Genomic DNA, 57,671 nt, shown 5'->3' on the forward strand with positions numbered 1-57,671 from the left:
GGCGATTCTCGGCTGTATGATTGCCCAAAATCTAACCGGTTCAATCTTCACAACCCTTGCGGCCCACTGGCCGATGGTGATTGTTATCCTGCTGGCGACCCTTATCAGCAGTGCGGTAATCGGCTGGCTGCTGGTGCGCTACAGTAATCTACCGGGGAACACCGGCGCGTGGGGTTCTTCACCTGGCGGCGCGGCGGCGATGGTCGCGATGGCCCAGGAATTTGGCGCCGACATCCGGCTGGTGGCGTTTATGCAGTATCTGCGCGTGCTATTGGTGGTCGGGGCAGCAGCGCTGGTCACCCGATTGATGATGGGCGATCAGGCGCAGGCGGTCAGTGAACAAATCGTCTGGTTTCCGCCACTGAGCGGTAATCTGTTCAGTACCCTGGCACTGGCCGCCGTTGCCGGTATAGCCGGGCGCTTACTGCGCATCCCCTCAGGCGCGATGTTGCTGCCTATGCTGGCAGGCGCACTGCTGAATGCCAGTGGCGTAATAGTGATTGAACTGCCGGAATGGCTGCTGGCAATAGCTTATATGGCCATCGGCTGGCAAATCGGCCTTGGCTTTGACAAGCAGATTTTCTTAACGGCGTTGCGCCCCTTACCGCAGATCCTGTTGTCCATTTTTTCACTGATGGCGATCTGCGCCGCTATGGCCTGGGGGCTGGCGCATTACATGCAGATAGATTTTCTCACCGCCTATCTGGCGACTAGTCCCGGTGGGGTGGATTCTGTTGCGGTGATTGCCGCAGGGAGTCACGCCGATATGGCGTTGATCATGGCGATGCAAACCCTGCGGCTGTTCAGCATTTTATTAACCGGCCCGGCGGTGGCGCGGTTTATTTCAGTGCACGCGCCAAAGCAATTATCATCGTAAGCCGGAATTAGTTTAAGTTATATTTAAACCCTACCCTGATTTGATATTCATTTTTTGTATCATCACCATCTTTGTATTTATCAAGATAGCCTAATTCAAAAAATGGATAAAACCGCGGTGTGGCATGGAAATTAAATACAAAGTTATGCTGCAGAGTATGATTCTTGCCGTTAGCATACTCAAATTTATCGCCATGGGTTTTACTGTAATACGTTGGATTATATTGCACCCAGAAGTTTGGCGTAAAATACTTGGTTAAATAAATATCAACGCGGTGCTCTGAAGAGTCATCCCAGTCGCCTTGCAACGTTTCGCTGTCATGGTTTTGATGGTTATATCGGTAGCGTAGTACAGCCCCCAGCGTTGGGTCAAAATGATAGCCAATACCAATATAAGGGTCGACACGTGAACCTGCAGACTCCCAGTGAAACACCACGCCGGGCTCAAGCCAGAAGTCACTATCACCCAGAGCAAAAGGCTTGTTAAACTCGGCTTCCTGATAGCTGCTTTTCCACTGGTCCATATTTTTACCAAGATCGGCATCGGTTTCAAAACTCCAGTACATGCTTTTAAATATACTGTCTGAGTCCTGTACCACCCCGGTTAACATTAATCGCTGCAAAAAACCTTTGCTGGCCGTACGGTACTGCGTACGCGGTGCAAAATACACGGTAGTAAAGGGTGTCGATTTCGCCTGAGGGGCAGTAGTCGTATTATTTTCCGTGGCCATAGCGCCAGTTACAGGCATGACCAGTGCAGCCATTAATATGGCTGCATTAATATTATTGCTTTTCATTATATTTTCCTCGCCGTACAGAGATAAAATCCCCCCCTGCTAAATCAATAGCCTGAATATTTAACCGAGGGAGCGGAATATTACCAGTAACTTTTCCAGCAGGATATTGCACGGGTCATCGCTTCCATCAGGAAATAATCCCCCCACGCGCAGCACTCATCCACACCGACGTTACCTTTAAAATAATAAACAGAGTGTTTTAATAATCCTTCGCCTGCTTCATGCGCAGCATTTAGATAATCATCAAGCATTCGCGCAATCATCCTTAATGCCAACGCTTCATAACTTTCACGTTCCGGATGGGTTGCCGGTAGCTGTTTTACCAGCTCCAGCAGCGCGCAGGCGAGAATCGCGCTGGCAGAGCTATCCCTTTCACTGTTGGGATCGGTAAGCGCCAAATCCCAATAACAGATAAGATCTTCCGGCAAACGATTAATAAAGTAATTTGCCAGCGTCTGGCTCAGTTCCAGAAGCCGCTCATCTCCGGTATAGAGATAATTCAGCAGAAAGCCATAAACACCCCATGCCTGCCCGCGCGACCAGCAGGAATCATCGGAAAAACCCTGATGCGTATTGCCAAACCGCGGTTCCCCGGTGCGCACATCCATATAGTACGTATGAAACGTTGAGCCGTCCTCGCGCACAATATAACGTCGCGCCTGCTCTATATGATTTTTCGCCGCTTCAGCATAGCGTGGATCGCCGGTGCTGGCGCTTGCCTGATACAGCAAGGGCAGATTCATATTGCAGTCTATAATCATCCTGCCCTGCTGCTCCGGATTATCCAGTTCGCCCCACGCCTGAATAATGCCGCATTTCTCGTGATAGCGTTCCATCAGCACTTCTGCCGCCTGCTGCGCGATATAAGTCGCCTCGCGATTGCCGGTTAGTTTATTGGCCGCTATACATGAAAGGCTGTACAGAAAACCCAGATCGTGGTGATTGGTATGATCCCTACTGGCAATACGTTCGCCAAAAGAACGGACATGTTGTTCGGCCAACGTACGATACGCATCATTACGCGTCCATTCCCACGCCAGCCACAGCTGGCCAGTCCAGAAACTGGTGGTCCATTCCTGATTATCGATAATTGGGTAGCGACCATTTTCACATGCCGCATCCGGAAAACGCGTGCCAAAATAATCGCTGTTACGATCGATAGCAGATAAAATGACCGGTAAAGCGCGGCGAATCTTCTGCGCAATAGCAGCGCGCTCGCCGCTTCGCAGGACAACAGGAACGATCGGTTCTTTACGGATAGTCACAGACATAATTCTCTCGTTTTCTTCACTTTAATGGGTGGCTTCTTGCCCATGGACAGGGGCTGCAGTGTTTTTTTTGTGCTGATAGCAAGTAGAAAGCGTGATGGCGGAGATTCCGGTAAATACCAGAGCAACCACGCCCATAATCAGATAGGTATGCTCAAAACCAATTTTTTGGTAGGCATAGCCGGCGGGCGGTGCCACGACAATAGAACCGACGTAAATCATGGCCTGATAGCCCAACAGGTACATCGTGGCGTTAACGCGTTTGTCGAAATGTTCGGCAATGTATTTGAAGACCGACACCAGAATCAGGGCGATTTCAATCCCATACAAAGGCTTCACCAGGCAGATGATCAGCGGATCGTTAGTTACTCCGGAAATAATCAAACGCAGACTGATCACAAGACCGGTCAGGATCATCCCCTGCTTAGCGCCTATGCGGTTAATAATGGCAGGCACCAGCATCATGCCGAAAAACTCTGCGGCTGACTGCGCGGTACTCATGTAGCCAAACATGGCGTTGCCTTCTTCTTTAGTGCTAAAGAAGGTGACGAAATAGCGAGAGAACTGCTGTTCGGCAATAAACATCATCCATGCCACTCCCGCGATATACAGCGCAAAGGTCCAGAATTTCTTATTGCGCAGCAACTCGAACACATCGCCAATGACAATCTTCTCTTTCGACAGGACGTCATTCTCTTCCTGGCCAAAGTGATCAACTTTCAGCGTCAGCAGAACCGCAAACATGCACAGCGCGGAAACGCTACTGATTACAAAGTTGATTTTGGGCGAAATATTGTAGAGATACCCAGAGAATGAAGACGCCGTTGCCCATCCCAGCGCGGCCCACATGCGGATCCGGCCAAACTCCATCGCGTACAAACGGCTGAAGCGGTCAACATAGGACTCTTCCGCCGCCACCCCCGCATACCAGCCGAGGCTGAAAAAAAGCGCACCGACGATCATCCCGCTGATAAAATGCGTTTGTAATAGCGGCAGGTAACACCAGATGAAAAATGGCGCCATCAGGGCCGAAACGAGGCAGACAAAATAGAGCAGATGTTTTTTCATGCCCATTTTGTCCATGATGTAACCGTAAACAGGTTTGATAACTACCGCAAAAACGCCGTTCACGGCAAATACCGTGCCGATCTCCACACCATCCAACCCGGCTTTATCTCCCAGCCAGATAGCGTACAGGCCAAAGCTGGCCGCCCAGGTAAAGGTAAACAGAAATACAAACAGACTCAGTTTGATGTAAGCCGAGCGCGTCGACTGAACAGGGTTAGTCATTATTTTTCTCCGCACATGCGTCAGTTATATGATTTCCAGCGTTTTCACACCCAGCGTTAGCACCTGATTCTCACGGTCGAACGCCATTGCTGCCGCAGGTGACAGCGAGGAAAACGATGTGGCGTTGACGGCGCAGGCCAGCCAGTGCGTGCCCGGCGTAAGCGTGCTACGAAGACAGGGGATCTCCCCCGGTGATGCATACAGAATGTTGCTGTTGGGTGGCGTTGTGACGACCTCCGGTTGACGCTCTGCCAACAGATCGGTTATCTGGCATACGCCGGAGCTGGCACGAAGCGTGACCCCGTGCGGTGCAGTTTTGGTATCGATGAGTTGATGCCGGTTAAGCGCGAATCCCCCCTCGACACAGTCAAGCTGGCGCGCAGTTTCAACGCGATGAATGCGAATATGTCCTTGCTGAAACGGGATTAGCCAGGTCGTGACGATGACGTTTGACCACGGGTGCCAACGGCTTCGGATTAACGCATCCGTCATTTCAACAGCGTCGCACTCACGACGTCCACGCCAGTAGTTATCCTGTTCGCTGAACACCAGCATCGAATCACAGGCAGCATGGTTCAGACCATAATGACCGCGCTCCAGGGTAAAACCGAAGTGGCTGGAGTAAGCAAATTTGCCGTATTTGGCATCGAAATTGACAAAGTTATTGCGGTCGTACTGCCCGGACATCAGCATCCAGGCGTGTCGGTTTGCATCATCATGAACGATAAATTGTCCGGCTTCCTTTATCGGATGAATCGGCTCAGGTTCAGGCAACGGGGCTGACTCGGCTTGCCAGAATGCGCTCTGTTCCGGCAGCGCCAGAATCAGCAACGCCTTACATGCCCACCAGGGTGAGCATGGGCTGTTGTAGTCTTCGGTCATCACCAGATTCGGGTAGGTATATCCCAGCGTGAATAAACCATCCGGGCCAATGAAAGGCTGCGCTAACCACCAGTCGAGGTGGCGTAAAATCACGCCTTTGACGACAGGGATCGTAAAGACATCCAACCCTGTCCAGACGACGGCGCTCCAGAACGCAACCTGAACAAAACGGTAAGTCAGGCTGCGGCCAAACGGAATTGCATCCCCGTCACAGGTAAAGTAATAGATGTAATCCCTGGCAAACTGACGCGCGCGCTGGCGATAGCGCAGGCAACGTTCAGGATCAGCGTCCTGCATAAGATGGCTGTACAGCAAACTGTAAAAATGAAACCCGCTGGAGATATAGTAATCGCGCGGTTTACCTGCACCGTCGGAATACCAGCCGTTACCAAGCCAGAATGGCTCAATCGCGTTCAGATGCTTATCAATGACCATCATGTCATAGTGGCGTCCGACACATTTAAGACCGACCTGCACCAATACCGGGAAGAAGTGCCAGTTATTATCCGGGATTTGGATATCAGCACTTTGTCGTAACCAGCGCTCCAGATTATCCTGCTCATCGGCGGTTAACGCATCCCATAATCCGGTATTCGGCAGCGCCAGCGCTACGCCAAAGGCAGCCATTTCCACGCAGCGCTGATCGTTATCGACCAGATTACCCCAATAGTTTGGATGTTCGGGGTCACAGCCATGGCGAATACCGCGAATAAAAGCCTCACGATACTCACCCGCGTCTCCTGCGCTTAACAGCGGTGAAAGGATCCATAACAGACGTGCAAACCCCTCCATACCGGCGATGTCCATTGGATATTGTGCGGACGTTTCGCCCACGTCCAAACGCGTGTTATCGCATGAGAGATGAGGAATGGCTGATGCCAACCATTGCCGCGCCTTTTCTGCATACTCTTGCCTTGCTCGCATAATGAAACCTCGTTTCATTTGATGAAGTATTGGGCGCATAATAAGGATTTGAGCTGACATACAAATGTGATAATCGTCGTATTTCCACACAACGCTGGTGATGAAGTACAACATTCATCTGCATTTTGCGGAGAAAATTCGATTACAGTGATAAAAACTTAAGTATGTTCACATGAACAGGCGAGACATAAATGCAGCGGACGGAAGACAGTAGTTATCTTGAGCATATAAACCTCAACGACAAGTCGATTTACTTTAATCGTATGAAGGATATGCCAGCCAACTACTATCACTGGCACCAGTGTGTGGAGATATTGTCGGTTTCTCAGGGAGTAGGCATCGCGCTTATGGAGCACCAACAGTACACCGTCAAACCCGGGCGTATTTTTATTTTCCCGCCGGGAAAGTTGCATAAAGTGTTTGTCGAACAGGATGCACGTAATATTTATCACCGCACAACGCTGCACTTTAATGCTCCACAAATTGAGCAGTACCTGCGGGATTTTCCTCGGCAGCAAATGCTACTGCGTCAGCTGTGCGCCAGGGGAGAGAAAGCACGGGTGTTTGACGTCGGTGACGTTCAACCGGTGATTGAAACGTTGCTGAGCCGTTTTGAAGAACAGCTCAAAAGTCAGACCTTCAGCATCAGCGACAGCGCATTTCTGGTGATGCAGCTCATTAGCCTGCTGCCACATCAGGCGCAGGCCACGGGACAAAATACATTTTCGGTCAGCATTATCCGCTGGATCGAAACACACTTTCACAAGCGCTGCTCGCTGGAAGATATCGCCAGCGAGATGGGGTGCTCGCGGGGCCATGCCTCCCGCCGTTTTCACGAAGAGACCGGCGGTACCATTCAGGAATACCTGATGATGCGCCGCATTCGTCAGGCCTGCGAACTGCTGTTACATACCAATAGCTCGGTACGCGATATTGCTGCTCAGGTTGGTTTCTCCGAATACGCCTGGTTTATTACCTGTTTTCGCAAAAACATGGGTAAAACCCCGCTGCAATATCGCAAAACGTATGCTTCGGTATAGATCTACTTCTGACATCCCGGACACCAGTAAAAAGGGCGCGAAGAGAGCGTCGTTTTTTCGATGATTCCACCACAGCGCTCGCAGGCTTCACCGTCCCGGTGAAAGACCTTAAAGCGAAACAACGCGCCGTGGTGTTTGTTCTCATCCACCAGCCCGCGGGTATTATAGGACAGACGAGGAATATCAAGCAGCGCACGCGCCAGCGTATCCAACTGTTCGTCACTAAGCTGAGACACTTTATGCTGCCCGGTCAACCCTACCTGCCAAAGGATCTCTACCCGCAGGTAGTTACCTAATCCCGCCAGAAACGCCTGGTCCAGTAGCAGGCCAGAAAACTGGCGATTACGAAAACGCGGAGATAACAGACGCGCTTTAACCTCATCGGGCGTTAAACGTAAATCCAGCACATCCGGCCCAACTCGTTGCAGGAACGGATGAGTGGTAAGCTGCTCTGGCGTCAGCATTTCGATATCAGACGCGCTATAGAGCAGGATGGTTTTATCGGCTGTTTGCAGCCTGACACGCAGAACCCGCGAAGTCTGCGGGATTTTGCCAGTATCCACGACTCGCCACACGCCGTAGAGCTGATTGTGACTGTACAGCGTCAGACCATTAGAAAAATGAGTCAGCAGTGCTTTCCCTCGCGTTTCAAGCTGAGTAACACTCTGCCCAATTAGTTGAGATTGATACGGTTTTAACTGCTCAAAGGCAAACCAGACATCCGTCAGGGGTTTGCCTTTGACTGCCGCCTCCAGGTTATCCGCCGCGCGGCGGATCTCCGGGCCTTCAGGCATAATACTGTCCTTTGTTAATGTGTTGCGCCGCCCGTCACTGTGATATCGCTTTCCACCTGCAAGGCGGTGGCAATGGCGACTTCCAGCGCCCGGCGAACGGTTTCAGCCGCCATACTTGGCGCTCCGGGATGCTGTGCAGCTTGTTGCGGCAGATAAGGGATATGAATAAAACCGCCCTTCACCGCCGGCACGTCGCGTAATTTATGCAGCAGACCATACATTACGTGGTTACACACAAAGGTACCTGCGGTCTGGGAAACCGAGGCCGGAATTCCCGCGTTGCGCATAGCCACAACCATCGCTTTGATCGGCAACGTACTAAACCATGCCGCAGGACCATCGACGACAATCGGCACATCTACCGGCTGTTGTCCCTGGTTATCCGCAATACGTGCATCATCAACGTTGATCGCCACGCGCTCCACGGTGATATCCGAGCGCCCGCCCGCCTGCCCCACAGCCAGCACCAACGATGGCGACAGCGCATCAATCGCGCCATTGAGTACGGCAAGAGATTCGCCAAAGACGCACGGCAGCTGGCGGGCAACGACGCGGCATCCACCGATAATAGCATTGTCGAGTCCCGAGACCACTTCCCAGGAAGGGTTAACTGACTCGCCGCCAAAGGGTTCAAATCCCGTGATGAGTACTGTTTTCATCCTGTCACCTTACAAGAACATCAGGAAATACATCAGGAACACGTTGACCAACAGCAGCAGTATGCCGGTTGGCACCTGCGCTTTAATCACCGCGTTTTTATCCGGCAGCTCCAGCAGCGCAGCAGGGACAATGTTAAAGTTCGCCGCCATCGGCGTCATCAGTGTCCCGCAATAGCCGGAGAACATACCAATCGCCGCCATTACCGCTGGATTGCCGCCGTGTTGCAGTACGAGGATCGGAATACCAATCCCAGCGGTCACGATCGGGAAAGCAGCAAATGCATTGCCCATCACCATGGTCAGCAATGCCATGCCGATGGTGTACACCGCCACCGCGATAAAGCGACTGTCTACCGCCAGATATTCCTGCGTCAGATATGAAATGCCGCTGCCTACGCCAGCCGCCGTAAACAACAGCCCGAGCGTGGCCAGGATTTGCGGCAGGATGAACGCCCAGCCGATGGAATCCAGCAGACGGCGCGCCTCCTGAATCGGCTGATGCACCCGCTCATGGGTCATTTTTATCGCCATCGCCAGACCAATCAACGAGCCCGCTGTCATGGAAAAAAGCGTCACCAGCGTGGCGTGATTACCCGGCCCAAACAGCGCATCCTGTAAGCCCGGAATATGGTTGAACATCAGCACGCCGATCACCGTTACTACCGGAATCGCCAGCGCCGGGAAAAACAGGCGGTTGCCCAGGCGACTGGCGCTTTCTTCTCGCTGTTGCGGCGTCCGTTGATGGTAGCTTCCCAGCTTCACGCCGCCAAAACCGGCGATCAGGGCCAGAACGACCACCGCAACACCAACGGCAATATGCACCGCGCGTTTGTCGCCAAACAGCGAGTATGTCCAGTCGCCAAGCAAAAACAATACACCGTATATGCCCCAAAACAGGCCTGTAGTGAAGCGGCGAGGGTTCGCCTTGTCCTGCCACGACATCAGCGCCACAATCAGTAATACCGCTCCCGCCAGCCAATAGAGATAGCTTTGTTGAAAATTCATTTCGCTTCTCCTTTCGCTGCGGCATTCGCTTTCGCCACCTCACGTTGCAAATAGCTATCCAGACGCCACAGACGCGTGCCGTGGATCAGAAAGGCACAAATTGCCGTTGGGATCCCCCACAAGGCGATATGCAACGGTTCGGTCTGGATCCCACCAGACTCCAGCATAAAGTTGTGCATGAATATGATGGCACCGAAGGCAACAAAGATATCTTCCCCGAAAAACAGCCCAACGTTATCGGTCGCAGCTGACATTGCGCGCAGGCGATAGCGTACCGCGCCCGGTATCTCACCATGATTTTTTTCAGCAGCCCCTTCCGCCATCGGCGCCAGCAGCGGACGCACCATCTGTGGATGCCCCCCCAAACTGGTCAGTCCTAACGCGGCGGTCGCTTCGCGTATGAACAGATAGACAATAAGCAGACGGCCACTGGTGGCGCTGCGGATTTTTGCAATCCACGCCTGAGCGCGCTCTTTGAGTCCGTGACGTTCCAGCAGGCCAATAACCGCCAGCGGGATCAGCAGGATAAACGGCAGGTTGCGGGTGTTAAGAAAACCTTCACCCAGTTTCTCAAGGATGGTGGCTACCGGCATATGCGCCGCCAGTCCCGTGACGATCCCGGCAATAATGACCACCAATACCGGGTTAAAACGTAAAAGAAATCCGACCACAATGACGGCGATACCCGTCAATGGCCAGAGAGAAATAGCCTCTCCCATAATTAAATCCCTTATGTTGTTGTGTAATATATTATTGTTTTATATAAAAATTTATGCGCTAATTTGAATATTGCATGCATTAAAGGCGCTACGCAAGCGACGGGCAAAAGCGAGTGCGTGCTCGCCATCCCCATGAATGCATACCGTCTGGGCCGTCACGCTCGCCCATGTTCCACTCTGGCTTTTTACTCTGCCGGATTGCACCATTTCTAACGTTTGCGCCAGCGCCTGCTCTTCATCCTCAATCAGTGCGCCCGGCTGGTTACGCGGCACCAGACTGCCATCGGCCTGATAACCCCGATCGGCAAAAACTTCCTGACGCGTTACCAGGCCATAGTGTTCTGCGGCACGAATCAGTTCGCTTCCTGCCAGTCCTACCAGAACCAGCGATGGATCGCAGGCATGAACCGCTTTCGCAATCGCATCAGCCAACTGAGGATCTTTCGCCGCCTGGTTATAAAGCATACCGTGCGGTTTGACATGACGCATTACGCCGCCCTCCGCCTGCGTGATGGCAGCCAGCGCGCCAATTTGATACAGCGTCTGCGCATACACCGTTTGTGCGGGCAGGGTCATGGCGCTACGGCCAAAATTTTCCCGATCCGGAAAGCTCGGATGCGCGCCTATCGCCACGCCATTTTTTAGCGCCTCGCGCACGCTTAAGAGCATGGTTTGCGCATCTCCGGCGTGAAACCCACAGGCAATATTGGCTGAAGACACCAGTTGCAGCAGCGCCGCATCGTTAGCGCATCCCTCACCGAGGTCCGCGTTGAGATCAATTTTCATTGTTAAGTCGCCATGTTAATTGTTCCAGGTAACGCTGCCGTTCCTGTCGCGCCTTAAGCGCTTCCTCCAGCGAACACTGCACAAAATGAATCGGCTGGCCGAGCGGGATCTGCGCCAGATGATACATATCCGCCTCAATGATACAGGCGATGCGCGGATAGCCGCCCGTCGTCTGAGCATCATTCATCAGCACGATCGGCTGACCATTGTGCGGAACCTGTACCACGCCGGGGAGCAAACCATGTGACAGCAGTTCGCGATCGGTCATGCGCGTCAGCGGCTGCCCCTGCAGGCGGTACCCCATACGGTTACTTTGTGGGCTAAGCTGCCACGGCGAGCGCCAGAAAGAAGCCTGTGATACCTCGTCAAACTCCTGATATTCAGGTCCGGGAAGCGCACGAATATGGTTGCCCCACATGAGCTGTTTTACACCCTGCGGTCCGCTGAATTGCCGGGTAGATACGCCAATTGCCAGCCGATCGCCATCGCGCAGCAAACGCCCTTCCAGTCCGCCAATGCCAACTTTAAGATCGGTACTGCGCGAGCCCATGACTTCGGGGACATCAAAGCCGCCCGCAACCGCCAGGTAGCTGCGCATACCGTGATGCGGCCGTTTTAGCGTCAGGCGCTGGCCGGCTTTCATCGGTAGCCGCCATCCGCTCCACACGGGAGTATGATCCAGATGCGCTTCGCATCCCGCACCGGTCAGGGCAAACCAGCCATCGGTTTCAAATTCCACCACCAGTTGCCCCAGCGTAATTTCCAGCGCTGCAGCATTCGCATCATTACCCACCAGCAGGTTAGCGACGTTCAGCGCCGGTTTATCCAGTGCGCCACAGTGACTGATTCCGGATTGACGAAAACTATGGCGTCCCCCGTCCTGTACTGAGGTATACATGCCCGCACGAATAATGTTTAACATATCCCCTCCTTCTGCGGGACAAAACGCACGGTATCGCCAGCCCGTAACAGAATTGGTTCCTCTCGTTTTGGATCAAATAACGCAACGGGGGTACGACCAATCAGTTGCCATCCGCCTGGCGTGGAAAGCGGATAAACGCCCGTTTGGGATCCGCCAATACCCACTGAACCTGCCGGAACAATCAGGCGAGGTTCCGCACGCCTTGGGGTATGGAGTTGTTCAGGTAAGCTCCCAAGATAGGGAAATCCCGGCTGAAAGCCGATAAACCACACCACGTAATCAACCGATGCATGAAGTTCCACAACCTGCTTGTCGCTTAATCCGCTGTGCCGGGCGACCTCAGCCAGATCGGGGCCAAACTCACCGCCATAGGTCACGGGAATTTCTATAAAGCGCGAATCCGGTTCCAACGCCTCACTCTCTTCCCACCAGCGCTGCAGGCGTTCAATCGCATCCAGCGCCAGCGTTTGCGGGTCGCGCAAGGTCACCGTGATATTGTTCATGCCCGGAATAGCTTCAAGCACATTCGGGGCATCAACCAGACGCTGGGCCAGACGCCAGATGCGTTTCTGAGTCGCCAGCGTAATGGGCGGTTCCAGCTCAAGAACCACCGCCGTTTCACCTAACAGATAACAACGCGCTCGCTGCACTTTCGTCCCTCTTTATTAGGCTGGATTAGGAATATCGATAAATGTTACGTCCAGATCGGTGTTTTCATTCAGCCACTCGCTTAAAGCGCGAATGCCGCCGCGTTCGGTCGCATGGTGACCGGCAGCATAAAAATGCAGCCCCTGCTCGCGGGCTGAGTGAATGGTTTGCTCTGAGACTTCACCGGTGATAAAGGCATCGACGCCAAATCGGGCTGCGCTATCAATAAAACTTTGACCGCCGCCTGTACACCAGGCGACGCGCTGAACTTTCTCCGGCCCGGTATCACCACACCATAACGGTTTACGGCCTAAACGCGCTTCAATCCACGATGCCAGCTCCAGTCCCGGAACCGGCATGGAGAGTTCCCCCCATGGCACCAACGGCTCGATTTCACCCATTACGGTAATCCCTAACAGCGCGGCCAACTGCGCGTTATTCCCCAGTTCCGGGTGGGCATCCAGCGGCAGGTGCCAGCCATACAGGTTGATATCATTTTCCAACAGCGTTTTCAGACGATGCCGCTTCATGCCGCGAATTACCGGAGATTCGCCTTTCCAGAAATAACCGTGATGAACGATGACCGCATCCGCCTCAAGGCGCACTGCCTCGTCCAGCAACGCCTGACTTGCGGTCACGCCGGTCACGATTTTATGCACCGTCTCTTTGCCCTCAACCTGCAAACCATTCGGCGCGTAGTCGCTAATGGCGGCGCTGTTCAGTTTGTCGTTGATCAGTTGTTCCAGTTCGGTGTTTTTCATCATCGTCCTCGTAGTCATAAATTCTGCTTGCTCAATCAGCTACACAGCTTAGGTTAAAATAGCGTCCTCGCCTGCGTTCGTCGATAGCCATTTCACTGACACATCAAGAAACAATCACACCTGCTTTGAACGTGATTTGCTTACCACTACGCGATCTAATTCATGTATATTTATGCAATCAGACAGCATATTGCAAAAATAATCAGATCTGTATCAAAGTTACAACTTTAAGGAAACACACTCGCGCAGCACGTTAAGCCTGTCGTGAGGCATTTACTTCGAGAAAATAATGAATAAACAAGCATCTCAACCACGGGCGATTTATTACGTCGTCGCGCTACAAATTTGGGAATACTTCAGTTTTTACGGTATGCGTGCGCTACTGATCCTGTATCTCACTAACCAGCTTAAGTACGACGATAATCACGCATATGAACTGTTCAGCGCCTACTGCTCGCTGGTCTACGTCACGCCGATTCTTGGGGGATACCTGGCCGATAAAGTGCTCGGCAACCGGATGGCGGTAATGATAGGCGCATTTTTAATGGCGGTGGGGCATCTGGTATTGGGCGCCAGCGAAATGGCTCCAGCGTTCCTCTATTTGTCTCTGGCGATAATTGTCTGCGGCTATGGTCTGTTTAAATCCAACATCAGTTGCCTGTTGGGTGAGCTGTACCAGCCTGAAGATCCGCGTCGCGACGGTGGATTCTCTCTGCTCTACGCTGCCGGGAATATTGGTTCAATCATCGCGCCCATTGCCTGCGGCTACGTGCAGGAAGAGTACAGTTGGGCGATGGGTTTTGCGCTGGCCGCAATTGGTATGCTGGCGGGCCTGGTGATTTTCTTATGCGGTAATCGCCATTTCGCCCATACTACCGGTGTCAACAAGGCCGTCCTGTGTGCGAAAAAATATGTGCTGCCAAACTGGGCCTGGCTGTTAGTTCTGCTGGTTGCAGCACCGCTGCTGATTACTGTCCTGTTCTGGAAAGAGTGGTCCGTTTACGCCCTGATCGTTGCCACTGTTATTGGCCTCGCTGTTCTGGCAAAGATTTATCGCCAGGCGCAGACTCAGAAGCAGCGCAAAGAGCTGGGGCTTATCGTCACACTGACCTTCTTCAGCCTGTTGTTCTGGGCCTTTGCTCAACAGGGCGGAAGCTCGATCAGCCTGTATATCGACCGCTTCGTTAACCGCGATATTCTGGGGTATTCCGTCCCTACCGCGATGTTCCAGTCGGTTAACGCTTTTGCCGTGATGCTCTGCGGTATCGTGCTGGCCTGGGTGGTCAAAGAAAGCGTTGGCGGCAATCGTACCGTACGAATCTGGGGTAAATTTGCTCTCGGGCTCGGTTTAATGAGCGCAGGCTTCTGTATTCTGACCTTGAGCGCTCGCTGGTCCGCGGCTTACGGCCACTCTTCCATGCCGTTGATGGTACTGGGACTGGCGGTCATGGGCTTTGCCGAACTGTTTATTGACCCGGTGGCAATGTCGCAAATTACGCGTATCGAGATCCCTGGTGTAACCGGCGTGTTAACCGGCATTTATATGCTGCTTTCCGGCGCCATCGCCAACTACCTGGCAGGCGTTATCGCCGATCAGACCTCGCAAGGTTCGTTTGACGCTGCCGGAGCCATCAACTATTCCATCAATGCCTATATTGACGTCTTTAGCGAAATTACCTGGGGCGCACTGGCCTGCGTGGTGCTGGTGCTGCTGATTTGGCTGTACCAGTCGCTGAAATTCAGAAACCGTGCGTTAGCGGTAGAGTCCTGAGTTTACAGGCCCGATGATGTGATAAGATTCGGGCCTGTTTTTTCAGGTAATTATGCATGAATGGCTGCGAGTTCCTCTTCAGTAAGACCTGTAACCAGTAGCACCATTGTGCGATCTATACCTTGTTCCAGCATGGTTTGCGCTATACGTAATGCGGCTTCTTGTTTACCCTGCTGTAACCCTTCCTGTAATCCATCTAACCGTAACCGCTCTGCAATAGTCATCAGCCTCTCCTTATGTTGGGGGATCCGTTGCGCTATCTCTTGCATAAATTCATTAAAACGAGATTCGTCGCCAGATTGTAGGATGTAATTAAACATCGCCTGTAATTGCGTGTCATTAGCGCATCCAGTAAGGAGCAGCGTGGCCAGTTGCTCTACCAGCCCCAGCAAATTCCGCTGACGGATATGTTTTTGCATTAGTTCCAGCAGGGCCATTCGTCTGTGAGCCATGATCTCATCATCGGGTACCACCGTTATGTCTACCAACGGAAATGCGCTGGAATAAAGCTGTCTTGCCGCCACGGGGTCGGCAAAGGCATCCAGCCAGCACAATGAGTACGGATAGGGGCTTCGGCAGCCATGATAAAAGAGCATCGGTATCACTAGTGGCAGTTCCTTATGCCCTGCGTCCAGATGGCGCTGCATCGCCGCCATCGCATAACGCAACAGACGAAAAGCCATATGCGGCTCGGCTGAACTTTGATGCTCTATCACCACATAGACATAACCGTCGCCGTTGCGTGTGTGCAAAGACCAGAGCACGTCGGAGTAGCGCGAACGTAAATCCGCTTCAATAAAACTTTCTGACTCCAGCTTCAGCGAATTCAAATCGCAAAGCGTCCGCAGTTCAGCTGGCAGGTGAATGTCGAGAAAATCCCGCGCGGTTTCGGGATGATGTAAAAACGTTTTAAACACCGCATCGTGCGGTGTGGAGGTTGTTGGCATTGTCATCAAGTTCCATCACCTGAATGAAGATGACGGAACTTTACTGCCAGATAAAAGCATCTGCATCAGGGCATTAACAACCTTGCGCGCACGCTTCAGCGCTAAAAGCCCCAGACCGCAACACTTTCATTCTGCTGGAAGGCATTACGCAAAATCCACCATGCCTTTACTCTTTACGCGCCGCCTCATATGCCGCCAGCGTCGCCAGTCTGGCCTGTTTATGATCGACAATCTGACGAGGATAGTTAAGCGTCACCTGCGTTTTTTCAGCCCACGTCCACGGGTCATGAATAGCTTTACCCGGCACGTCGCGCAGTTCCGGCAGCCACTGGCGGATAAACTCACCGTCACGATCAAACTTTTCGCCCTGAGTTGTGGGGTTAAAGATACGGAAATACGGCGCAGCGTCGGTTCCGGTTGAGGCAGCCCACTGCCAGCCGCCGTTATTGGCCGCCAGGTCGCCATCTATCAGTTGCGACATAAAATACTGTTCGCCTTTACGCCAGTCGATCAGCAGGTCTTTCACCAAAAAACTGGCCGCAATCATGCGTAAACGATTATGCATCCAGCCCGTGGCGTTGAGCTGGCGCATCGCCGCATCCACAATCGGATACCCCGTTTTTCCCGTTTGCCAGGCCTGCAAATGCGCGGGGTTATTTTGCCATTGCACGCGTTCGGTCCAGCGGATAAAGGGTTGATGCCGACACAGCGCCGGATGGTAAGTCATCAGATGACGATAAAATTCACGCCATATAAGCTCGTTCAGCCAGACGCTGCCAGCCCCGCCCTCAAGCGCCTGAGGCTGCTCTGTAAGCAGTCGATTCAGACACTGGCGCGGCGACAATCCTCCCGTCGCCAGGCTCGCAGATAATCGACTGGTGCCCTCAACCGCCGGGAAATCACGCAACTGCTCATATTCTCCCGCAGCCTGCAGGCAAAACTGGCGTAATTGCGCGATAGCCAATTTCTCTTCCGCCGCAAACAGCTGCGCATCAAAATCTTGCTGCGGGTAGCCCAGTGTTATAGGTGTTAACGGAGCATCAAGAGCGCCTTTTTCTCTCACCGTCGGCGCGCTAACGCATTCTGGAACACCGTCTTTAATCCGCTTCAGCCAGGCATTTTTAAACGGCGTAAAAACTTTATACATCTCGTGATTGCCGGTCATGACCGCCCCCGGAGGCAGGATCACGCTGTCGTCAAACCCTTCACACACCGCATAAGGTAATGACTTCTCGACGGCAGCATCACGCTGGCGTTCGTTAATTTCGTACTGATAGTTATAAAATAATCGGCTAACGCCATGCTCTGCGCAGACGTTTTTGACGATTTCCACGCTGCCCGCAAAATCGGCGACTTCATGAAACAAAAGCGGAATGCCTTTTTCTGCCAGCGCCGTTTGCAACGCATTTAGCTGGGCGCTGATAAATGCCGCCTGACGTGGGGCCATTTCGTGTGCCTTCCACTGTTCAGGCGTCGAGATATATAGCGCCAAAACCTGTGCAGAACGATCCCGACAAGCCGCCGCCAGCGCGAGGTTGTCATGCAGACGTAAATCACGTCGAAACCAGACCAGATGCGTGGTCATAATACTCCTGAAGAAAAAGACTTAACGCCCGTAGCGCAGACCCATTACCTCTGGCCAGGGATTGAAATAGCGCAGTCCTGAAAGATAAGCACCCGGCTATTGCGCCATATAGTGTTTGAGTAATGTTAATGGTGCAAGCAGCGGTTGGACCACAGTTACTGTCGCAGACTGAAAGTCACTCCTCTTGTCGGGGGGGTATCTGTCACCCTCTTCCCATTTCAGGCAATGCAGGTTCAAAATCACCCCACGACAAACAATCCCTGATGCCAACAGGGATTGTCTCGCTCATGACAACCCTTCTCTCATTACTGAGTTAAGTGTAGCTATCATGAGCAAAAAGGGTTTTTAACGGTTATTCCCTCTCTTTCACCACCGTGGTCGCTTTCGGCGTGAAGGTGCCCATCAATTGGTTGAAATCGGCCAGATTCCAGACGATAACCTCTTTTAGTAGCAGAATAATATGGCTGGGGTGGGTGAAAAACTTATTCAGTTCGCCAAAGCTGAGCTTTGCCCGCTGGCCGTCAGGGCGCGTATAGATGACCATGCCCTCCGTCAGCACACGGCGGGTCCATTTCTCAATACGCTGACCGTCAAGAGAACCAGAAAACGCTGAAATCAATGCCATCACGTCAAAATCGCCATTTTTACCACCAGAAAAAAGCATATTCAGATCATTTGTTTCTGCATTTTTAAGCAGAGGTGCCAGGAAATCTTTTTGTAAATCAGCAATAAACGCCAGACGCTGCCAGGGCTCCAGTTGCACAACGGTAAGCGTCTTATCACCAACCATCACCTCTTTTGCTGTTGTCGTCATTTTAGTCATCCTTATATTAATATCTGCAGGTCAATTATCTTTCCCGCAAAGCTTCATTTACTTTATTGAATGGTTTAATTAAATAGCGGGCGACCGTTTTACTACCGGTAACAATGTCAACGGAAGCCACCATACCTGGAGAAATAAACAATTTCTGCTGACGTTTATTAAGAAGATGATCGCGGTCGGTTCTAATTAAAACCCGGTAGTAAACTAAATCCGGCTTGCGTTCATCCTTAATAGTATCGGGAGAAATAGTCACTACCTTGCCATCCAGACCACCATAAATGGCATAATCATAAGCGGTGATTTTAACTTTCGCCTTCTGGTCTGGATGAATAAACGCAATGTCACGCGGCAATATTTGCGCCTCAATCAGTAACGTGTCATCCAGTGGAACGATATGCATCAAAACACCGTTAGGCGGAATAACTCCACCAACAGTATTATTTTGAATATCTTTCACGATGCCACGAACGGGTGAACGCAGCGTTGATTTAGCCACTAAGTCGGAGCGACCACGCAGAGCATGCTTTAGCGAGGCAATCTCCGCTGACACTTTTGCCAGTTCTTCGCGTGACCGCAAATAATAGTTACCGCGCAGCTCTTCCTCTTTCATATTCAAATCCACCAATTGACGTTTCAAACGAATAACATCAACGGTGCTGGAAGCGCCTTCCTGAGCCAGGCGGGAATTAATCGACAACTCATTGTTAATTAATCGACGCGCATCCTGAATATTTTTAATCGCATCAGCAAACTGTGTTTTACGTGAGGTATACAAGCGAGTTTCCGCCTTCATTAACTCAGGATACAGATCCAGCTCGTCAGAAAAGACCAGTTCATTGTCATTCACTTCCGCACTCAGTCGCGCCTGCTGGGCCAGCATTGCGCGGTATTTAGCTTCAAATTCTTTCAGGCTGGAGGCGGTCCGCACGCTATCCAGTTGCGCCAATACTTCCCCCGGCTGGATAATTTGCCCCTCTTTAACATGAATGCGTTGCAGAATTCCGCCATCCAGCGACTGAATAATCTGCTCTCGAGAACTGGGAATAACTTTTCCATTGCCTTTGGTGACTTCTTCAATGCTGAAAAATGAGGCCCACAATGCAAAAAGCAGCAAAAAAAATACTACGCAAAATACTATCCACTTCGCGCCACTGAGCGTCAGTTCGTTCTCATGTCCCAGCGAGAGAGCATTGTCAATTACAGCATCCGAAGGATCTGATTTATGTTGCAGAAGAATGCGCCGGGTGAAGACAACACCGTCAGCAACCTGTCGCCACAAACCACGGATCCCCCTCTTGTTCCCCTTGTTCATGCTTCAGCCTCCTGGGAATACTCACCAAAAAACTGCTCGCGAGGGGCGTCTATTACTATGCTTCCTTGCGACATAACGATGGTGCGCTCGATCAGTTCAAGCACTCTTTTTCGATGGGTGGCGATGATAACCGTCTTCCCGGCCATCCACGGTTTCATTCGACGGATAAACTCGGCTTCGGTCTCTTCATCCATTGCGGCTGTGGGTTCATCCAATAATACGATCTGCGGATCGCGGAGAATCAGACGACTGAGCAACAGCGCCTGCTGCTGTCCTCCGGACAAACCTATTCCGCCTTCGGCTATCAGATGATCCAGCCCATCCGCAAGCTGATTGATAAAAGCGAGCGCCCCTGTTTTCTCCAGCGCCGCTTCAAGCTCTTCATCGCTGGCAAGCGGCATTCCGAGCGCCAGATTTTCCCGAATTGAACCGTGAAACAAGCGTGAGCGTTGGGACAACATACCGATGTCACGGTGTAAATCTCCGGGATCGAGGTTATCAAGCCGAATGTTGTCCAGCGTCGTTACGCCGTTAACACACAACATATTTCCTGCCAGCGCATTCAATAGTGAAGATTTTCCGGAACCATTTCGTCCCAACAGAGCAATCTTCTCGCCAGCCTTAATCTCCAGATCGTCAATAGCGATCGCGTTCTGACGACTAGTGGTGTGATGACGAAACGCCGTATCCTTTAGCACAAAATGGCCACGTAAATAGGGTTTGTGTACCCGCCTGCCGCCACGGGCGTCATCCGTTGGTAATTTCATGATACTGTCTAATCCGACAATAGCGACCTTTGTTTGCTGCCAGCGCGTCAGGATATTGGCGACCTGTGCGACAGGCGCCATCATCCGTGAACTGAGGATTAACGCGGCAACCAGCGCACCGGTAGACAATTCACCATTCATCGCCAAAGGCGTCCCCACAGCAACAACACAAACAAACACAGCGTTTTGAATCAGATAAGACCACGAGGTAAGTTTGTGCGTCAGGTGTTTGAGTTCCAGACTGCTGCTGGCCGTGGTTGCGGTATAATTCAACCATTGCTGCTGAAAACGATATTCCGCCTGCAGGGATTTCACATCATCCAGCCCTTGAATGCTTTCGACTAGCATCGCGCTACGCAGGTTTGATTCACGCATTGCACTACGCGCCAGCAATGCGAGTTTTTTCTGACATAAAAAACCCGGCAGCACCATCAGGATCATTCCAGCCAACGGGACCAGAAACAGAATGCCTCCCAACAGATAAATCACCACTAAGAACAGAAAGAAAAAGGGTAGATCGGCCATCGCAACCACGGTCGTGGAGGTAATCATCTCCCGGATCTGATCCAATTCACGCACCTGCGAAATAAATGTTCCGGTAGACTGCGGACGATGGGCGGAATGAATACGCAATACGCGACCAAATACTCGATCGGCAATACGCAGGTCTGCTCGTTTACCCACGATATCAATAATGCTATAGCGCATCAGGCGTAATATCAGATCAAAAACAAACGCTAATATAACGCCAGAAAAAAGCACCCACAGCGTAGGCCAGGACTGCGCTGGAATAATACGGTCATAGGTCTGCATTGAGTAGGTAATCCCAGCCAGACCTAGAATATTTATAAAAAGTGACCCCAGAATAACGTAATAATAGGGACGCATGTCCTGAAAAATAATCTGCCACGCCCAATGTTTTTCCACAGGGCGGGTATAGTCATCGACGCGCGGATCGGCCGAATTAGTTAACGGTCGCAGCAATATCACACGCAGGCCGGCCTCGAGAAACTCCTCACGGGTGAAGGTCGTCAACAACCCTTGTTCGTCAACGTAGGCGCAAGTAACGTTTTGGTTATCTTCAATATTTTTAACCAACGCAAAGCGTCCATCACGCATTTCGATAACCACAGGCAACAGCCAGGTGCTGAACTGGAATTGCGTCACTGGCGTGCACTTCATCATCAGTCCAGCTTGTCTGGCCATCGTTTTTAATACATCTTCTTTCTTACACTCCTGGTACCACTGCGAGGCAACTAAAATATTCTGTTCTGAAATATCAAGACGATAATGATGGGCAATCTGTACAATGGCTTCTTGCCACAACTGGAAATAATAATATTCAACGTCTTTGTCTTTACTTGTACAAGACATATCAACGGTACTGGATGATGTCATTCCATTGAGCCTCTTATTGAGAAAAATAACGCACCAGATTTCCGGAATAATAGAGACATTCAATTGACAGCGACGACACGGTAAATTGGCTGTTTAATATATCCATTCTGGTTTGATGAATTTCAGATTCGGCGCTAAGTAAATCGGAAAATGAACGATTACCCAGTTCCAGATACTGTAATTTATAGAGGTCACGCGTGCGGATAGCCTCTTTCTCCCGTACTTGCTTAGCCTTCATACTTTCATACAGGCTGGAAATCTGGCTGGTCGACTCGACAATTTTACGCCGGGCCTCCGTCTTTTCGGTATCCAGATTAAATTGTGACGCGAGCAACGCCTGTTCCGCCTGTTGAGTACGCGATATACGTGCCCCGCCTTCATACAGTGGCGCACTCACGTTAACAAAGATCCCCCACTCGCCCTTTTTAGCCCGATTCCCACGATTATCGTTCTGGTTTTCCAGCTCATATTCCCAGACTGGGTTAAGTGAAATCGTCGGATAATATTCCGCTTTAAAGGCATTAACCTGCTGTTTCGCCATCTTAATTTGCGCCTGCGCCAGTTCGATAGCAGGCGAGGTTAACTCTTCGATATCAACACGATGGCAAGCTGTGTCCATCGTCTGCGGCATGTGCATATTCAGGGCAGTAGAAACAGAAGCGTTGGTGACGATATCCAGGTTCGCATTCCAACGCCGGGCTTGCGCCTCATAATCATGTTGCAGGGCAATAGCGGCTGCCAGCCGGACCTTCGACTGGGAATAGTCAGATTCCGCGCTAGCCCCCAATGAGGCTCTTTTTTCAGCCAGACGGTTAATAAGCTGGAGACCTGCAACCTGTCCCTGGGCAATTTCAGTTAACTGCTGATAACGAATTGCCTGGGTAAAACTGGTCGCCGTCTCATAAGCAATATCATTAATACTTTTCTCAAGGTTAGACCCCGAACGCTGTGTCGTCGCATCCGCGAGATCGACTTTGCTGGCGATTCTCCCAAAATCAAACAGCGTCTGGCTGGCGTTCAGCGCTAACGTATTCGATTTGCTATCTTCTCGCCTGTAATTATCCTGCTCGAGGCCGGATTTTACTCTGGCACTAAGAGAGGGATACCACCCGGCCTTCGCTTCATTGACTGACTCTTTACTCTGCACATATTCGCGCTCTGCACGTTTAATCACCGGATGCCAGCCCATTGCCAGTTGCACCGCCTCGGCAAGCGTTATGTCATGCCCTTTAACCGGTACACCGGAAGAAGCCACTGCGTTTTTTTGTCTTTCACCACTACGTTTTTCCACGGCCCCTACCGCAGGGCGAGACAGAGGATCAGGTTGGGTTTCTGACGTAATGGGCTCTGCAGCATCCTCAAATATAACGGGCCATGTCGCCACCTGCGCACTATGACTTTTGAATACACATGACGTGACGATCGCCAACAGCAATGCCGCTCGCGGTAAATGGCGAGTTTCCATGAATGTTGTTTCCCTTATTCAGTACGAATTGAGTAACCGCAAGGTATTGCGTGTTCCATTAGTTGAAACACGCATACCTTTTATTACGCAGCGACAGGAAGTGACGAGTGCATGTCATCCATTGCTGAGGCTGTGTGATAATGAGTTACTGAAGACGAACTGGACTCTGGTGCGGACTGGATCTTATTCGTTAAAGATTCCGGGAGCAGTTTGCTTAAGTTAATGTCGCCGCTGCTGGCGTCAGATTTCAGTAATGCGCTGACAACCTTTGCAGCGTCAGATTGTTGATCGTGAAGTATCTTGTCCATTAATTTATGCAATTCACTGCCATCGCCATTTTTAACGCTATCGCCTTTAAATGAGTTATAGATATCCTTAATCAACTGGAAGGAATCCTTAAGCCACTCACCAGGTAATTTAATGATATCTTTGATAATATTAAAAGCATCCTTCGCCAGATCGGTAATCGTTGACAGCAATTTTTGAATCGACTCAACGGGATGACTGATGAATTCCTTAATTTTATCAAGGACTGGCGTGAGCAGTTTATCGATTGGATTTTTAATAAAGCCATCAAATAACGTTTTCAGAACATTAGTTATCGCTTCTTTAGCGATACTGAGTTCACTCTTAATTTTATCACTAATGATCCCGGCATATTTAGTGATGGCATCAGTAAAGAAATCAATAATTTTTGTCGGTAACGACATCACCAAATCGGCTATGCTTTTTACGATATTGCCTGCGGTCTTAGAAATCACTTCACCAACCAGAGCGTTCCATTTGAGCGGATTGACCCAATCAGTCAGGCTCATACCTTTTAAAGCATCGGCGATATTTTTACCCACATTCGAAACGAGGTTCTCGAACCCTGTTTTAATCGCCGAGACCGTTTCACCGATAGCCTCAGCAATCTTCTGCCCGGTAACTTTCAGTATATCTTTAATAAATTCAATTGGTTTATTGATGAAGATTTCGACTAAAGCTTTTTCTATTGTTTTGATCGCTTTTACGGCAGAGACAACTTTTTCACCCAGGAATTCACTAACGGTTTTAAATCCGGCGGTAATCTCAGAAATGACATTACTGAGAAATGCCAGTGATTTTGAATTCGCAATTGTCGTCCAGACGCTGTTAACCGAATCAACCAGGCTCTTGATAAAGGCCTGTACGGACTCAACAAACGTTTTGTTATCGTCAACCTGCAGGCCTTTATCAATCGGTTTCACATCAGGCATATCAAGCGGCGTAACGTTCTGCGGTTTTATCGCAGGATCAATCGCAGGATTGAGCTTATTAATATCAGCATTCGCCTTTGTCGCTGCGGCATTAGCTGCTTCTGTAGCCTGACGCGCCGCCTCCAGGCTTTTATTTGCCGCAGCGATAGCCTTATTCACTTCATCAACGCGATCAAGCTGATTGTTTTTCAGGACTTCTTCTTTCAACGCAAGGGCAGAGGCCAGTTTCTCTGCGGCCTGCGACTTCTGCGCTACAGCCTGTTTCAGCGCTTCGTTTGCCGCGTCAACGGTCATACGCGCCGCATTCAGATCCAGCAGACTTTGCTCCGCCTGAGCAACAGAGTCAGCCAGCGCTGTACTCTCCTTCCTGAACGAAGCGTATTGTTCCTGTAAATCCTTCAGACGCGCAGCGGCATTATCAACGTTAAACCCTTGCTCTTTCGCGTTCGCAATTAGCTGCGATAATTGCTCAATCTGTGTATACAGTTTACCCAGCATGGCATCGGCAGCGGTCAACTTAGCTTTCGATACTTCTATGGCGCTCTGAGCTGGCTGTTTGTTGGCAATCGTGGCTGCATCACTGGCAGATTGATAGTCAAGTTTGACCTGTCCGGCAATAGCTTGCGCACTTTCATCGATTAAGGCGATCGCCGTTTTGACCAGTTCAGCCGCTTTGTCGATGGCGTTTTTCGCACTGATCGCATCCTCTGCCGCCTGTTTTTGGATTTTTTCTGCCGCAGTAGTATCAATCCCTTTGGCTTTTGCCGCATCAACCGCCGTTTTCAGCGTTGTATTCGCCTTATTCATTGCATCCATCGCGGTTTTCACCGCCGCGCTTGCCTCCTCAACCGCTTTGATGGTTGCAGTTGATGGATTAGCCTGCATCGCTTTCACCGCTTCAGCAAGCGTCTTTTGCGCATTGATAAACGTGCTGTCTTTATTCACAACATCTTTTTGCGCATCGCTTAATGCCTGCTTTTCTTTGCTGTCACTGGATTTGTTATCGTGCGAATTACCATCATCCTTGTTATTATAAATGGCGATACCAATACCTGCGGCGGCAGCGACCAGCAGTGGCACCAGCCAGACGGCTGTATTCATTTCCCCACTATCAGTATTTTCATCTGTTGCTTGTTTTACCGGGAAGAAAGCCAGCCCGGCAAAATTTTCGGCATTGTATTTTGCTTCATACGCTTTGCCACCATCCTCAAGAATCAGCTTATTTTTTAAAGTGCCGTCCGTTTTAAAGAAATCTTCAATTGTTATCTTCGACCCGTTTTTCTCCACCAAAACAAGATTGTTACCCTCTTTCTGTGACCCGCTAATCATCTCCTTTGCCACAGTAATTTTAACCGTCGTTCCTGGTTGAATAATTTTAACGTGATTCCTCCCAGCAGGCACAGACGAACTTTTCCCAGATGCGGTAATGATTGCCATTTTCTGCATATGCAGCCTCCCTTTATCCATTTTTAATTTCGTAAAAAGCAAAAATGGCCCGATTAAAGACCGATAAAAATGGTAACGTAATAAATCGATAAATAATATACGTGAATTATTAAATAAGAAATCATTCAAAATACGAAACAAATCTCAACAGGCACCATTATCTTTCAAAGAGTTACATAAACATCCTTTTAAGACTAATCCTGGATTCACTGCAAAATCAAGCACCAAAAGTCTACGCCTGGATTATCTCAACATGCTTATCACTGGAATAATTTAGTAGGTTTATTGTAATCTGCAAATGCTGATAAAATTTATCTATGGATGGGGTAATTTATGAATAAAAAGACTACAAACACAATTATAATAGTTGGAACATGCCAGTATACATCGCTGGGCATTGCCTCGCTTCTTGACTGTTTCTTTTACAGTAAAATTGTTTTTTATCGACGTTTCAGTGAAATCAAAGAAAACAGCAATGAGTTACTCACGATTGCTGCGATAGATGAGAAAGATATCATCTATGATGACATTTTTTATCTGAAGAATAGAATGTTGAAAAGTGGCGCTAAAAACTTAATCATCCTCAGCGATCTGATAATGATGAATGTCCTTTATTCTGTGTTTAACATCTCATGCTTATACTTGCCACGAAATATAACTTTAAAGGAACTTCATCCGGTAATCGTAAACACGTTACTGCACAATAATGATGAAGAAAGCTATGGGTTGAAACCTCAGCTAACCGGACTCGAGTCGCAAATTCTGATGATGCTTTCCGAGGGCTTTACGGTTTCAGAAATCTCGAAAATTAAAAATAAAAACTGCAAAACCATCAGTAGTCACAAATGTAACCTGATGAAGAAAATGGGAATGCCTAATACCCCAAAGTCCGTCTCGGTACTTTCACTGTATCTGAAGTCCATCCGCATGCCGGACAGCAGACAACCAACGGCTTCTCCCCTCTCGCTCAGAGAACGCCGCAGCAGCTATCTCTAGTTTCAGTGCACAAAAAAGCCGCTGATATCAGCGGCTTTTTGGGCTTCGCAAACTGTCAGTAGAAATCGCAGCTAACTTTTTCAGCCTGTTCCATCCACACCGGTTTATCACTGGTTTTGGACCAGACGCGGTGCAGATAGCTGTAAAAACGGGCGCGGTCTTTCCAGAACAGCATGACCGGTAGCGCCAGCACGCCCGCCACAACGGCAAAGGTACGGCGTAAGAAAACAATGTGTGCTGGATACTCTTTATAAAGGTCCATAATCCTCTCCCATATATCTGTTCGGTGAATGGCACCGGAAAAATAAACTTGGTTAACTGATGAAAATAATACCGCCTTGTGTGTAATTTTGCTACTCATCCGACCACTTATTTTTGTCTATTGATGCTCCGTTTAGCTTAAAACCGTAATTAAGTTACATAAAAGTTAAATTAATACTAACCATTAGTTAAATAATGGTTTTTGCCATTTTTATACTTTTTTTACACCCCGCCCGCTGATTTTTGCGAAATCTTTGCAAGCAAAAATCTACGCTCTGGTTATCACATTTATGCCACTGGAGGTGCACTGTGAGTGCAGGCGTGATAACCGGCATTGTGCTGGTCATTTTCTTATTAGGTTATCTGGTGTATGCCCTGATTAATGCGGAGGCGTTCTGATGGCGGCACAAGGATTTTTACTCATTGCCAGTTTCTTGCTGGTGCTGTTTGTCATTGCCAGACCGCTGGGGTTTGGGCTGGCTCGACTCATCAATAATACGTCCCTGCCGGGCCTCGCTGGCGTGGAGAGTTGGCTCTGGCGTGGTCTGGGCATCTCGCAGCAGGAGATGAACTGGCGGCAGTATCTGCTGGCAATCCTCGCGCTCAATGTGCTGGGTCTGCTGGTCCTGTTTTCGATGCTGATGGCGCAAAATCTGCTGCCGCTCAACCCTCAGCAGCTACCGGGGCTTTCATGGGATCTGGCGCTCAACACGGCGGTGAGTTTTGTCACTAATACCAACTGGCAATCCTACGCTGGCGAAACCACCTTAAGCTATTTCAGCCAGATGGCCGGGTTGACCGTGCAGAACTTCCTGTCAGCGGCGACCGGGATAGCGGTGATTTTTGCCCTGACCCGCGCCTTTTCGCGTCAGAGTATCAACACGCTGGGCAACGCCTGGGTCGATCTGGTTCGCATTACGCTGTGGATCCTGGTCCCTGTTGCGTTACTCATTGCGCTGTTCTTCATTCAGCAAGGCACGTTGCAAAACGTATTGCCCTATCAGCCCATCACCACTCTCGAAGGGGTAAAACAACTGCTGCCGATGGGGCCTGTCGCTTCCCAGGAAGCTATTAAGATGCTTGGCACTAACGGGGGCGGTTTCTTTAATGCCAACTCATCGCATCCGTTTGAAAACCCTACCGCATTGACCAACCTGGTGCAGATGCTGGCTATTTTCTTAATTCCCACCGCGCTGTGTTTTGCCTTTGGTGATGTGGTGGGCGATCGTCGCCAGGGCCGGACCCTGCTGTGGGCTATGTCGCTGATTTTTGTGGTCTGTGTGGCCGTGGTAATGTGGGCTGAAGTTCAGGGCAACCCGCACCTGATGGCATTCGGTGCAGACAGCAATATCAACATGGAAGGCAAAGAGAGCCGCTTTGGCGTGCTGGCCACGAGTCTGTTTGCCGTCGTCACGACAGCCGCCTCCTGCGGCGCTGTCGATGCGATGCATGACTCCTTTACCGCGCTGGGCGGGATGGTGCCGATGTGGCTAATGCAGATTGGCGAAGTCGTCTTCGGCGGAGTCGGATCAGGTCTGTATGGCATGCTGCTGTTTGTGCTACTGGCGGTATTTATCGCCGGGCTGATGATTGGTCGTACGCCGGAGTATCTGGGTAAGAAAATCGACGTGCGCGAAATGAAAATGACCGCGCTGGCGATTCTGGTCACCCCTGCGCTGGTACTGCTCGGTACGGCGATCGCCATGATGAGCGATGCCGGGCGCAGCGCCATGCTTAACCCAGGTCCACACGGCTTTAGTGAAGTGTTGTATGCCGTGTCGTCTGCTTCCAACAACAACGGTAGCGCCTTTGCCGGATTAAGTGCCAATAGCCCGTTCTGGAACTGCCTGCTGGCTCTGTGCATGTTCTTCGGTCGCTTTGGCGTGATCGTTCCCGTGATGGCTATCGCCGGGTCGCTGGTCAGTAAAAAGATCCAGCCAGCAAGCCCGGGCACGCTACCTACCCACGGCGCACTGTTTGTCGGGTTGTTAATCGGTACGGTGTTACTGGTTGGCGCTCTCACCTTTGTTCCTGCCCTGGCGCTTGGCCCGGTCGCAGAATACCTGTCATTACACTGAGTGATGCGGAGCACATTACTATGAGTCGCAAGCAACTGGCGCTGTTCGAACCCTCTCTGGTCGCACAGGCGCTGATGGACGCCGTAAAAAAATTAAGCCCCCATACCCAATGGCGTAATCCGGTGATGTTTATCGTCTGGCTGGGCAGTCTGTTAACGACCTTGTTAACAGTGGCGATGGCAACGGGCCATATGCAGGGCAATCCGTGGTTTACCGGGGCGATAAGTCTGTGGCTGTGGATTACCGTTCTGTTCGCCAACTTTGCTGAGGCGCTGGCGGAAGGACGCAGTAAGGCGCAGGCTAACAGTCTGAAAGGTGTTAAAAAAACCGCCTTTGCCCGCAAACTTCGCGAACCTAAATACGGCTCGGCCATGGATCACGTTCCTGCCGATGATTTACGTAAAGGCGATATCGTGCTGGTGGAAGCGGGCGATATTATCCCGTGTGACGGCGAGGTGATCGAAGGTGGCGCGTCGGTAGATGAAAGCGCCATTACCGGTGAGTCCGCGCCGGTGATTCGTGAATCCGGTGGCGATTTCGCCTCCGTCACCGGCGGGACCCGCATCCTCTCCGACTGGCTGGTTATCGAATGCAGCGTAAACCCCGGCGAAACGTTCCTCGACCGGATGATCGCCATGGTTGAAGGCGCGCAGCGGCGTAAAACGCCCAATGAGATCGCCCTGACGATCCTGCTGATTGCCCTGACCATTATCTTTTTACTGGCGACCGCCACCCTGTGGCCGTTCTCCGCCTGGGGCGGGAGCGCGGTCAGCGTCACGGTTCTGGTTGCCCTGTTAGTGTGTTTGATTCCCACCACGATAGGCGGGCTGCTCTCTGCGATTGGTGTCGCCGGGATGAGCCGCATGCTGGGTGCGAACGTTATCGCCACCAGCGGACGCGCAGTAGAGGCCGCGGGTGACGTGGACGTACTGCTGCTGGATAAAACCGGCACCATTACGCTGGGTAATCGCCAGGCTTCGGATTTTCTGCCTGCCCACGGCGTGGATGAAAAAACGCTGGCCGACGCCGCTCAGCTTTCATCGCTGGCCGATGAAACGCCGGAAGGCCGCAGCATCGTTATCCTGGCTAAACAGCGCTTCAATCTGCGTATCCGCGACGTGCAATCGCTGCACGCTACCTTTGTTCCATTTACCGCGCAAAGTCGTATGAGCGGGATCAACATCGACAACCGAATGATCCGCAAAGGGTCGGTTGATGCCATCCGTCGTCACGTTGAAGCCAACGGCGGCCATTTCCCCGCCGACGTGGAGCAGAAGGTCGAGAACGTTGCCCGCCTTGGCGCTACGCCGCTGGTGGTGGCCGAAGGCTCCCGTGTACTGGGCGTGATTGCCCTGAAAGATATCGTTAAAGGCGGCATTAAAGAACGTTTTGCCCAACTGCGCAAAATGGGGATTAAAACGGTGATGATCACCGGCGACAACCGCCTGACCGCCGCGGCAATTGCCGCAGAAGCCGGGGTGGATGACTTCTTAGCTGAAGCCACGCCGGAAGCCAAGCTGGCGCTGATTCGTCAGTATCAATCGGAAGGTCGTCTGGTGGCGATGACCGGCGATGGAACCAACGACGCCCCGGCACTGGCGCAGGCCGACGTGGCAGTCGCCATGAACTCAGGAACCCAGGCGGCGAAAGAAGCAGGCAACATGGTGGATCTCGATTCCAACCCCACCAAACTGATTGAAGTGGTGCACATTGGTAAACAGATGCTGATGACGCGCGGTTCGCTGACCACCTTCAGTATCGCTAACGACGTGGCGAAGTATTTCGCCATTATCCCGGCCGCGTTCGCCGCCACCTACCCGCAGCTCAATGCGCTTAACGTGATGAGTCTGCATTCGCCGGACTCGGCGATCCTCAGCGCGGTTATCTTTAACGCACTGGTTATCGTCTTTCTGATCCCACTGGCGCTTAAGGGCGTGAGCTACAAACCATTATCCGCCTCGGCGATGCTGCGCCGCAATTTGTGGATCTATGGTCTGGGTGGTCTGGTTGTGCCGTTTATCGGTATCAAAGCAATTGATTTACTGCTGACCCTGCTGGGTCTGGTGTGAGGTTTCTGATGAGTGGATTACGTCCTGCATTATCAACTTTGATTTTCCTGATGCTTATCACCGGCGGGGCATACCCGCTGTTGACCACCGCGCTGGGGCAATGGTGGTTTCCCCACCAGGCTAACGGTTCGCTTCTGCGTGAAGGTCAGACAGTCCGCGGCTCTGCGCTCATTGGGCAACATTTTACCGCGGCCGGTTATTTTCAGGGACGCCCGTCTGCCACGGCAGAAATGCCCTATAATCCAATGGCTTCAGGCGGCAGTAACCTGGCAGCCAGCAACCCGGAACTGGATAAACAGCTGCAAAGCCGGATAGCCGCGCTGCGTGCCGCCAACCCGCAGGCAAATCCTGCCGTTCCGGTAGAGCTGGTAACGGCATCTTCCAGCGGGCTGGACAACAACCTGACGCCAGCCGCGGTAGCCTGGCAAATCCCCCGCGTGGCGCAGGCTCGCAACCTCAGCGTTGAAGAGGTCACGCGCCTGGTTGCACAATATACGCAAAAGCCGTTGGTCAGTTTTATCGGCCAGCCGGTGGTGAACCTGGTGGAACTTAATTTAGCGCTGGATAAGCACTGAGAAAAAGGACATGCATAGCGAACCCTTACGCCCCGATCCCGATCGCCTGCTGGAGCAGACTACCGCCCCGCACCGCGGAAAACTGAAAATTTTCTTCGGCGCCTGCGCGGGCGTCGGCAAAACCTGGGCCATGCTGGCAGAGGCCCAGCGGCTGCGGGCGCAGGGGTTAGATGTGCTGATTGGCGTGGTGGAAACCCACGGACGTAAAGAGACCGCCGCGCTACTGGACGGTCTCAGCATCCTGCCGCTAAAGCGACAGGCGCGCCATGGTCGTCATATCAGCGAGTTCGATCTCGACGCGGCGCTGGCCCGCCGTCCGGCGCTCATTTTAATGGATGAACTGGCGCACAGTAATGCGCCAGGCTCGCGTCATCCAAAACGCTGGCAGGACATTGAAGAGCTGCTGGAAGCCGGTATTGACGTTTTTACTACCGTCAACGTCCAGCATCTGGAAAGTCTCAATGATGTGGTCAGCGGCGTTACCGGCATTCAGGTGCGCGAAACCGTCCCCGATCCTTTTTTCGATGCCGCCGACGATGTCGTGCTGGTCGATCTTCCCCCCGATGATTTGCGCCAGCGCTTGAATGAAGGCAAGGTTTATATCGCCGGTCAGGCAGAAAGAGCCATCGAGCATTTCTTTCGCAAAGGTAATCTGATCGCGCTCCGTGAACTGGCCTTGCGCCGCACGGCCGATCGGGTAGACGATCAGATGCGCGCCTGGCGTGGACGTCCGGGAGAGGAGAAAGTCTGGCATACCCGCGACGCCATTTTACTGTGCATAGGACACAATACCGGCAGCGAAAAACTGGTACGTGCCGCCGCACGTCTGGCGGCGCGTCTTGGCAGCGTATGGCATGCGGTGTATGTCGAAACGCCCGCGCTGCACCGGTTGCCGGAAAAACAGCGCCGCGCAATTTTAAGCGCCCTGCGGCTGGCCCAGGAGTTAGGCGCAGAAACCGCCACCCTTTCCGACCCCGCCGAAGACAAAGCAGTGATCCGCTACGCCCGTGAGCATAATCTGGGAAAAATTGTCCTCGGACGTCCAACTACGCGTCGCTGGTGGCGCAGCGACTCTTTTGCCGACAAACTGGCCCATCGCGCACCGGATCTCGACCTGATGATTGTTGCGCTCGATGAGCCACCTTCGCGCTCTGTGCCGCAAACTGCAGATAGCCGTACATTTAAGGATAAATGGCGGGTACAAATTCAGGGTTGCGTGGTTGCCGTCGCGCTGTGCGCCATTATTACAGTGATTGCCATGCAATGGCTGATGGCCTTTGACGCCGCCAACCTGGTGATGCTCTACTTATTGGGCGTGGTGGTTATCGCCCTCTTTTACGGACGCTGGCCGTCAGTGCTGGCAACCTTTATTAACGTCGCCAGCTTCGATCTCTTCTTTATAGCGCCACGCGGAACGCTGGCCGTTTCCGACGTTCAGTATCTGCTCACTTTTGCCGTGATGCTCACGGTAGGGCTGGTTATCGGTAATCTCACCGCCGGAGTGCGTTATCAGGCACGGGTGGCGCGTTATCGTGAACAGCGTACGCGTCATTTATATGAGATGTCGAAAGCGCTGGCTGTAGGGCGGAGTCAAACAGATATCGCCGCCACCAGCGAACAGTTTATTGCGTCAACGTTTCAGGCCCGCAGCCAGGTTTTACTGCCCGGCGAGAATGGAAAGCTGGCCCCTCTCACCCACCAACAGGGCATGACGCCGTGGGATGATGCCATTGCCCAATGGAGCTTTGATAAAGGGCAACCGGCAGGCGCAGGTACTGACACCTTACCGGGCGTGCCCTATCAAATTTTACCGCTAAAAAGTGCTGATAAAACGCATGGGCTGCTGGTGGTGGAACCGGGAAATTTACGCCAGCTAATGATCCCCGAACAGCAACGCCTGCTGGAAACTTTCACCTTGCTTGTTGCCAGCGCGCTGGAGCGCCTGACGCTAACCGCCAGCGAAGAGCAGGCCCGGTTTGCCAGCGAGCGCGAAAGTATTCGCAATGCCCTGCTCGCTGCCCTCTCCCACGATTTACGCACGCCGCTGACGGTGCTGTTCGGTCAGGCAGAGATCTTAACGCTGGATCTGGCCAGCGAAGGATCGCCGCACGCACGCCAGGCCAGTGAGATTCGCCAGCACGTCCTGAATACAACCCGACTGGTTAATAACCTGCTCGATATGGCGCGAATTCAGTCTGGCGGCTTTAATCTTAAGAAAGAGTGGTTAACGTTGGAAGAAGTGGTCGGCAGCGCCCTGCAGATGCTGGAGCCTGGACTTTCTGCCCCGATTAATCTGTCGTTACCTGAACCGCTGACGCTTATCCACGTCGATGGCCCGCTCTTTGAACGGGTGCTGATTAACCTGTTGGAAAACGCCGTCAAATATGCGGGTCCACAGGCGCAAATCGGTATTGATGCCAGCGTCGATGGTGAACACCTGCAGCTGGACGTCTGGGATAATGGGCCGGGTATTCCGTCGGGTATGGAACAACAAGTTTTTGACAAGTTTTCCCGGGGAAACAAGGAGTCATCGGTACCGGGCGTTGGACTGGGACTGGCAATTTGCCAGGCGATTGTGGACGTGCACGGCGGTACGATTTCCGTCCACAATCGCGTGCAGGGAGGGGCGAGTTTTCGTGTTAAACTGCCCCAGGAAATCCCCCCTGAACTTGAAGATTTTCATGAGGATATGTGACGAACGTACTGATTGTTGAAGATGAACAGGCCATCCGCCGTTTTCTGCGCACCGCGCTGGAAGCTGATGGCCTGCGTGTATATGAAGCGGAAACGCTGCAACGTGGTCTGCTGGAAGCTGCCACGCGAAAACCCGATCTCATCATTCTCGATCTCGGCCTGCCGGACGGCGACGGTATTGATTTTATTCGCGACCTGCGACAATGGAGCGCAATCCCGGTAATTGTGCTCTCTGCCCGCAGCGAAGAGAGCGATAAAATCGCCGCCCTGGATGCCGGTGCCGATGACTATCTCAGTAAACCCTTTGGTATTGGCGAGCTACAGGCACGATTACGCGTGGCATTGCGTCGTCACGCCAGCGGCGCATCTCCCGAACCGGTGGTGCATTTTGCCAATGTAAAAGTGGATCTCGCCGCCCGCCTCGTACACCGAGATGACGAGGAAATTCATTTGACGCCGATTGAGTTTCGTCTGTTAGCGGTACTGCTGAATAATGCCGGGAAGGTACTAACGCAACGCCAGTTGTTAAATCAGGTTTGGGGGCCAAACGCCGTCGAACACAGTCATTATCTGCGAATTTACATGGGACACTTGCGCCAGAAGCTGGAACTGGATCCGGCCCGCCCGCGTCATTTTCTGACCGAAACCGGGATCGGTTATCGGTTTATGCCATGAATGATTATTCATTTTTTTTGATTAACTAACAATTATAATTTTCATAACTCTCTCTGCTGCATAATACTTATTATGCAGCCAATCAAATATTGCCAAAAATAACAAAATACAAACTTGCAACATTTAATAAACAAAAAAGAATCTTATCTCATGATATGCATAATTGACGACTAAATATTTTGGAAATGATCATTTTTTATTGATCATCTTCACGGTTTGCAGCCATTTCCTGGATAAAATACCCGCACCTTCCACTAATCCAGTAAAGGTAACTAAAATGGAAAATAATAGTCGAACAATGCCCCACATAAGGCGAACAACGCATATTATGATGTTTGCCCACCGTAATAGCTTTGACTTTCACTTCTTTAATGCCCGTTAGTCACTCGACTAAGGGCACTCCAGCATACAGGTCTTCCTGACTCTCTGTATCGCAGATATATACCCAATGGATTTCGAGTTGCATCAAGGCGGCGACGCAGCAAAGCCCGTGAGCGTACATCAGTACGTGACTGGGATAAGCGAGTAAAGCCAACACAGATGCAGCTTGAAAGACGACGGGTATAACGCCTGTATCGACAGTGCTCTCCCTGCATAACCCTGTATTACCTGTGACCGGACCGGTTAGGGTTTATTGCATCTTCAAAAAAGCAATTTACTGATTTATTTATCAGCGGTATGACTTTGCTTTTTTTCCGGAGTTATCAATTTCTCATTTGAGAAATTGAGGACCTGCTATTACCTAAAAATAAAGAGATGAAAATGTCAGAATTAAAAATTGCCGTAAGCCGTTCCTGTCCTGATTGTTTTTACACGCAACGTTCCTGCGTAAATATCGATGAAAGTAATTTTATTGATGTTGCTGCTATCGTGTTATCCATCAATGATGTTGAACGTGGAAAACTCGATGAAATTGACGCCACCGGCTACGGCATTCCTGTTTTTATCGCCACCGAAAATGAAGAACGTGTTCCACCTGAACATCTGCCGCGCATCTCTGGGGTATTCGAATGTAATGAAGCCCGTACAGCCTTTTATGGTCGGCAGTTAGAAACCGCCGCCAGCCATTATGAAACGCAGTTACGTCCGCCATTCTTTCGTGCACTTGTCGACTACGTAAATCAAGGTAACAGCGCCTTTGATTGCCCTGGTCATCAGGGTGGCGAGTTTTTCCGTCGCCATCCCGCGGGTAATCAGTTTGTCGAATATTTCGGCGAAGCGCTTTTCCGCTCCGATTTGTGTAACGCCGATGTCGCAATGGGTGACCTACTGATCCATGAAGGTGCCCCCTGCATTGCACAACAGCATGCTGCCAAAGTCTTCAACGCAGATAAGACCTACTTCGTACTAAACGGAACTTCCTCATCAAATAAAGTCGTACTTAACGCGCTGCTCACCCCTGGCGATTTGGTGTTATTCGATCGCAACAACCACAAGTCAAACCACCACGGCGCGTTGTTACAGGCTGGGGCTACGCCGATATATCTGGAAACTGCACGCAACCCGTACGGGTTTATCGGTGGGATTGACGCACACTGCTTTGAAGAAAGCTATCTACGTGAACTGGTGAGCGAAGTTGCGCCTCAACGTTCGAAAGATGTGCGTCCATTCCGTCTGGCCGTGATTCAGTTAGGTACCTACGATGGCACGATCTATAACGCCCGTCAGGTGGTCGATAAGATAGGTCATCTGTGCGACTACATCCTGTTCGACTCCGCGTGGGTTGGCTACGAGCAGTTTATCCCAATGATGGCCGATTGCTCTCCGCTGTTGCTGGATCTCAACGAAAACGACCCCGGCATTCTGGTCACCCAGTCAGTGCACAAACAACAGGCGGGTTTCTCTCAGACTTCGCAAATCCACAAAAAAGACAGCCACATCAAAGGCCAGTCTCGTTATGTGCCCCATAAACGAATGAATAATGCGTTCATGATGCACGCCTCCACCAGCCCGTTTTATCCGCTGTTTGCCGCGCTGGACATTAACGCCAAAATGCATGAAGGCGTCAGCGGACGCAACATGTGGATGGATTGCGTCGTCAACGGGATTGATACTCGTAAACTGATCCTGGAAAACTGCCACCATATCCGCCCATTTGTACCTGAGATGGTCTCGGGCAAACCGTGGCAAGCTTATCCCACGACTGAAATCGCCAGCGACCTCCGTTTCTTCCACTTTGTCCCTGGAGAACACTGGCATGCCTTTGAAGGTTATGCCGAACACCAGTACTTTGTGGATCCATGCAAATTGCTGCTTACCACACCAGGGATCAATGCACGTGATGGCGAGTATGACACCTTCGGCGTTCCGGCCACTATTCTGGCTAACTTCTTGCGCGAAAATGGTGTGGTGCCTGAAAAATGTGACCTCAACTCCATCCTGTTCCTGCTGACCCCAGCAGAAGATATGGCGAAGCTACAGCAGCTTGTCGCTCTGTTGGTGCGTTTTGAAAAACTGCTGGAAGCCGATGCTCCGTTGGCCGACGTTCTGCCTTCTCTCTACAAACAGCACGAAGCCCGCTACGCCGGTTACAGCCTGCGCCAACTGTGTCAGGAAATGCACGATTTGTACGCCCGCCACAACGTGAAGCAGTTACAGAAAGAGATGTTCCGTAAAGCACATTTCCCGCACGTCAGCATGAATCCCCAGGATGCCAACTATGCATATCTGCGTGGTGAAGTTGAACTGGTGCGTCTACCTGACGCTGAAGGTCGCATCGCGGCGGAAGGCGCGCTTCCTTATCCTCCGGGTGTGCTGTGTGTAGTTCCGGGTGAAATCTGGGGAGGTTCAGTATTACGTTACTTCAGTGCGCTGGAAGAAGGGATCAATTTGCTACCGGGTTTTGCGCCTGAACTCCAGGGGGTCTACATCGAAGAGCACGATGGTCGTAAACAGGTGTGGTGCTACGTAATTAAGCAACAAAGCGCGCAACACGCTCTGTTGAAAGGGGAAATGTTATGAGCAAAGCCAAATCCAATAAAATGGGCGTCGTCCAGCTCACCATCCTGACCATGGTTAATATGATGGGATCGGGAATAATCATGCTGCCCACCAAACTTGCGGAAGTCGGCACCATCTCGATCATATCGTGGCTGGTTACTGCTGTCGGTTCAATGGCGCTGGCCTGGGCCTTCGCAAAATGCGGTATGTTCAGTCGCAAATCCGGCGGTATGGGCGGTTACGCGGAATACGCCTTTGGCAAATCCGGTAACTTTATGGCGAACTACACCTATGGCGTTTCACTATTAATTGCCAACGTAGCCATCGCAATCTCTGCCGTGGGTTACGGTACCGAACTGTTTGGCGCCACACTGACACCTGTGCAGATTGGCCTGGCAACCATCGGCGTGCTGTGGATCTGCACCGTCGCCAACTTTGGCGGTGCGCGTATTACCGGACAAATCAGCAGCATCACCGTCTGGGGCGTAATTATTCCGGTTGTCGGTCTGTGTATCATCGGCTGGTTCTGGTTCAGTCCGACACTGTATGCTAACTCCTGGAATCCGCATCACGTACCATTCTTCACGGCGGTAGGTTCTTCCATTGCGATGACGTTGTGGGCTTTCCTGGGTCTGGAATCAGCCTGCGCCAACGCCGAAGTGGTCGAAAACCCGGAACGCAACGTGCCTATCGCAGTACTGGGCGGTACGCTAGGAGCTGCTGTGATTTATATCGTCTCAACCAACGTGATAGCGGGGATTGTGCCGAATATGGCTCTGGCTAACTCTACTGCGCCGTTCGGTTTAGCCTTTGCACAAATGTTCACCCCGGAAGTCGGTAAAGTGATCATGGCGCTGATGGTGATGTCCTGCTGCGGTTCACTGCTGGGTTGGCAGTTCACTATCGCCCAGGTATTCAAATCGTCGGCTGATGGTGGTTACTTCCCTAAAATCTTCTCCCGCGTGACCAAAGTAGACGCGCCGGTTCAGGGGATGCTGGCAATCGTAATAATCCAGAGTGGTTTATCGCTGATGACTATCAGCCCGTCGCTGAACAGTCAGTTCAACGTGCTGGTCAATCTGGCGGTCGTGACGAACATCATTCCGTATATTCTGTCGATGGCCGCACTGGTTATTATTCAGAAGATGGCGAATGTTCCGTCATCGAAAGCGAAACCGGCAAACTTTGTGGCGTTTATTGGCGCATTGTACAGCTTCTATGCGCTCTACTCCTCCGGCGAAGAAGCAATGCTTTACGGTTCTATCGTGACCTTCCTCGGCTGGACGCTGTATGGCCTGGTATCACCGCGCTTTGAACTGAAAAATAATCACAGTTAAAGCCCGATAAAAAGCCCGGTAGCGCTAGCGCTTACCGGGCCTACGATCGCTTTTGTAGGCCGGGCAAACGTAGCACCGCCCGGCACACAAATTGTACTTATGCGTTCTTCAACACTTCACTGACGATCTCAACGGCTTCTTTTTCGATCTGCTTGCGGTGCTCTTCACCCAGGAAGCTCTCGCAGTAGATTTTATAAGCGTCTTCCGTACCTGACGGACGCGCGGCAAACCAGCCGTTGTCAGTCATCACTTTCAGACCACCGATTGAAGCACCGTTGCCCGGTGCCGCCGTCAGACGCGCAGTGATAGGATCGCCCGCCAGCGTGCTGGCGCTCACCATTTCCGGAGACAGCTTAGACAGCGCCGCTTTCTGCGCGGAGGTCGCGCTCGCCTGCAGGCGGTTGTAGCTTGGCGCGCCAAAGCGAGCAGCCAGCTCATTGTAGTGCTCCTGCGGGTTCTTACCGGTCACAGCGGTAATTTCTGCCGCCAGCAGGCACATGATGATACCGTCTTTGTCGGTCGACCACGGTGTACCGTCGAAGCGCAGGAAAGAAGCCCCCGCGCTCTCTTCACCACCAAAGCCAAAGCTGCCGTCAAACAGACCATCAACGAACCATTTAAAGCCAACCGGAACTTCGACCAGTTTACGCCCTAAATCATTCACCACGCGGTCAATCATCGCCGATGACACCAGCGTCTTACCGACGGCAACGTCTTTGCCCCATTGCGGACGGTGCTGGAACAGGTAGTTGATCGCCACCGCCAGGTAGTGGTTCGGGTTCATCAGCCCTGCCGGGGTGACGATACCGTGACGGTCGTAGTCCGGATCGTTAGCAAAAGCCAAATCGAACTTGTCGCGCAGCGCCAACAGGCCCGCCATCGCGCACTCGGAGGAGCAGTCCATACGGATTGCGCCATCTTTGTCGAGATGCATGAAACGGAAAGTTTGATCAACGTGATCGTTAACGATAGTCAGATTCAGGTTGTAGTGCTTAGCAATACGTTTCCAGTATTCGATACCGGAACCGCCCAGCGGATCGACACCCAAGGTTAGGCCAGCTTTCTGGATTGCCGCCATGTCGACGATGTCAGCCAGTCCTTCAACAAACGGCTGAACCAGGTCCTGCTCTTTGACATGACCCGATGCCAGCGCAGCGTCCAGCGACATACGCTTCACGCCTTGCAGACCGTCAGCCAACAGGGCGTTAGCCCTGTCTTCCACCACTTTGGTGACGTTGGTATCTGCCGGACCACCGTTTGGCGGGTTGTATTTAATGCCGCCATCTTCCGGTGGGTTGTGGGACGGCGTAATCACAATGCCGTCCGCCAGCGGGCCGCCTTTTTTGTTGTGGACCAGGATAGCGTTCGACACGGCAGGGGTTGGCGTAAAGCCGTTATTTTCCTGCACGATGACGTCAACGCCGTTCGCCGCCAGCACTTCCAGTACAGAGATAAAAGCCGGTTCAGACAGCGCGTGGGTATCCTTGCCCACATAGCACGGGCCAGTAATCCCGTTCTTCGCACGTTCTTCAGCAATCGCCTGAGCGATAGCCAGAATATGCGGCTCGTTAAAACTATGACGACCTGCACTACCGCGATGTCCGGACGTACCGAACTTGACGGCGTGCTCAGCGTTCCCTGCCGTTGGTTTCAGTACATAGTACTGTGCCGTCAGTTGGGCGACGTTAATCAAATCACTCTGTTGCGCAGGTTGACCTGCACGGTTGTGGATTGCCATTGCCTGGTCCTTCTAATGCAAGGATTAAATTGTTCCGCAAACCTTTTCAATCAATTCCGCAGGGAATTGCATTGACTGCATGATGTGCTCAACCATGCTGCATTTACGGCCGGTATTGGTATTGGTGATCACCCAGTACGGCGTGCCTGGCACGTGTTTCGGCTTGGTTTGATTACCATTTTTCAGCAGCGTCTGTTCATCCGCTGCAAAATAAACGCGCGTACGCCCATGCAACGATTCCGTTGCTTCAGCGAACGCGTTTTGATCCAGTGAATAGAGTGTAGACAGCACCAGCATAAAGCGATTTACTGCTTTCTTCTGCTCCGCGTATTCGTCGGACAGCAGCAGTTCACGCATGGCGCGCACTTTATCTTTTACGGGGTTAACCGGCTTCGCTTCCACGACGGCTTGCACAGCGCGGACTTCTTTAACTACCGGAGTGACAGGCTGTGATGCGGCGGAAAATTTCAACATACGCCGTAAAATGTCGGATGCGCTCTCGCCGATATGCTTGGTGTGGCTGGCAATATAGCTATAGAGTTCATCATCAACTTCAATCGTTTTCATCTTAATCCAGTGCAGTGTTTAGCTGAATACAAGTTGTTGGGTTAACACGCGTAGTGTAAAGGCAAATCCCAACAGCGGATAGCGTCAAGCCTGGTGGCGGGCAAAACTCAGAGTAACCGTAGTTGTTGCAGCCATGTGGCAGAATGGTCAACATGATACCCTAACCCGTGAGTGTGAAAAAAAGAACTTTGCCATGAAATTGAATATCCGAGCGCAATCTGCGCAAAACCTGCACAATAATTCTCCCATCGTCCTGGTTCACGGCCTGTTTGGCAGTCTGGATAACCTGGGGATCCTGGCGCGCTCCCTGGTAGCCGATCACGATATCATCCAGGTTGATATGCGAAACCATGGACTCTCCCCTCGCTCGCCTGAGATGAATTATCCGGCCATGGCACAAGATCTGCTGGATACGCTGGACGATCGGCAGATAGATAAAGCGATCTTTATTGGTCACTCGATGGGGGGAAAAGCCGTCATGGCGTTAACCGCGCTGGCTCCAGAGCGTGTCGAACGGCTGGTCGCTATCGACATCGCCCCCGTTGACTATCATGTGCGCCGTCACGATGAGATTTTTGCGGCAATCAATGCTGTAACCGATGCGCAGGCCACTTCGCGTCAGCAGGCGGCGAGCGTCATGCGTCAACATCTGCAAGAAGAAGGCGTAATCCAATTTCTGCTGAAATCATTTGTCGACGGCGAGTGGCGTTTTAACGTTCCCGTGCTGTGGGATCAATATCCCCATATCGTCGGTTGGGAGACCATTCCGCCGTGGGAGCACCCGGCGCTGTTTATCCCTGGCGGCAACTCACCGTATGTTACCGAAGCGTATCGCGAACAGCTGCTGGCGCAATTCCCGCAGGCTCGGGCGCACGTTATTGCTGGCGCGGGTCATTGGGTGCATGCAGAAAAACCGGAGGCGGTGCTGCGCGCCATCCGTCGTTATCTGGACGAGCAGGCTAACTGATTAAAAACTCAGCGTCTGCGCGCGATTACGCGCGTGGGCGTTGGCGTGTCCCCCCTGCTGATGTATTATGGCGCGCTATCCATCCGGGCAGACGCCTGGCTGATTGTTTCCCCGAAGTCACCAAGATCATGGCCAAAGAACAAACGGACCGTACGACATTAGATCTGTTCGCGCAGGAGCGTCGCCCGGGACGACCCAAAACTAATCCGCTCTCGCGTGATGAACAGTTACGTATTAACAAACGTAATCAGCTTAAACGCGATAAAGTTCGCGGGCTTAAGCGTGTCGAACTGAAACTGAACGCTGATGCCGTTGACGCTCTGAACGAGCTGGCCGAGGCGCGCAATATGAGTCGCAGTGAACTCATCGAAGAGATGCTGATGGCCCAACTCAGCGCATTGCGCGGTCAGGCTTAGTCTGAATTTCTGCTCTAAATCATAAATCGTGTAGCACAGAGTGCAGTCCTGCGTGTTTGCTGTTTCCGCATGCCAGACTGTTCTGCTATGATTGCCCTTATCCGTGGGCAATGCGCCACCACCATTTCAATAAGTTTCAAGAGGTTATTTTACTCATGGCAATCACTGGCATCTTTTTCGGCAGCGACACCGGTAACACCGAAAACATCGCAAAAATGATTCAAAAACAGCTTGGTAAAGACGTTGCCGATGTTCATGACATTGCAAAAAGCAGCAAAGAAGACCTCGAAGGGTATGACATACTGCTGCTCGGCATCCCAACCTGGTACTACGGTGAAGCGCAGTGTGACTGGGACGATTTCTTCCCTACCCTCGAAGACATTGATTTTAACGGCAAACTGGTTGCATTGTTCGGCTGCGGCGACCAGGAAGATTACGCAGAATATTTCTGCGATGCGTTAGGCACAATTCGCGACATCATCGAACCGCGCGGCGCAACCATCGTTGGTCACTGGCCGACAGCGGGTTATCACTTTGAAGCGTCCAAAGGTCTGGCTGACGACGACCACTTTGTCGGTCTGGCTATCGATGAAGATCGCCAGCCTGAACTGACCGCTGAGCGCGTAGAAAAATGGGTTAAGCAGATCTCTGAAGAGCTGCACCTCGACGAAATCATCAATGCCTGATTTCGTGCGGCGCAGATTTCCATCTGCGCCGCATCAATAGATAAAACCAATCAAAATAATTGCTACAAATTTGTAACTTTTTCGTCTGACCCTGTACAATGGCTGGATGCCAATCGGGTGTTGCACAGTGTGTTTGTCGGCGATACCACGTTTTGATTAACAATATATGCCAGAGACTTGCAGTTTTCATTTAGCCATGGCAGTTCTATAATGAATCGCATTATCTCAAGTGCAATTTCTGTCACTTCTGTTAATGAAGTGAATCGTTTAGCTACAGGACAGATTCCGCATGACTGACAACAATACCGCATTAAAGAAGGCTGGCCTGAAAGTAACGCTTCCTCGTTTAAAAATTCTGGAAGTTCTTCAGGAACCGGATAACCATCACGTCAGTGCGGAAGACTTATACAAACGCCTGATCGATATGGGTGAAGAAATTGGTCTGGCGACCGTGTATCGCGTGCTGAACCAGTTTGATGATGCCGGTATCGTGACCCGCCATAATTTTGAAGGTGGTAAATCCGTCTTCGAACTGACTCAACAGCATCATCACGATCACCTCATCTGCCTTGACTGCGGCAAAGTGGTCGAGTTCAGCGATGATTCCATCGAAGCCCGCCAGCGTGAGATTGCGGCTAAACATGGCATTCGCTTAACTAACCATAGCCTCTATCTTTACGGTCACTGCGCCGAAGGCGATTGCCGCGAAGATGAGCACGCCCACGACGGCAAATAATGTAATGCTTTCTGAAAAGCCAACCCTCCGGTTGGCTTTTTTTATGGGCGTTACCTGCCCTTTTCCCCTTCCCTCCGCTCCTGTGTTGCTTTAATGTAAAAATCAATTGCCCCTTCCGGAGAGTCGAAATGGAACTTCGCCAGCTACGCTATTTTGTGCGCATTGTAGAAACCGGCAGCATGGGTAGCGCGGCGCTCGATCTCAATATCGGGGTTTCGGCACTCAGCCAGCAAATGTCGCGTCTGGAAAACGAACTCGCTATTCGCCTGCTGCAGCGCACCTCGCGAGGCGTGACGCCGACCAGCGCCGGACTGGCTTTTTATTCCCAGGCGCAGCTGGCGCTCCGTCACGCAGACGATGCGATCCTCGCCGCACGAGAGTCCCGGCTTTCCGGGCACGTCAGCGTCGGTATGGCTCCCAGTACCGCTTCCGTTCTCGGTATGCCTTTTATTCACGCCATGCGGGAAAGCTATAGCGATGTTCGCCTGCACGTGGTGGAAAGTCTCTCTGGTAATCTGGAACGGATGATTAATACCCGCCAGATTGATCTGGCTGTGGTGTTTCAAAAAGAAAAGATCCTGCGCTGGAGTGCCAGACCGATTCTCGAAGAACGGCTGTTTTTGATTGGGACCCATGCCCTACTGGCTGATATTGCCGATGACAATATTGCGCCTGCCCAACTGGCGAGTATTCCATTGATAATGCCAAGCCCAGGCCACGGTCTGCGCGGCAGGCTGGAGGCAATTAGTCAGGAACACGCGCTGAACATTGAGATCGCTACAGAAATTGATGGTCTGGCGCTGCTGATGCGCGCCGTGCGCAGTGGCATTGGCGCCACTCTTCAACCCGGAGCGGCGATTTCCCATCTCGATAAAGAGACGCTAAGAGTGATCGGCGTCCATAATCCGATACTTAGCCGCCCCAATTTTCTGGTGAGCCTATCTGACGATGAGCTCACCCCGGCGGGCCTCGCTGCCCGCGTGGTACTGACGAAAGTGATGCATCAACTGGTAGAAGCAGGAAGCTGGCCAGGTGCCATCCTTTACAATAACTAAAGCCCTCTTTAGCGCTACGTCATAGCGCCCGCACAAGCCGCACGTATACATTTCAACTACAAATTTAACAATTAGTTAAATGGTAATGGAGTATACGATGGTTGATGTTCTGGTGATTGGCGGTGGCAATGCTGCCTTATGCGCTGCCCTTACCGCCCGGGAGCAAGGCGCTTCCGTTTTACTACTCGAAGCGGCTCCCCGGGAATGGCGTGGGGGAAATTCCCAACACACGCGTAATCTGCGCTGTATGCATGATGCGCCGCAGGATGTGCTGGTGGAAAGCTATCCGGAAGAGGAGTTCTGGCAAGACCTGCAGCGCGTCACAGAAGGAAATACCAACGAAGCCCTGGCGCGTCTGGTGATCCGTACCTCATCACATTGCCGCGACTGGATGCGCCAGCACGGCGTCAATTTTCAGCCTCCACTCTCTGGCGCTTTACACGTGGCGCGAACCAACGCTTTTTTTATGGGGGGCGGTAAAGCTCTCGTGAATGCCTATTATCGCAGCGCAGAAAAGCTGGGCGTACAAATCCGCTATAACACACCGGTGCAGGAGCTTGAACTGCACAACGGCGAGTTCGTGGCGGCGCTGTCAGGCAACGAGCGTATCACAGCGAAATCCTGCGTGCTTGCCGCGGGCGGGTTTGAGTCTAACCGCGAATGGCTGCGAGAAGCGTGGGGAGAGAACGAGCGCGGCGAGTGGCCTGCGGATAACTTCCTGATTCGCGGTACGCGCTTTAACCAGGGCGTACTGCTCAAATTTATGATGGATGCCGGAGCCGACATTATCGGCGAACCCTCCCAGTCACACTGCGTAGCCATTGACGCCAGAGCGCCATTATATGACGGCGGGATTTGTACTCGCGTGGACTGTGTTTCGCTCGGCATAGTCGTCAACCGTGACGCTGAGCGTTTTTATGATGAAGGCGAAGATTTCTGGCCGAAACGCTACGCCATCTGGGGACGTCTGGTCGCTCAACAGCCAGGGCAGATTGGTTACTCCATCATCGACAGTAAAGCCATCGGCCACTTCATGCCTCCGGTCTTTCCTGGCGCACAGGCCAATACGCTGGCAGAACTGGCTCATCAGTTGGGGCTGAATGGTGAACGCTTTACCCACACCGTGACGGAGTACAACAACGCCTGCCAGCCCGGCCAGTTCGACCATACCGTTCTGGATAACTGCGCCACCAAAGATTTGCTACCCGCGAAAACGCACTGGGCACGACCGCTGGACCAACCGCCATACTACGGCTATGCCCTGCGGCCAGGGATCACCTTCACCTATCTCGGGTTAAAAGTGAACGAGCGCGCTGCCGTTCACTTTGCCGGGCAGCCAAGCCGTAACCTGTTCGTCGCCGGAGAGATGATGGCAGGCAACGTGCTGGGCAAGGGCTACACCGCAGGTGTGGGCATGTCAATCGGCACAACCTTTGGCCGTATTGCCGGAAAAGAAGCCGCGCTGGCCGCACGTAAGGAGACTCGTCATGAGGCAGCTTGAGAAACTGATTATCGAAGCGCAAATTATCACTGAACCGGAAGCGGAAGTTGAACGCGTGATGCAGGTCTGCAATGCCTGTCGCTATTGTGAAGGATTTTGCGCCGTGTTCCCGGCCATGACGCAGCGCCTGGAATTCGGTAAAGCGGATATCAATTATCTGGCAAACTTGTGCCATAACTGCGGCGCTTGCCTGCACGCGTGTCAGTATGCCCCACCTCATGAATTTGCCATCAACGTACCGAAAGCGATGGCGGAAGTCCGGCTCGAAACCTATCAGCACTACGCGCAACCCGCCTCCTTTGGCGCGCTTTATCGTCGCGCAGGCGTCACCGTGACGCTGGCGCTGGTTTTCGGTCTGATCCTGTTTTTACTCCTCGCCATCGGTTTGAAAGGTTCACTATTCCATCCTCCGCTGGGCGGGGATTTCTATCAAATTTTCCCGCATAACCTGCTGGCCTGGATGTTTGGTTCGGTCTTTATTCTGGCGATCGGTTTGCTGATGGCGGGCGTGATCCGCTTCTGGCGCGAGATCTCTCCGGGTATGCCGCGTTCCGCCGAGATTGCTGAAGCCTCACACGATGCGCTGACGCTGAAATATCTCGATGGTGGCCACGGCAAAGGTTGTAACGAAGCGGATGATGCCTTCACCCTGATGCGCCGCCGCTTCCATCACTTTACCTTCTACGGTTTTATGCTCTGCTTTGCCGCCACCGTGGTCGCAACGGGCTATCACTACTTTGCAGGCATAGAAGCGCCCTATCCGTTCTTCAGCGTTCCGGTGATGCTGGGCACGTTGGGTGGCATTGGCCTGGTTGTCGGCCCGGCTGGCTTGCTATGGCTCAATCTCAAGCGCTCACCGCTACATGGCGACGCACGGCAAAAACCGATGGATCGCGGTTTTATTTTGCTGCTGCTGCTGACCAGTCTGACCGGTCTGGCGCTGCTGGCGGGAAGAGACACTTCATGGATGGCTATTTTACTGGCCATTCATCTCGGTGTGGTCATGGCGCTTTTTCTGACCATTCCTTACGGAAAATTTGCCCATGGATTTTACCGCTGCGCAGCCTTACTCAAGTGGGCGATTGAGAAACGGCGCGGCAAACAGGCGGGGGTCACAGGCGACTAACCCGCAAACTCTTACCTCTATAAATATTATGATAAGACAGTGGAGCAAACCCAATGACACAACAACCATCGCGCGCCGGAACTTTCGGCGCAATACTGCGGGTAACCAGCGGTAATTTTCTCGAACAGTTCGACTTTTTTCTGTTCGGTTTTTACGCCACCTATATCGCCAGGACTTTCTTTCCTGCGGAGAGTGAATTTGCCGGGCTCATGTTGACCTTCGCAGTATTCGGCTCGGGTTTCTTAATGCGACCGGTTGGGGCAATCGTGCTGGGCGCTTACATCGACAGAATTGGTCGCCGCAAAGGACTGATGGTGACGCTGGCGATTATGGGCTGCGGTACCCTGCTGATTGCCCTGGTTCCCGGTTATCAAAGTATTGGCCTGCTGGCTCCTGTGCTGGTATTAGTCGGTCGATTATTACAGGGCTTCTCTGCGGGCGTGGAGCTGGGCGGCGTCTCGGTTTATCTGTCTGAAATCGCCACGCCTGGCAATAAAGGCTTTTACACAAGCTGGCAGTCCGCCAGCCAACAGGTCGCGATTGTGGTAGCTGCATTGATTGGTTACGGCCTGAACGCCACGCTGGGGCACGATGAGATCTCTGAATGGGGCTGGCGTATTCCCTTCTTTATTGGTTGCATGATTATTCCTTTGATCTTCGTCCTGCGCCGTTCGCTTCAGGAGACCGACGCATTTTTACAACGAACACATCGGCCCGACACCAGGGAAATTTTCACCACTATCATCAAAAACTGGCGCCTCATTGCTGCGGGTACGCTGCTGGTGGCGATGACCACTACGACGTTCTATTTCATTACCGTCTACACCCCGACCTACGGCAGGGCTGTACTCCACCTGAGCGCGCACGACAGCCTGGTAGTCACCATGCTGGTCGGTATTTCTAACTTTATCTGGCTGCCGATTGGCGGGGCAATTTCTGACCGAATTGGTCGTCGTCCAGTGTTGATGGGGATTACCGTACTCGCACTGATCACTACCTGGCCGGTAATGCACTGGCTCACCGCCGCGCCAGATTTTACGCGCATGACGTTGGTCCTGCTTTGGTTCTCGTTCTTTTTTGGGATGTATAACGGGGCAATGGTAGCCGCACTCACCGAGGTGATGCCGGTCTATGTGCGTACGGTGGGCTTTTCACTGGCATTCAGTCTTGCCACGGCGATTTTTGGCGGCCTAACGCCGGTCATATCCACGGCGCTGGTTCAGCTCACCGGGGATAAAAGCTCACCGGGATGGTGGCTGATGTGCGCGGCACTTTGCGGACTCGCCGCCACGGCAATGCTGTTTGTGCGGCTGAGTCGGGGTTATCAGCCGGTGGAACATAAGCTCTGAAAAGCAAACGGGCGGAAAAATTCTCCGCCCGTTGTATTTTCATTTTTCGATTTACTGCGCAGTATTCTTGCTACGAATTTCCTGCCAGACTTTGTTGCAATCAGCATTAACAGACTGATCGTTACCCGTGCGCGTGGCCTGGATACACTGCTGATAATCCAGTACGCGTACGCTTTCTTCATTGGCAAACTGCTGGTGCTGCTTTTCTTTCTTCAGCACATTCAACACGCTTTGGCAGGCTTCTATTTTCTCCGGCGATCCTTGCGCGGTATTAATACACGCGCTGTAGGCTTCTTTCAGACGGCTGTCTTCTTTCGGCGCAGGGGATTGTGCACAAGCCACCAGCCCTGATGCCATAACGGCGATGAGTATCAGTTTTTTCATAGCACTTTCCTCAACGATGCGGCAGGCGCCAGGCCTGCCGCTGTTGGCATTAGAAGATGGTGAACGGAGCAATAACGATGAATTTCACGTCACGCTCATCCTGGAAGATGTTGCCGTAACCACCGCCCCAGCTCGGAATATCTGAATGGTTGTCGTACTGGGTGAAGTGCAGTTTAAACATGGTGCCCTTCGCACGACCGTCCTGCAGGGTATAAACCGCATCCAGGCTGTAAGAAGACTCTTCGATAGTCCGGTTTTTGTCGTAGTACGCATCCGGGTTGAGCTGCCAGGTAGAAGGTTTGGCATCCCATGCGTAAACGTAGGACGCGCCCACTGCCCAGCCCGGCAGGTTCCAGTTCTTCAGGTCATACATTGCGCCGAAGAAGACTGCCTTTTCGCCGTTGGCGTTGAAGTCGGATCGGTTATCCCACCAGACATCAAGGCGACCGTTGGATGAGGCGTAGGTCGGCGTCATACGTTGCAGGAAGTAACCCTGCTGCCCGTCCGCTTTAACCCAGGTCCCTTCCAGACGCAGGTCAACCACTTCCGCCACTTTGTAGCCGAAGGTCAACGCCTGCAGCCAGGCCGTACCGTCATAAATATCGTTCACGGTGCGGTCATCAACTTTGTCACGCGCGCCATAGAACTGGTAGCTGGTGGTAAACGGGTTACCGCCTAAATCGAATTTGTAGCTGGCTTTTGCGAAGTACTGATCGACGTAGCCTTCAGACTGACCAAATGCCGCTTCCAGCAACAGGTTATTTTTGAAGTCATATTTCGCGCCGATTGAGTGCAGGTAATCTACGCTGGTCTTTTTATCAGCCTGATAGAATTTATCGACTTCGGTGTGCCACGGTGCTTTATATTCGTTGGCCCACATATAGGAGAAGCTCAGTGCACCCGCATCACCATAGTCGAAGTTGGCGCCGGCTTCAGCACCCTGATAGGTCCCTGGCATAAAGCTCCAGTGCGGAGCCAACAGAGTCTGTCCGGTTGGTTGAATGTAACCGGCACGCGCCCAGGTTGGGCCGTATTTAAATTTGGCTGCTGCTTTATAAAGACTAATTCCGCTTTTATCGCCGGAGTAATCTTCGTCATAGCCTTTATTTTTTGAAGAGAATGCGATTTCGTTTGGATGGCCGCTTTCGCTACTTTCGTTCATTTCAATAGCGGTGAATGCTGCGATATCAATACCAAACATATCGGCCGCATAACCGGACTGGAAGTCGAGGTTAGCGTTCCAGGTGGAGTGAGAAAGGTTGGTTTTGTATTTGTCATGATCGGTCACATCTTTACGGTCACGCTCACGCTGCCAGTAATAGATGCCGCCGGTTAAAGTGGAATCATCAATGAAACCTTCGGCGTGTACCTGGGGAGCAACAACAAAACCCGACATTGCTGTGATACCGGCGATAGCCAGCGCCAGCGTACTACGTTTGCCACTAAACGTACGCATATGTTAATCCTCTTTGACGTATAACCCTTCGTCTTTCAAGCCGCATCTGCGTTGGCTTTCCTCGCTCATCCCAGTCACGTACTGATGTACGCTCCCGGGAATTCGCTGCGTCGCCGCCTTGATGCAACTCGAAATCCATTGGGTATTAAATGCTGCCGATAAAAGCGGTCAGCGAAAAAACAAAAATTAAAAAAGTAGCGCTAAGAAAACCTCAGTGACTACAATGAATAGACTATTTTTCGCGACGCGAATTATCAATCTCTTTCTGTAACGAGTATGTAATAGTATGAGCAACCGCACATATTTCATTGCTTTCTGTTACATTTTCATTGGGAGATAAAAAAGCGTTGAGAAAATGAAAAAAAGGCTTGTTTTCCATGGAGATGAAATCGGTTTCAGCCCATTTCATATTGAGGTAAGTTATTTAAACGCAAAAACATTCAGCCAATCCATTATTACAGACATGTAATTAATTCGCTCCGCAAACGGAGCCTGGCGCACGGTTTTTTTGCGAAAAAAAACGCCGCATGAAGCGGCGTTTAGACAGGATATGAGGCAGCTTATTCGCCCACTTTAGCCCACGTATCACGCAGACCAACGGTGCGGTTAAACACCAGCTTGTCAGCCGTTGCATAGCGGCTGTCGAGGCAGAAGTAGCCTTCACGTTCAAACTGGAACGCCTTGCCTGCAACCGCGGCCTGCAGTGATGGCTCGCCGTAGCCGTGTTTAATGACCAGCGACTCCGGGTTGATGACGGACAGGAAATCTTCCGCCGCACCTGGATTTGGTACGCTAAACAGGCGGTCGTACAGACGGATTTCAATCGGCAGCGCATGGGACGCGCTTACCCAATGAATAACGCCTTTTACTTTACGACCATCGGCTGGATCTTTGCTCAGAGTGTCCGCATCGTAAGTGCAGAAAATGGTGGTGATATTCCCTTCCGCATCTTTCTCTACACGCTCGGCCTTGATCACGTAAGCGTTACGCAGACGTACTTCTTTGCCCATCACCAGACGCTTGTACTGCTTGTTGGCTTCTTCACGGAAGTCTGCGCGATCGATCCAAATTTCACCGCTGAACGGCACTTCACGGCTGCCCATTTCCGGTTTATTCGGATGGTTAGGCATGGTGACCAGTTCGCTCTCGCCCTGCGGGTAGTTTTCGATAACCAGTTTCACCGGATCGATAACCGCCATCGCGCGCGGGGCGTTTTCATTCAGATCTTCGCGAATACAGGATTCCAGAGAAGCGATCTCAATGGTGTTGTCCTGCTTGGTCACGCCAATACGTTTGCAAAACTCACGGATAGCGGCGGCGGTGTAACCACGACGACGCAGACCAGAGATCGTTGGCATACGCGGATCGTCCCAGCCTTCAACGTGCTTGTCAGTCACCAGCAGATTCAGCTTGCGCTTGGACATCACGGTGTATTCCAGATTCAGGCGCGAGAATTCGTACTGGCGCGGATGAACCGGAATAGTGATGTTGTCCAGCACCCAGTCGTACAGACGACGGTTATCCTGGAACTCCAGCGTACACAGTGAATGCGTAATGCCTTCCAGCGCATCGCTGATGCAGTGGGTAAAGTCGTACATCGGGTAGATGCACCACTTGTTGCCGGTCTGGTGGTGTTCGGCGAATTTAATACGATACAGCACCGGATCGCGCATTACGATAAACGGCGAAGCCATATCGATTTTCGCGCGCAGGCAGGCTTTACCTTCTTCAAAACCCCCGGTACGCATTTTTTCGAACAGCGCCAGGTTCTCTTCGACGCTACGATCGCGGTACGGGCTGTTTTTGCCAGGCTGAGTCAGCGTGCCACGGTATTCGCGGATTTCGTCCGCTGACAGTTCGTCAACATACGCCAGACCTTTATTAATAAGCTCTACCGCATAGGCGTGAAGCTGATCGAAGTAATCCGAAGAGTAGCGAATATCGCCAGTCCAGTGGAAACCTAACCATTCAACGTCGTTTTTAATCGACTCAACGTACTCGATATCTTCTTTAACCGGGTTCGTATCATCAAAACGCAGGTTGCACTGGCCCTGGTAATCTTGCGCAATGCCAAAGTTCAGACAAATGGATTTCGCGTGGCCAATGTGCAGATAGCCATTTGGCTCCGGCGGAAAACGTGTATGGATAGTGGTGTGCTTACCACTGGCCAGATCTTCATCGATGATCTGACGAATAAAGTTACTCGGGCGGGCTTCAGCCTCACTCATCGTGGATTCCTCAAAGCGTAAACAACGTATAACGGAACATGATCTTATAAGCGACGTCAGGAGACAACTATTAGTTGCACAAAAAAGGTGTTTCAACAGGATATATGAGGGTATTTGCTGCAAAAAAAAGCGGCGGAGGAAGATCCCCCGCCGCTTAAGGCACTTAACTCACTTTACTCAGGAGCAGTTATTTACCTTTAATCTCATACAGTGGTGTTTGACCAGCAACCACATGACCTTCGGCTTTAATGACCAGAGCGCCGAAATCATCGCTGTTGCTGCACACAACCGGGCTAATCATGGAACGTGCGTTGGCGTTCAGGTACTCCAGGTCCATTTCCAGAATCGGTTGGCCTGCAGTCACTTCCGCGCCTTCTTCAACCAGACGCTTAAAGCCTTTACCTTCCAGCGCGACGGTATCGATACCCATATGGACCACGATTTCCGCGCCTTTCACGGTTTCCAGACAGAACGCATGGTTAGTGTTGAAGATTTTCACGATGGTGCCCGCAGCCGGAGCAACCACGATTTTATCCGTTGGTTTTACCGCCACGCCGTCGCCTACCGCTTTGCTGGCGAAGGCTTCATCAGGAACCTGCTCCAGCGCAACGACGTCACCGGTAATCGGAGAAACCAGCGCTTCAACGGTTGCTGCGTTTGCTACAGCCTGCGGTTTTGCAACCGGAGTCGCTGCTGCTGGCGCAGTTTCGCCAGACGCTGCCGCCACCGGACCACGCGCGACAACTTTTTTCATTTCGTCGCCGATGGATTCAGCTTTCGCACCCACAATGACCTGGATAGTTTGCTTGTTCAGCTTAACCACTCCAGAAGCACCTAAACGTTTACACATCGCATCGTTTACGCGACCGGAGTCGGCAACGGTCAGACGCAGACGAGTGATACAGGCATCAATCGCTTTCAGGTTATCGGTACCGCCAACCGCTGCAATGTAGCTGGTTGCCAGTTGAGCCAAACCTTCTTCAGTGTTGCTGTTGGCTTCTTCAGTAACGATGTCGTCTTCTTTATCTTCGCGGCCCGGCGTTTTCAGGTTAAACATACGGATAACCGCGCTGAACAACACAAAGTAGATAACAAAGAACACCAGACCCATCACCACCAGCATCCAGACGTTCTGGCTTGCTGCCGGCAGGTTGTACATCAACACGTAGTCGATAGCACCTGCGGAGAAGGAGAAGCCTGCGTGGATACCCAGCAGTGTTGCAACGAACAGGCTGATACCTGTTAACAGTGCGTGCAGGAGGTACAGCAGTGGAGCCAGGAACATGAACAGGAATTCCAGCGGCTCGGTAACACCGGTCAGGAATGCAGTGATCGCAACGGACAGCAGCATACCGCCAACCATCGGACGACGTGCTTTCGGAGCCGCGAAGTACATCGCCAGCGCCGCACCCGGCAGACCAAACATCATGATCGGGAAGAAACCAGACATGAACATACCCGCAGTGCCGTCACCCGCGTAGAAGCGGTTGATGTCACCGTGGAATACGGTACCAGCGGCGTTAGTAAATTCGCCAATCTGGAACCAGGCGATGGTATTCAGAACCTGATGCAGACCGGTTGGGATCAACAGACGGTTGATGAAACCAAAGATACCGGAACCCAGTGCGCCTGCGCCCACGATCCACTCACCACCCGCATGGATGGCGTTCTGCACCGGTGGCCACACGTAGCCGAAGATAGCTGCCAGCACCAGACAGAAGAAGCCAGTGGCGATCGGCACAAAGCGTTTGCCGCCAAAGAAGCTCAGGAAGTCAGGCAGTTTGATACCAGACCAACGGTTATACACCGCACCGCCGACCAGACCGGTGATGATACCCGCCAGCACACCCATATTGATGGCCGGGTTAATGGTCACCATTGCTTTGGTCAATATGAAATAACCGACTGCACCCGCCAACGCTGCCGCGCCCGCGCTGTCTTTTGACCAGCTGGAAGCCACACCGATAGCGAAAATTAACGCGAGGTTATCAAAGATGGCCCCACCCGCTTGCGCGATGAAGGGTACGTTAAGTAAATCTGGTTGGCCGAATCGCAGCAGCAGTGCCGCGACTGGCAGCACAGCGATGGGGAGCTGTAACGCCCTACCCAGCCGCTGGAAAAAACCTAAAATATTCATTTTATTCCCCCTACGAGACCCCGATTAGGCTTCTTTGAAGCCATATTTTTATTGTGCGACCATTCCTGACAGCAAGATTCTGGAGCAACGATATTAACCATTCATCTACATTCAGAGTGTGTGAAAATTTAATTCGTATCGCAAATTAAACGCGTGTTTTTTGTGATTTCAGTCACCAAATATCGTTATTAAGCCTCCCTTCCACTGGCTAACTACGAAAACTTATTTTATCATTCAAAAAATCGAAACGGATTGATCCTTACCGATGCAAAACCAGGTTACGCTTAATACTGCACAGAGACTCAATCCGCCAACTGCTTACATTTACTTTTGAGGTGAAGAATGAGACTGATCCCCCTGAATACCGCTGAACAAGTCGGCAAATGGGCTGCTCGCCATATCGTTAACCGTATTAACGCGTTCAAACCAACGGCAGATCGTCCGTTCGTTCTGGGCCTGCCGACTGGCGGTACTCCGCTGACAGCTTATAAAGCATTGGTTGAAATGCACAAAGCGGGCCAGGTGAGCTTCAAACATGTTGTAACTTTCAATATGGATGAATATGTTGGCCTGCCGAAAGAACATCCGGAAAGCTACCATAGCTTCATGCATCGCAACTTCTTTGATCACGTTGATATTCCAGCAGAAAACATCAACCTCCTCAATGGTAACGCGCCCGATATTGATGCAGAATGCCGCCAGTATGAAGAAAAAATTCGTTCTTACGGTAAAATCCACCTGTTTATGGGCGGTGTAGGCAACGATGGTCACATCGCGTTCAACGAACCGGCCTCCTCTTTGGCTTCCCGTACTCGCATCAAAACGCTGACTCACGACACGCGTGTTGCTAACTCACGCTTCTTTGACGGCGACGTAAGCCAGGTGCCTAAATACGCCCTGACCGTTGGCGTGGGCACCCTGCTGGATGCCGAAGAAGTGATGATCCTGGTACTGGGTCACCAGAAGGCGCAGGCGCTGCAAGCTGCCGTTGAAGGCAACGTTAACCACATGTGGACCATCAGCTGTCTGCAGCTGCACCCTAAAGCCGTTGTGGTGTGCGATGAGCCTTCCACCATGGAACTGAAAGTGAAAACGCTGAAATACTTTAACGAGTTAGAAGCGGAAAATATTAAAGGTCTGTAATTGATGTCTCCGCCCTGTCGATAAGTTGCAGGGCGGCATTTTTTGAAATCGGGGGTCGGAATGTATGCTTTAACCCAGGGCCGGATCTTTACCGGTCACGAAATTCTTGATGACCATGCGATTGTTGTCGCCAATGGCCTGATTGACAGCGTTTGCCCACTGGCTGAGTTACCGTCAGGAATTGAACAGCGCTCACTGAATGGGGCCATTGTTTCCCCCGGTTTTATTGATGTACAGCTAAACGGCTGCGGCGGCGTACAGTTTAACGATACGGCAGAAGCCGTGACCGTTGAAACGCTGGAAATCATGCAGAAAGCCAATGAAAAATCCGGCTGCACCAGCTACCTGCCAACGCTTATTACCACCAGCGATGACCTGATGAAACAAGGCGTTCGCGTCATGCGTGAATACCTGGCGAAACACCCAAATCAGGC

At 51.8% G+C, this 57,671-nt stretch carries 50 protein-coding genes and 1 pseudogene (2 of these 51 only partly in view); 24 read left to right on the forward strand and 27 right to left on the reverse strand.

The genetic code is table 11. The features are described 5' to 3' along the window. On the forward strand, positions 1-877 hold the 3' portion of the coding sequence (locus OGV77_RS02900; protein ID WP_043015621.1) for an AbrB family transcriptional regulator. Its footprint begins 173 nt before the window's first position; the window shows 877 of its 1,050 coding nt (coding positions 174-1,050); the start codon falls outside the window, past its left edge; it ends in the stop codon at positions 875-877. Positions 878-884: 7 nt separating this feature from the next. On the opposite strand, the gene OGV77_RS02905 is transcribed toward OGV77_RS02900, so the two are convergent. From OGV77_RS02905 to OGV77_RS02920, 4 genes are all read right to left on the reverse strand, one after another. After that, positions 885-1,673: an oligogalacturonate-specific porin KdgM family protein gene (locus tag OGV77_RS02905; protein ID WP_043015620.1), complete on the reverse strand. Its 789-nt coding sequence runs from the start codon at positions 1,671-1,673 to the stop codon at positions 885-887. A gap of 80 nt (positions 1,674-1,753) precedes the next feature. Beyond that, positions 1,754-2,944 (reverse strand): glycoside hydrolase family 88 protein, encoded by a 1,191-nt coding sequence (locus OGV77_RS02910; protein WP_043015619.1) that lies wholly within the window; start codon positions 2,942-2,944, stop codon positions 1,754-1,756. 21 nt (positions 2,945-2,965) lie between these two features. Continuing rightward, entirely contained in the window at positions 2,966-4,231 is a 1,266-nt protein-coding gene (locus OGV77_RS02915; protein WP_043015618.1) for an oligosaccharide MFS transporter, read from the reverse strand. Between the two features lie 24 nt (positions 4,232-4,255). Next, the gene (locus tag OGV77_RS02920) at positions 4,256-6,037 is read right to left on the reverse strand and encodes a DUF2264 domain-containing protein (RefSeq protein WP_170928038.1); all 1,782 of its coding nucleotides are present in this window, start codon (positions 6,035-6,037) and stop codon (positions 4,256-4,258) included. Positions 6,038-6,228: 191 nt separating this feature from the next. Here OGV77_RS02920 and OGV77_RS02925 point away from each other — a divergent pair, with 191 nt between their 5' ends. Beyond that, a complete protein-coding gene (locus tag OGV77_RS02925) occupies positions 6,229-7,077 on the forward strand; it encodes an AraC family transcriptional regulator (protein WP_087051551.1) in 849 nt (282 codons plus the stop codon). A gap of 2 nt (positions 7,078-7,079) precedes the next feature. Here OGV77_RS02925 and nei read toward each other — a convergent pair whose 3' ends face one another. The 8 genes from nei to ybgI are packed head-to-tail and all read right to left on the reverse strand — an operon-like array spanning position 7,080 to position 13,371. Beyond that, positions 7,080-7,871, reverse strand: coding sequence for an endonuclease VIII (nei, locus tag OGV77_RS02930; RefSeq protein WP_286502601.1), 792 nt, complete (start codon positions 7,869-7,871; stop codon positions 7,080-7,082). A gap of 14 nt (positions 7,872-7,885) precedes the next feature. Further along, positions 7,886-8,530, reverse strand: coding sequence for a pyroglutamyl-peptidase I (pcp, locus tag OGV77_RS02935; RefSeq protein ID WP_047412626.1), 645 nt, complete (start codon positions 8,528-8,530; stop codon positions 7,886-7,888). A 9-nt stretch (positions 8,531-8,539) separates the two neighbouring features. After that, on the reverse strand, positions 8,540-9,535 hold the full coding sequence (locus OGV77_RS02940) for a DUF979 domain-containing protein (protein ID WP_043015614.1): 996 nt from the start codon (positions 9,533-9,535) through the stop codon (positions 8,540-8,542). After that, a complete protein-coding gene (locus OGV77_RS02945; RefSeq protein WP_075144978.1) occupies positions 9,532-10,254 on the reverse strand; it encodes a DUF969 domain-containing protein in 723 nt (240 codons plus the stop codon). Before OGV77_RS02945 ends, OGV77_RS02940 begins: the two co-directional genes overlap by 4 nt. 51 nt (positions 10,255-10,305) lie before the next feature. Next, complete coding sequence (pxpA, locus tag OGV77_RS02950; RefSeq protein WP_043015612.1) at positions 10,306-11,040, reverse strand: 5-oxoprolinase subunit PxpA; 735 nt, start codon at positions 11,038-11,040, stop codon at positions 10,306-10,308. Further along, positions 11,030-11,962 (reverse strand): 5-oxoprolinase subunit PxpC, encoded by a 933-nt coding sequence (pxpC, locus tag OGV77_RS02955; protein WP_047412630.1) that lies wholly within the window; start codon positions 11,960-11,962, stop codon positions 11,030-11,032. The genes pxpA and pxpC overlap by 11 nt, the downstream gene beginning before the upstream one ends. Further along, positions 11,956-12,612: a 5-oxoprolinase subunit PxpB gene (pxpB, locus tag OGV77_RS02960; protein ID WP_075144979.1), complete on the reverse strand. Its 657-nt coding sequence runs from the start codon at positions 12,610-12,612 to the stop codon at positions 11,956-11,958. Before pxpB ends, pxpC begins: the two co-directional genes overlap by 7 nt. A gap of 15 nt (positions 12,613-12,627) precedes the next feature. Further along, a complete protein-coding gene (gene ybgI, locus OGV77_RS02965; RefSeq protein ID WP_043015609.1) occupies positions 12,628-13,371 on the reverse strand; it encodes a radiation resistance protein YbgI in 744 nt (247 codons plus the stop codon). 289 nt (positions 13,372-13,660) lie between these two features. Between ybgI and dtpD the strand changes: the two genes are divergently transcribed. After that, positions 13,661-15,142: a dipeptide permease DtpD gene (gene dtpD, locus OGV77_RS02970; RefSeq protein ID WP_043015608.1), complete on the forward strand. Its 1,482-nt coding sequence runs from the start codon at positions 13,661-13,663 to the stop codon at positions 15,140-15,142. Positions 15,143-15,192: 50 nt separating this feature from the next. On the opposite strand, the gene OGV77_RS02975 is transcribed toward dtpD, so the two are convergent. The 8 genes and pseudogenes from OGV77_RS02975 to OGV77_RS03010 form a co-directional block, all read right to left on the reverse strand. Beyond that, positions 15,193-16,095, reverse strand: coding sequence for an Rpn family recombination-promoting nuclease/putative transposase (locus tag OGV77_RS02975; RefSeq protein ID WP_043015607.1), 903 nt, complete (start codon positions 16,093-16,095; stop codon positions 15,193-15,195). A gap of 160 nt (positions 16,096-16,255) precedes the next feature. Then, positions 16,256-17,674, reverse strand: coding sequence for a deoxyribodipyrimidine photo-lyase (phrB, locus tag OGV77_RS02980; RefSeq protein WP_043015606.1), 1,419 nt, complete (start codon positions 17,672-17,674; stop codon positions 16,256-16,258). Between the two features lie 21 nt (positions 17,675-17,695). Beyond that, positions 17,696-17,821, reverse strand: a pseudogene (locus tag OGV77_RS02985) (DUF1722 domain-containing protein); the annotation flags it as partial. A 205-nt stretch (positions 17,822-18,026) separates the two neighbouring features. After that, a complete protein-coding gene (locus OGV77_RS02990; RefSeq protein ID WP_043015605.1) occupies positions 18,027-18,488 on the reverse strand; it encodes a phage tail assembly chaperone in 462 nt (153 codons plus the stop codon). A 34-nt stretch (positions 18,489-18,522) separates the two neighbouring features. Continuing rightward, on the reverse strand, positions 18,523-19,809 hold the full coding sequence (locus OGV77_RS02995; RefSeq protein ID WP_082197557.1) for a beta-barrel domain-containing protein: 1,287 nt from the start codon (positions 19,807-19,809) through the stop codon (positions 18,523-18,525). Then, positions 19,806-21,974 carry a type I secretion system permease/ATPase gene (locus OGV77_RS03000; RefSeq protein WP_286502602.1) on the reverse strand — a complete coding sequence of 723 codons (2,169 nt, stop codon included), beginning with the start codon at positions 21,972-21,974 and terminating at the stop codon, positions 19,806-19,808. Before OGV77_RS03000 ends, OGV77_RS02995 begins: the two co-directional genes overlap by 4 nt. Positions 21,975-21,987: 13 nt before the next feature. Then, on the reverse strand, positions 21,988-23,439 hold the full coding sequence (locus OGV77_RS03005; RefSeq protein ID WP_087051555.1) for a TolC family protein: 1,452 nt from the start codon (positions 23,437-23,439) through the stop codon (positions 21,988-21,990). An 83-nt stretch (positions 23,440-23,522) separates the two neighbouring features. After that, on the reverse strand, positions 23,523-26,123 hold the full coding sequence (locus OGV77_RS03010) for a BapA/Bap/LapF family prefix-like domain-containing protein (protein WP_087051557.1): 2,601 nt from the start codon (positions 26,121-26,123) through the stop codon (positions 23,523-23,525). 333 nt (positions 26,124-26,456) lie between these two features. Between OGV77_RS03010 and OGV77_RS03015 the strand changes: the two genes are divergently transcribed. Beyond that, the gene (locus OGV77_RS03015) at positions 26,457-27,119 is read left to right on the forward strand and encodes a LuxR C-terminal-related transcriptional regulator (RefSeq protein WP_047412647.1); all 663 of its coding nucleotides are present in this window, start codon (positions 26,457-26,459) and stop codon (positions 27,117-27,119) included. Positions 27,120-27,174: 55 nt separating this feature from the next. On the opposite strand, the gene OGV77_RS03020 is transcribed toward OGV77_RS03015, so the two are convergent. After that, positions 27,175-27,381 carry a YbfA family protein gene (locus OGV77_RS03020; RefSeq protein ID WP_043015600.1) on the reverse strand — a complete coding sequence of 69 codons (207 nt, stop codon included), beginning with the start codon at positions 27,379-27,381 and terminating at the stop codon, positions 27,175-27,177. 308 nt (positions 27,382-27,689) lie between these two features. On the opposite strand from OGV77_RS03020, the gene kdpF reads away from it, so the two are divergent. The 9 genes from kdpF (at position 27,690) to potE (ending at position 39,748) form a co-directional block, all read left to right on the forward strand. Further along, positions 27,690-27,779 (forward strand): K(+)-transporting ATPase subunit F, encoded by a 90-nt coding sequence (kdpF, locus tag OGV77_RS03025; RefSeq protein ID WP_072033319.1) that lies wholly within the window; start codon positions 27,690-27,692, stop codon positions 27,777-27,779. Continuing rightward, positions 27,779-29,458, forward strand: coding sequence for a potassium-transporting ATPase subunit KdpA (kdpA, locus tag OGV77_RS03030; protein WP_043015598.1), 1,680 nt, complete (start codon positions 27,779-27,781; stop codon positions 29,456-29,458). The genes kdpF and kdpA overlap by 1 nt, the downstream gene beginning before the upstream one ends. Positions 29,459-29,478: 20 nt before the next feature. After that, positions 29,479-31,527 (forward strand): potassium-transporting ATPase subunit KdpB, encoded by a 2,049-nt coding sequence (gene kdpB, locus OGV77_RS03035; RefSeq protein ID WP_043015597.1) that lies wholly within the window; start codon positions 29,479-29,481, stop codon positions 31,525-31,527. A gap of 8 nt (positions 31,528-31,535) precedes the next feature. Further along, positions 31,536-32,102, forward strand: coding sequence for a potassium-transporting ATPase subunit KdpC (gene kdpC / locus OGV77_RS03040; protein WP_043015596.1), 567 nt, complete (start codon positions 31,536-31,538; stop codon positions 32,100-32,102). A gap of 10 nt (positions 32,103-32,112) precedes the next feature. Next, positions 32,113-34,797 (forward strand): two-component system sensor histidine kinase KdpD, encoded by a 2,685-nt coding sequence (gene kdpD / locus OGV77_RS03045; RefSeq protein ID WP_087051558.1) that lies wholly within the window; start codon positions 32,113-32,115, stop codon positions 34,795-34,797. After that, on the forward strand, positions 34,794-35,471 hold the full coding sequence (kdpE, locus tag OGV77_RS03050; RefSeq protein WP_043015594.1) for a two-component system response regulator KdpE: 678 nt from the start codon (positions 34,794-34,796) through the stop codon (positions 35,469-35,471). Before kdpD ends, kdpE begins: the two co-directional genes overlap by 4 nt. Before the next feature lie 277 nt (positions 35,472-35,748). After that, a complete protein-coding gene (gene speFL, locus OGV77_RS03055) occupies positions 35,749-35,853 on the forward strand; it encodes a leader peptide SpeFL (RefSeq protein ID WP_114149115.1) in 105 nt (34 codons plus the stop codon). Between the two features lie 380 nt (positions 35,854-36,233). Continuing rightward, a complete protein-coding gene (gene speF / locus OGV77_RS03060; RefSeq protein WP_075144989.1) occupies positions 36,234-38,432 on the forward strand; it encodes an ornithine decarboxylase SpeF in 2,199 nt (732 codons plus the stop codon). After that, on the forward strand, positions 38,429-39,748 hold the full coding sequence (gene potE, locus OGV77_RS03065; RefSeq protein WP_043015592.1) for a putrescine-ornithine antiporter: 1,320 nt from the start codon (positions 38,429-38,431) through the stop codon (positions 39,746-39,748). Before speF ends, potE begins: the two co-directional genes overlap by 4 nt. 97 nt (positions 39,749-39,845) lie before the next feature. On the opposite strand, the gene pgm is transcribed toward potE, so the two are convergent. Both pgm and seqA read right to left on the reverse strand, forming a co-directional pair. After that, positions 39,846-41,486, reverse strand: coding sequence for a phosphoglucomutase (alpha-D-glucose-1,6-bisphosphate-dependent) (pgm, locus tag OGV77_RS03070; protein ID WP_016152262.1), 1,641 nt, complete (start codon positions 41,484-41,486; stop codon positions 39,846-39,848). Between the two features lie 24 nt (positions 41,487-41,510). Then, positions 41,511-42,053: a replication initiation negative regulator SeqA gene (gene seqA, locus OGV77_RS03075; RefSeq protein WP_016152261.1), complete on the reverse strand. Its 543-nt coding sequence runs from the start codon at positions 42,051-42,053 to the stop codon at positions 41,511-41,513. Between the two features lie 193 nt (positions 42,054-42,246). Here seqA and ybfF point away from each other — a divergent pair, with 193 nt between their 5' ends. The 9 genes from ybfF (at position 42,247) to OGV77_RS03120 (ending at position 49,889) form a co-directional block, all read left to right on the forward strand. Next, positions 42,247-43,020, forward strand: coding sequence for an esterase (gene ybfF / locus OGV77_RS03080; protein WP_043017865.1), 774 nt, complete (start codon positions 42,247-42,249; stop codon positions 43,018-43,020). Positions 43,021-43,148: 128 nt separating this feature from the next. Beyond that, a complete protein-coding gene (gene ybfE, locus OGV77_RS03085) occupies positions 43,149-43,436 on the forward strand; it encodes a LexA regulated protein (RefSeq protein ID WP_043015591.1) in 288 nt (95 codons plus the stop codon). Positions 43,437-43,591: 155 nt separating this feature from the next. Then, positions 43,592-44,122 (forward strand): flavodoxin FldA, encoded by a 531-nt coding sequence (gene fldA / locus OGV77_RS03090; protein WP_003022839.1) that lies wholly within the window; start codon positions 43,592-43,594, stop codon positions 44,120-44,122. A gap of 210 nt (positions 44,123-44,332) precedes the next feature. Then, positions 44,333-44,419 (forward strand): ryhB-regulated fur leader peptide, encoded by an 87-nt coding sequence (locus tag OGV77_RS03095; protein WP_049259739.1) that lies wholly within the window; start codon positions 44,333-44,335, stop codon positions 44,417-44,419. Then, the gene (gene fur / locus OGV77_RS03100) at positions 44,412-44,858 is read left to right on the forward strand and encodes a ferric iron uptake transcriptional regulator (RefSeq protein ID WP_003022836.1); all 447 of its coding nucleotides are present in this window, start codon (positions 44,412-44,414) and stop codon (positions 44,856-44,858) included. Before OGV77_RS03095 ends, fur begins: the two co-directional genes overlap by 8 nt. 128 nt (positions 44,859-44,986) lie before the next feature. Further along, positions 44,987-45,913 (forward strand): tricarballylate utilization LysR family transcriptional regulator TcuR, encoded by a 927-nt coding sequence (gene tcuR, locus OGV77_RS03105; RefSeq protein WP_043015590.1) that lies wholly within the window; start codon positions 44,987-44,989, stop codon positions 45,911-45,913. A 97-nt stretch (positions 45,914-46,010) separates the two neighbouring features. Beyond that, positions 46,011-47,414: an FAD-dependent tricarballylate dehydrogenase TcuA gene (gene tcuA, locus OGV77_RS03110; protein ID WP_087051562.1), complete on the forward strand. Its 1,404-nt coding sequence runs from the start codon at positions 46,011-46,013 to the stop codon at positions 47,412-47,414. Further along, positions 47,401-48,540, forward strand: a complete 1,140-nt coding sequence (gene tcuB / locus OGV77_RS03115; RefSeq protein WP_087051563.1) for a tricarballylate utilization 4Fe-4S protein TcuB — start codon at positions 47,401-47,403, stop codon at positions 48,538-48,540. Before tcuA ends, tcuB begins: the two co-directional genes overlap by 14 nt. Positions 48,541-48,593: 53 nt before the next feature. After that, on the forward strand, positions 48,594-49,889 hold the full coding sequence (locus OGV77_RS03120; protein ID WP_087051565.1) for an MFS transporter: 1,296 nt from the start codon (positions 48,594-48,596) through the stop codon (positions 49,887-49,889). Between the two features lie 51 nt (positions 49,890-49,940). On the opposite strand, the gene OGV77_RS03125 is transcribed toward OGV77_RS03120, so the two are convergent. The 4 genes from OGV77_RS03125 to nagE form a co-directional block, all read right to left on the reverse strand. Then, positions 49,941-50,273 (reverse strand): ChiQ/YbfN family lipoprotein, encoded by a 333-nt coding sequence (locus tag OGV77_RS03125; protein WP_047412664.1) that lies wholly within the window; start codon positions 50,271-50,273, stop codon positions 49,941-49,943. Between the two features lie 49 nt (positions 50,274-50,322). Further along, entirely contained in the window at positions 50,323-51,729 is a 1,407-nt protein-coding gene (chiP, locus tag OGV77_RS03130) for a chitoporin ChiP (RefSeq protein ID WP_047412667.1), read from the reverse strand. Between the two features lie 560 nt (positions 51,730-52,289). Next, the gene (gene glnS / locus OGV77_RS03135; protein ID WP_043015584.1) at positions 52,290-53,957 is read right to left on the reverse strand and encodes a glutamine--tRNA ligase; all 1,668 of its coding nucleotides are present in this window, start codon (positions 53,955-53,957) and stop codon (positions 52,290-52,292) included. Positions 53,958-54,144: 187 nt separating this feature from the next. After that, the gene (nagE, locus tag OGV77_RS03140; RefSeq protein ID WP_047412672.1) at positions 54,145-56,094 is read right to left on the reverse strand and encodes a PTS N-acetyl glucosamine transporter subunit IIABC; all 1,950 of its coding nucleotides are present in this window, start codon (positions 56,092-56,094) and stop codon (positions 54,145-54,147) included. Positions 56,095-56,436: 342 nt separating this feature from the next. Between nagE and nagB the strand changes: the two genes are divergently transcribed. Next, positions 56,437-57,237: a glucosamine-6-phosphate deaminase gene (nagB, locus tag OGV77_RS03145; protein ID WP_003022803.1), complete on the forward strand. Its 801-nt coding sequence runs from the start codon at positions 56,437-56,439 to the stop codon at positions 57,235-57,237. Between the two features lie 60 nt (positions 57,238-57,297). Then, on the forward strand, positions 57,298-57,671 hold the beginning of the coding sequence (gene nagA, locus OGV77_RS03150) for an N-acetylglucosamine-6-phosphate deacetylase (RefSeq protein WP_043015582.1). The gene runs 775 nt beyond the window's last position; the window shows 374 of its 1,149 coding nt (coding positions 1-374); it begins with the start codon at positions 57,298-57,300; its stop codon lies off the right edge, out of view.

The organism is Citrobacter sp. Ce129, assembly GCF_030334545.1.
Lineage (GTDB): Bacteria > Pseudomonadota > Gammaproteobacteria > Enterobacterales > Enterobacteriaceae > Citrobacter > Citrobacter europaeus.

Coding starts and splice junctions, on each gene's coding strand:
- OGV77_RS02905 (WP_043015620.1), bottom strand. CDS start 1,673: ATGAAAAGCAATAATATTAATGCAGCCATATTAATGGCTGCACTGGTC.
- OGV77_RS02910 (WP_043015619.1), bottom strand. CDS start 2,944: ATGTCTGTGACTATCCGTAAAGAACCGATCGTTCCTGTTGTCCTGCGA.
- OGV77_RS02915 (WP_043015618.1), bottom strand. CDS start 4,231: ATGACTAACCCTGTTCAGTCGACGCGCTCGGCTTACATCAAACTGAGT.
- OGV77_RS02920 (WP_170928038.1), bottom strand. CDS start 6,037: ATGCGAGCAAGGCAAGAGTATGCAGAAAAGGCGCGGCAATGGTTGGCA.
- OGV77_RS02925 (WP_087051551.1), top strand. CDS start 6,229: ATGCAGCGGACGGAAGACAGTAGTTATCTTGAGCATATAAACCTCAAC.
- nei (WP_286502601.1), bottom strand. CDS start 7,871: ATGCCTGAAGGCCCGGAGATCCGCCGCGCGGCGGATAACCTGGAGGCG.
- pcp (WP_047412626.1), bottom strand. CDS start 8,530: ATGAAAACAGTACTCATCACGGGATTTGAACCCTTTGGCGGCGAGTCA.
- OGV77_RS02940 (WP_043015614.1), bottom strand. CDS start 9,535: ATGAATTTTCAACAAAGCTATCTCTATTGGCTGGCGGGAGCGGTATTA.
- OGV77_RS02945 (WP_075144978.1), bottom strand. CDS start 10,254: ATGGGAGAGGCTATTTCTCTCTGGCCATTGACGGGTATCGCCGTCATT.
- pxpA (WP_043015612.1), bottom strand. CDS start 11,040: ATGAAAATTGATCTCAACGCGGACCTCGGTGAGGGATGCGCTAACGAT.
- pxpC (WP_047412630.1), bottom strand. CDS start 11,962: ATGTTAAACATTATTCGTGCGGGCATGTATACCTCAGTACAGGACGGG.
- ybgI (WP_043015609.1), bottom strand. CDS start 13,371: ATGAAAAACACCGAACTGGAACAACTGATCAACGACAAACTGAACAGC.
- dtpD (WP_043015608.1), top strand. CDS start 13,661: ATGAATAAACAAGCATCTCAACCACGGGCGATTTATTACGTCGTCGCG.
- OGV77_RS02975 (WP_043015607.1), bottom strand. CDS start 16,095: ATGACAATGCCAACAACCTCCACACCGCACGATGCGGTGTTTAAAACG.
- phrB (WP_043015606.1), bottom strand. CDS start 17,674: ATGACCACGCATCTGGTCTGGTTTCGACGTGATTTACGTCTGCATGAC.
- OGV77_RS02990 (WP_043015605.1), bottom strand. CDS start 18,488: ATGACGACAACAGCAAAAGAGGTGATGGTTGGTGATAAGACGCTTACC.
- OGV77_RS02995 (WP_082197557.1), bottom strand. CDS start 19,809: ATGAACAAGGGGAACAAGAGGGGGATCCGTGGTTTGTGGCGACAGGTT.
- OGV77_RS03000 (WP_286502602.1), bottom strand. CDS start 21,974: ATGACATCATCCAGTACCGTTGATATGTCTTGTACAAGTAAAGACAAA.
- OGV77_RS03005 (WP_087051555.1), bottom strand. CDS start 23,439: ATGGAAACTCGCCATTTACCGCGAGCGGCATTGCTGTTGGCGATCGTC.
- OGV77_RS03010 (WP_087051557.1), bottom strand. CDS start 26,123: ATGCAGAAAATGGCAATCATTACCGCATCTGGGAAAAGTTCGTCTGTG.
- OGV77_RS03015 (WP_047412647.1), top strand. CDS start 26,457: ATGAATAAAAAGACTACAAACACAATTATAATAGTTGGAACATGCCAG.
- OGV77_RS03020 (WP_043015600.1), bottom strand. CDS start 27,381: ATGGACCTTTATAAAGAGTATCCAGCACACATTGTTTTCTTACGCCGT.
- kdpA (WP_043015598.1), top strand. CDS start 27,779: ATGGCGGCACAAGGATTTTTACTCATTGCCAGTTTCTTGCTGGTGCTG.
- kdpB (WP_043015597.1), top strand. CDS start 29,479: ATGAGTCGCAAGCAACTGGCGCTGTTCGAACCCTCTCTGGTCGCACAG.
- kdpC (WP_043015596.1), top strand. CDS start 31,536: ATGAGTGGATTACGTCCTGCATTATCAACTTTGATTTTCCTGATGCTT.
- kdpD (WP_087051558.1), top strand. CDS start 32,113: ATGCATAGCGAACCCTTACGCCCCGATCCCGATCGCCTGCTGGAGCAG.
- speFL (WP_114149115.1), top strand. CDS start 35,749: ATGGAAAATAATAGTCGAACAATGCCCCACATAAGGCGAACAACGCAT.
- speF (WP_075144989.1), top strand. CDS start 36,234: ATGTCAGAATTAAAAATTGCCGTAAGCCGTTCCTGTCCTGATTGTTTT.
- potE (WP_043015592.1), top strand. CDS start 38,429: ATGAGCAAAGCCAAATCCAATAAAATGGGCGTCGTCCAGCTCACCATC.
- pgm (WP_016152262.1), bottom strand. CDS start 41,486: ATGGCAATCCACAACCGTGCAGGTCAACCTGCGCAACAGAGTGATTTG.
- seqA (WP_016152261.1), bottom strand. CDS start 42,053: ATGAAAACGATTGAAGTTGATGATGAACTCTATAGCTATATTGCCAGC.
- ybfF (WP_043017865.1), top strand. CDS start 42,247: ATGAAATTGAATATCCGAGCGCAATCTGCGCAAAACCTGCACAATAAT.
- ybfE (WP_043015591.1), top strand. CDS start 43,149: ATGGCCAAAGAACAAACGGACCGTACGACATTAGATCTGTTCGCGCAG.
- fldA (WP_003022839.1), top strand. CDS start 43,592: ATGGCAATCACTGGCATCTTTTTCGGCAGCGACACCGGTAACACCGAA.
- OGV77_RS03095 (WP_049259739.1), top strand. CDS start 44,333: ATGAATCGCATTATCTCAAGTGCAATTTCTGTCACTTCTGTTAATGAA.
- fur (WP_003022836.1), top strand. CDS start 44,412: ATGACTGACAACAATACCGCATTAAAGAAGGCTGGCCTGAAAGTAACG.
- tcuR (WP_043015590.1), top strand. CDS start 44,987: ATGGAACTTCGCCAGCTACGCTATTTTGTGCGCATTGTAGAAACCGGC.
- tcuA (WP_087051562.1), top strand. CDS start 46,011: ATGGTTGATGTTCTGGTGATTGGCGGTGGCAATGCTGCCTTATGCGCT.
- tcuB (WP_087051563.1), top strand. CDS start 47,401: ATGAGGCAGCTTGAGAAACTGATTATCGAAGCGCAAATTATCACTGAA.
- OGV77_RS03120 (WP_087051565.1), top strand. CDS start 48,594: ATGACACAACAACCATCGCGCGCCGGAACTTTCGGCGCAATACTGCGG.
- OGV77_RS03125 (WP_047412664.1), bottom strand. CDS start 50,273: ATGAAAAAACTGATACTCATCGCCGTTATGGCATCAGGGCTGGTGGCT.
- chiP (WP_047412667.1), bottom strand. CDS start 51,729: ATGCGTACGTTTAGTGGCAAACGTAGTACGCTGGCGCTGGCTATCGCC.
- glnS (WP_043015584.1), bottom strand. CDS start 53,957: ATGAGTGAGGCTGAAGCCCGCCCGAGTAACTTTATTCGTCAGATCATC.
- nagE (WP_047412672.1), bottom strand. CDS start 56,094: ATGAATATTTTAGGTTTTTTCCAGCGGCTGGGTAGGGCGTTACAGCTC.
- nagB (WP_003022803.1), top strand. CDS start 56,437: ATGAGACTGATCCCCCTGAATACCGCTGAACAAGTCGGCAAATGGGCT.